The sequence below is a fragment of the Paenibacillus brevis genome (genome assembly GCF_018919145.1).
Classification (GTDB): domain Bacteria; phylum Bacillota; class Bacilli; order Paenibacillales; family Paenibacillaceae; genus Fontibacillus; species Fontibacillus brevis.
The window spans coordinates 1-57671 of sequence record NZ_JAHLQJ010000014.1 but is presented as its reverse complement, the minus strand read 5'-3'; the positions used below and the strand labels follow the sequence as shown (position 1 = coordinate 57671).

Genomic DNA, 57671 nt, shown 5'->3' with positions numbered 1-57671 from the left:
CACCGCTTCATTCGCCGGAAGAGCCAGAGCGAGAGTATAGAAAAGAAGTGACAGAACTGGATGTATAAACATACTCTAGTCTGAATTATCAGCCATGCCGTAAGAGTGTCTAGCGTCTATTTCCGGGCAGGATCTCTTTGAAAAGCTGCTGAATAAAGACAAAGAAGGATTGCTCCAAGCCTGTCGGCTCCTCTTTGGTTGGCCAGGATAAATAGATGGTGCGGATGCAGCGATGGCCGCGAATCGGGATCAGCTCGATATCCTCGGTAAGCAGGCCGCTCCATAGGATGGAAGGGATAAAAGAGATCCCGAGGCCGGATTCGATCAAGCCTCTTACGGTAGCCGGATCATCACTCTCGAAGATGATGTCAGGGCTGAAGGGCAAATCCGCAAAGAACCGATCTGTTGTTCTTCGCAGCGGATTGCCGGTGGTCAAGCTGATAAATTTCTCATGCTCAAGCTCCAGTAAGGTGACTTCATTCCTGCTGCTGAGGGGATGCTGCCTTGGGACGCCCAGCATAATCTCTTCTTCGAGCAGAATCACATGCTCGTTATGCTCTAGCGGCTCGGAGGTTATTGCAAAATCATAGGTCAGCGCCTTCCCGGTCTTGCCAGGATGCTGGATCAGGTTGAACCGGATATGGGGATACTTGTCCCGAAACCGGCGGACAATCCAGGGCAGGAGCATGGAGCCAACCGCCACATACAAGGAGATGATCTCAACATTCTCCTTGCTCATTTCCGTAATTTCAGCAACTCCTTGCTCCAAGGCGGACAATGCTTGGTTGGCTCGCTTAAGAAACTTTTCTCCAAAGGCATTAAGGACAATGTGCTTGCCCTTGCGGTCGAATAACGGAACACCCAGCTCGTTCTCAAGCGATTTGATCATTTTGCTGAGTGCGGGCTGTGAGATATAGAGTTCTCTGGCAGCGCGGGTCATGTTGCCATGCCGGGCTGTTGTCAGGAAATATTTTAACTGTAAAAGCTCCATAGACGACCCTCCCTATATAACTTCTCATGTATAACCTATAGGTTATTAATAATGACCAATATAACTATTTTACAGCTATTTTTCTAATAAATACAATAGATGCATAGGGAAGAATTTCGTTGAGGAGGTGGGCTTCTGAAGCTTGTGTTTACATTTCCGGGACAGGGGTCACAGACCCCGAACATGCTGCAGGACATTCCGGCATACGTGGAGAAGGCAACCGAAGTGATTGGCGTGATGCCTCGAGATGATGAGCTGTCTTTGTCCTCAACGCTATGGACGCAGATCGCACTGTTCCTGAAAGGGACAGCTGCGGCGGATGAGCTCATGAAGCAAGGCATGACTCCGCATTTTGTGGCCGGGCATTCGATTGGCGCTTATTCAGCCGCAGTTACTGCAGGGGTCATATCCTTTGAGGATGCGCTGAGAATGGTTTGGCGGCGTGCCGAGTGGATGGATCGAGCTTACCCTGCCGGTTATGGGATGGGAATCATAATAGGATTGACGAAGGAAGAGGTTGAACGGATTGTTGCTCATTCATATAGTGATGAGTCTCCGGTGTACCGCTCCAATGTAAATGGAGAGCTGCAAATTGCGTTGTCCGGTTCGGTGGAAGGGATCAGCCGGGCATTCGAGCTTTCCAAACAGCGGGGCGCTTCGAAGGCAATCCATTTGAAAGTACCGGTGCCCTCGCATTCTCCATTAATGGAGGGACTAACTTCTGAATTGTTCGGGATGCTGGAAAGTATTCCTTTGCAGGATGCAAAAATGACATACTTACTGAATCATACGGGAAGACCTACTCGGTCCAAGCAGAAGATTGCCGAGGATTTGGCGGTAAATGCGGTTTATCCCGTTTGCTGGCATGATATGACAACTGTAAGCGCGGAGAGCGGTGCGGATTGCTTTGTAGAGATGCCGCCAGGACACACATTGACTGGCCTGCTTAAGCAGGCCCATCCTTGCTTGCGTGGAATTGCCGTTGATGAGACGGGGATGGAAGGCGCATTGTATCTGATCAGAAAGTGGGAGGCGCAGGCGGAATGAACAAGGAATTACGTTCCTGGAGCCAGAAGCGGGACAGGAAGCAATCGAAGCTGAGCGGAATCGAACCGCGAATGAAGGGAAAATTTATCGATACGAGCGATATTGTAAGTGTCCTTGAGGCGTTGATTGAGCCGGGCGCCAGGGTCGTTCTTGAGGGAGACAACCAGAAGCAGGCTTCTTTTCTCTCGCAAAAGCTGCTGGAGGTCGCTCCCTCCAAGGTACATGATCTGCATATGATTATGTCGAGTATTTCGAGACCGGAGCATCTGGATATTTTTGAACATGGCATTGCCGGCAAGCTGGACTTTTCTTACTGCGGATCCCAGAGCCTGCGTGTTGCGCAAATGATTGAGGACGGAACGCTGAAGCTCGGCGATATCCATACTTATTTGGAGCTGTTCGGAAGGCTGTTCATCGACCTTATTCCGGATGTGGTGCTCGTCGCAGCGGACAAGGCCGATGCCGAAGGGAATCTGTACACCGGCAATAACACGGAGGAGACACCTACGATAATAGAAGCTGCGGCGTTCAAGGACGGCATTGTCATTGTGCAGGTGAATGAGATCGTAGAGGAATTGCCGAGAACGGATATTCCTTCCTCCTGGGTGGATGTCATTGTGAAGGCGGACAAGCCCTATGTGCTGGAGGCACTGTTTACCCGCGATCCCCGGCATATTACCGAGTTGCAAGTATTAATGGGCATGATGGCGATCAAGGGGATTTATGGACGGCATGGCGTGCAGTCGCTCAATCACGGGATCGGCTACAACACCGCAGCCATTGAACTGCTGCTGCCAACCTATGGAGGGCAGCTCGGACTGAAGGGGAAACTCGCGAGACACTGGGCTTTAAATCCGCATCCGACCCTTATTCCGGCGATTGAAACGGGTTGGGTAGATAGTGTTCACAGCTTCGGCGGCGAGGTGGGCATGGAGAGATACATCGCCGCACGGCCGGACGTGTTCTTCGTGGGAAAGGATGGATCCATGAGGTCCAACCGCGCGATGTGCCAAGTGGCGGGGCAGTTTGCAGTAGATATGTTTATCGGCTCAACGCTGCAAATGGATTATGCCGGGAACTCCTCGACGGTTACTGCCGGTCGGCTGTCCGGCTTCGGCGGTGCTCCGAATATGGGGCATGATCCCCGGGGGCGCAGGCATGCGTCGGATGCCTGGCTGGCGATGAACGAGCACCCTTCCGAGCTGTCCAAAGGGCGTAAGCTAGTGGTACAGATGGTTGAAACCTATGGTGCGAATAAAAAGCCGGTTTTCGTGGAGAAGCTGGATGCGGTCAAGGTAAAGGACGCCTCCGGTCTCGCGATTACACCGGTCATGATCTATGGGGATGATGTGACTCACGTGCTCACTGAGGAAGGGATTGCCTATCTGTACAAAACAGATAGTCCGGCGGAGAGAAAGCAAGCTCTGGCTGCCATTGCAGGAGTAACGCCGCTCGGCCTGGAGAGCCGTGAGCATGAGGTGTCCGATCTCCGCGATCGCGGTATTGTGGCGTACCCGGAGGATCTTGGTATCCAGCGGCGGCAGGCCAAGCGCTCCCTGCTGGCTGCACAATCGATCAGCGACCTGGTGACCTGGTCGGATGGTTTATATGATCCGCCGGCAAAATTCAGGAGCTGGTCGTAGACTTATGGCAATGCTGCGGCACAATGTCGAGAGCTTTGCGAAATCACTTGCTTCCAGAGCAGTGTGGGCCTTGGCTGAAGAAGCGAAGCTTACCCCAAAGCCAGGCTTGGTGGATGCGAGAAGCAACGGGGCGCATACCGATATGTCTCTGGAACTGATGATGAATTCGGCGGAGGCTTTGCGAGGAACCTTTGAAGAAATCGCCGTCGTTTCTTACCTCCATTTCCCTAATCAAGAGCTGCGAGAGAAGATTGCCCGAATCGGCAGGGAAGGAGAACGGCGAATGTACACGGTCACAAAGGGTGTCAACACCCATAAAGGCGCGATCTGGGCGCTTGGCCTCTTGACCGGCGCCCGCGCCGCCTGCGCCGATGAAGCTGACAGTGAGCGGGTGCTGCGGCTTGCCGGTGTGATTGCTTCCTTTGAGGACCGTTATTGTCCTGCGGAAGAGAAAGAGACTAATGGACAAATCGTAAAACGCAAATATAACGTAACCGGTGCTTACGAGGAGGCTCAGCAGGGATTCCCGCATATTCACAATGAAGCTTTGCCTGCTCTGCTGAGCGCAAGGAGAGCGGGTAAGAGCGAGCAGGATGCCCGTTTGGAAGCTCTGCTGGCCTTGATGGCTACGGTGGATGATACCTGCATTTTGTATCGCGGGGGGAGTGCCGCTTTAACAACAGTTAAGGAACTAGCAGCTTCCTGTCTCCAGGCGGCTAGAGGAAGTAAGAGAGAATTCGAAGAGAAATTCACCAGGCTGAGCGATTATTGCAGCTCAAGACGTCTATCACCGGGCGGAAGCGCTGATTTGCTGGCTGCTGCTTTGTTTCTTGGTGTTGAAGATAAAAGTGGAAGGGAGCGATGACGATGGAGCAATTACATTTTCAATATGCCGTTTCAAGACCGATTACTCAATCCGCCCATATTGGTGTGGTTGGGTCCGGCGATCTGGAGATCCTTGTCGTGCCAGGAGAGGGCGGCATGGCACAGGTACAGGTGCTGACCGGGAGCGAGGGATTCGGGCAAACCTGGGACCATGTGCTGACTCGTTTTTTTACCCGTTATCCGATTGTAGCTCAAATGACTATTCATGATTACGGGGCCACGCCTGGGGTCGTGATGCTTCGATTAACGCAAGCGCTGGAGGTGCTGGGCTATGCAGAATAGCTATGTGGAGCTGAACGGGCGTGAACGCGCACAGGCCTTGCTTGACCGGGATACCTTCCGCGAGCTGGTCGGGCCATTTGACAGGCTCTACTCTCCGCACCTGGAGCCGCAAGGAATCGTACCGCAAAGCGATGATGGCGTGATCGTGGCAAGAGGCATGCTTCAAGGAGAACGAGTACTGATCATTTCTATTGAGGGCGCATTTCAGGGAGGGGGGATTGGAGAGGTTGGCGGGGCCAAGATATCCGGCGTGCTGGAGCTTGCTTTGGAGGCTAATATCCAGGGAGAACGCATCGTTCCGATTCTGGTTTTTGATACCGGCGGAGTTCGGCTCCAGGAAGCAAATTATGGCCTGTTATCCATCTCCGAAATTAGCGCGCAGGTCATTGCCCTGCGGGAGCATGTGCCTGTCATCGGAGTCATCCCCGGGCGCATCGGTGCATTTGGCGGAATGTCTATCGTCGCGGAGCTGACAAGTACCTTGATTGCCACCCGAATGGCCCGGCTTGGCTTAAATGGCCCTGAAGTAATTGAACAGGAAGCAGGGGTCATGGAATTTGATTCCCGGGACAAGGAGTTGATCTGGAATACGATCGGAGCCCGCCAGCGTCAGGTTACCGGGTTAATTGACGAGCTTGTGGAGGATGATGCCGCGGCCTTGACAGCCGCGATCTATCAGGCGATGAAGCGTCCTGCCCAACCGCCGAAAACGTTGCAGACCGATTTCTATCTAAGCCTGCTCAGCCAATTTGATCCGGCAGAGAAGTGGACACCCGACAGATATAATCAGTTTTACAAAAAGGTTAACCCCGTTGAATATTTTGCCTCATTAGCAAAAGAAGGCGCCAGTGACCAAGCAGACAGCCGAGGTTACCGGTGGTTCGCTTCCTTGACAGGCATTGCCCATCCGGTAAGCGATACCCCGTCTGTACTGGCGGCAGATATAGTTAAGGACGGACAAATATACCGGTATATCTCTGTTGTTCCAGATGCTGCAAGCCGCTATCCACGTGCAAAAGTCGGAGAGGTCGGACTGTTGGAGGGATGGACGGTAGCCAAGCTGGTTCGTGATGCTATTCGGCTGGATCAGGACACCACGAATAAACGCCCGATTATTGCTATAGTGGATGTGCCGAGTCAGGCCTACGGCTACAGTGAGGAACTGATCGGAATCAGTCTGGCTTTGGCGGCAAGCACGGATGCCTATGCTGCTGCCAGAATGCAAGGACATCCCGTGGTCGCTCTCATCGTAGGCAATGCGATCTCAGGCGCGTTCCTGGCCCATGGCCTTCAGGCCAACCGGCTTGTCGCTTTGGATGATCCCGGAGTTCATATCCAGGCCATGTCCAAGGCTTCAGCGGCGCGGATTACACGCAGAAGCATCGCGGAGCTGGAGGAGGCGACAAGCAAAGTGCCGGCGATGGCTTATGATATAGCCAGCTATAGCCAGCTGGGCTCGTTATTCCGCTTATTGCAGGATATTCATGCAGATGCTCCTCGAGTCCAGGATCTGCGGGCGGCTGAATTCGCCATCGCCGAAGCAATCGCCTCCATAGCGGATGCTTCTCGCGACCTCATCAGCTCCCGTCTGCAAAGCGAGGCAGCCCGGAATGGAGGACGGGCAGCGACGCTGCGGGTGCGTGAGGCATTAAGACGGCAATGGTAATCCGGCCGCATGATTTGATTGAGCTGTCGGATATGTCCGCATTATTTTTCCCGGAAGTTGAGGGCGAGGAGCCGGGGTGGGTGAAAGATTCCTTGCGGCATGCTCCATACGTCGTGGTTCGCCGCGCTCCGGTTTCCGCTTCCGGCCACATTCCTGTCGGTATTCGCGGTGGCGAACGAAATCAGCGCCTGGGCGCTGATTTGTCTCCTGACGGAGCCGCTAGAATCATTACACCCTATGATATTGCCCGGCAGCAGCTGTGGAACAATGTCTCTGGGCTTCGCCGTCGGTTGCCGGTCATTCAGGTGATGCAGGAGATTGCCAGGGAACTGTCCGGCTACAAATGGGGACCAGCCGGAAGCGGAGGATTCGAGATGGCGACGGGGGCGCCTGTCTTGAAGGAATCCAGCGACCTTGATCTCGTCATCGACATGTCCGCACAAGAGGGAAGGGCACAAGGTGAATGGGCATCAAGATTGCTGAGACAGCTCGATCGTTTACCGGTCAGAACCGATATCCAAGTGGAGACGCTGGAGGGCGCTTATTTGCTGCGTGAGCTGGTGGAGAGCAGTGGCGGTAAAGTCATGCTTCGAACAGCGGAAGGTCCTGAGCTTGTTCCTCACCCATGGAAGCTTAAAGAGGCTTGAGGGTATCCATTAGTCAGTGACTTTTGGGATACCCTCTTTTTTTGCCGCAAAGTGCTTAAGAATCGTCACAGTTCAACCGGAAAACCTGCTTTTCATAGTTCGTGATATATGTCACAATTATATTATTAGCTAAAGGATCATGTGAACGAGGACGAGAGGAGTGAAGAACCATGATATCAACAGCCCAGAGAACGAAAACTTTCGTCAAATTCATGATACATAACGGTATACTTACCATTACGACTACTTTGATCATTGTGTTGGCGATTCGCGCCATATTACAAGAGGAAAATCGCAGCTGGCAGGACGACACGCCCATCTTTCTGTTCGTATTGATGATTACCACGTTATTTTTCTTTATTATCTATTGGCAGAGCCGCAAGCTCCGCTCAGAGCAGGAGCTGTTCTCGAATGTGTTCATGCACAGCCCCGACGGCGTCCTGGTAACGGACAATACATTGAATATTATCCGCATGAATCCCACCGCAAAGCACCTGCTGCATTGGGCGGAGGAGCCGGTGAGCGTCAACTTTTGCAATCATTGCTCCAATTACCCTGGGTTAAACAAGCGTTGCAGTTATCAAAATTGCTTTATTACTGAGCCATCCTCGCAGCATACCGAAGTGTTGATTACAACATCAGACGGGATAACCAAGTCCATGAATGCAAGTGTATCCCATTATACCGATCCGGTACTTGGACCGTTGAATATCATCCGGCTGCAGGCGGCCGAAAAGAACAGGCAGGAGGAGCAGCATAGGATTGCGCAAATGATTACGCACTCGATTCTGTCCGCGCAGGAAAATGAACGCAAACGTATCTCGCGCGAGCTGCATGACGGGATTGGCCAGTCGCTATACAGCATTTTAATTCAGACCGAAGTGCTGAAGGGCCAATTGGAGGAACCGGCGGACACAACAGCCGATGAATCCATGGATTCCCTGCAGGAATCCATCCGTCACACGATTGAAGACATCCGGGATTTATCCGTAGAGCTGCGGCCATCCGCACTTGACGATATCGGGCTTGTGGCGGCACTCCGGAATTACGTAAAATTATATGGACAGAAATTCGGTATTCAAGTGCTGTTCTCCATTGATGGCGACAGCGGCCGGCTGCCTGCAGGACATGAGATCGCCCTGTACCGGATTGTGCAGGAAGCCTTGACGAATGCAGCCAAGTATTCGCATACTGAAGTGGTGAATGTCGGGCTGAAGCTGCTCCCGGAGGCGGCTGAGCTCCTGATCCGCGACTATGGAGTCGGATTTGAACTGACAACGGAGCTGCGGCAGGGCGTCGGCTTATACAGCATGGAAGAACGTGTTAAGATATTAGGCGGAGAATTCGAGATTGAATCGGTTCCCGGACAAGGAACGACCATTCAGGTCAGAGTGCCGATTGAAGCGGATAAGCTCTCTGCCCGTAAGGAGGATTTGCGCAGCGATGGATATTAAAGTGCTAATCGTCGACGATCATGCCGTCGTTCGCAGCGGACTTCGCGCCGTATTGGATACGAAGCCGGGAATCAAGGTTATCGGGGAGGCTGCGGACGGTATTTCTTGCATCAAGAAGTCGTTGGAGCTTCATCCCGATCTGGTCTTAATGGATTTGAGCATGCCGAACGGGCGTGACGGCCTGTATACAACCAGTGAATTGCTGCAATCCATGCCAGAGGTAAAGGTTATTATTCTGACCATGCATGATGATGAGCAATATTTATTCCGGGCTCTCAAAGCCGGAGCTTCCGGTTACATTCTGAAATCAGCGCCGATAACGGAGCTGGTGACAGCGATCGAGCAGGTTCATCAAGGATTGGTCTATTTGCATCCTACGGCGACGAAAAAGGTCATAGAGGGCTATCTGCATGGGCATTCCAAAGAGCCGCAGGACACCTTCGAAACCTTATCGGAGCGTGAAAAAGAGGTATTAACCCTAGTCGCCAAAGGCTATACAAACAAGGAAGCGGCGGAGTTGCTCTCGATCAGCGTGAAAACAGTAGAGAACCATAAAGCGAATATTATGGATAAGCTACAGCTCAATAATCGGCGAGAATTAATGAAGTTCGCCTTCAGAAGGGGGCTGCTTGATTTTGACTAGGGAGGACGATCAATCGCTGACCATCCAGCAGCAAATTCAGCTAGAGCTTCAGCAGTTGAAGTCGGAACTGGCCTTGGATTTTGTTGCCGTTGCTCTCGCGGATGTCAACTACCGGGATATTTACTGGAAAATAGCGCTAGGCGCTAAATCGGAGCGTTATCGTAAAATAACGGTTCGTATGGGCAGAGGGATGGCCGGCAAAGTCATGCAAACAAAGCGTCCGCATATCGTAACTTCCTATCCCGAGGAGGTGCGCGACGAGATGCTGGAGTATCCGATCTTCCTCGTGGAAGAGATCCGGTCCGCCGTAGGCGTCTCGGTGGATTCGGAGCGGACTGAGCGGAAGCAATCTTATGGCGTGCTTCTTGTAGGACAGCGGCACGAGCGGGTATTTTGCGAGCAGGAGATTGCACGGGTAGAGCAAAGCGCGGCTGTGCTGGCCGTGCTATATGACAGCACCGTTGTCCTCGAGCCTGCGAATGAGCAGGAGCAGGTGGAGAATACAGACGTGAAGAGTCCGCTTTTGCAGCGGCTGCGAGGTTTCCGGGCGGATGGAATAACTTGTGAATTGCTCGATCAACGCATTACGAGATTGTCTCATATTCGGCAGCAACAGATTGGGGAGATTCTCGATTTATTGGCAAATCATAGCAAGCGGTCCTTCCATCCAGCAGCCGTTACGATGGAGCAGGATGAGTTGGGGCATACACTGATCGAATTTCAGTGCTTTGGAGGCGATCCGCTTTCCCAGGATCTATTTGATCCCGTTAATGATCTTTTGAAATCCTTGAAGTGCGACCTTGAAATCGCGGTGGAAGCTGAACAGCAATCCGTGCGGTTTACGATTCCCACTCGTCTGTTACTGGATGAGCAGATCTGGAATCCATGATCTTCTTGGTGCTGAAAAGCTGATTCTTTGAACACGCATCATAGACAAAAACGAGATGGGGAATTTCCTAGAAAGCAAATGAGGGAATTCCCCAATTTTTTTCATGCCTGCTTCCCGGGATAATAGAGTCAATAGCTGTTGACTTTACAAGGAGGAAGCGCATGAAATCATCATCCAAAGCCATACTTCCCTTGCAGACGTTGAGTCTAATTCTCGGATTTGCAGTGTGGGGCATTCTATCATCGCTCATTGTATTTATTAAAGAAGGAATTCCGCTTACACCGGGCCAACTGTCGCTAGTCACAGCCGTGCCTGTTGTATTGGGCTCGATCTTGCGGATTCCCTTCGGGTATTGGACCAATAAATACGGAGCGCGCTTCATGTTTCTCATCAGCTTTCTGATTCTCCTGATTCCCGTATTCTATATCAGCCAGGCCAATAGCTTCGTGGACCTGGTGATCGGCGGGTTGTTCCTGGGGATTTCAGGAGCGACCTTCTCGGTCGGGGTGACATCCTTGCCGAAGTATTATCCAAAAGAAAAGCATGGTCTGGTAAACGGGATTTACGGCCTGGGTAATCTGGGCTCGGCACTAAGCACCTTTTTCGCACCCGTCCTGGCGTCTCAGTTCGGCTGGCGCACTACGGTGCAGTGTTATCTGGTATTGCTTGGAGTGTTTATTCTGGCCAACTTCTTCATCGGCGACCGGAAGGAAGCCAAGCTGGAGACTTCCCTTACCGAGCAAATCAAGGGCATTTACAAAAACGAAAAATTGTGGCTGGTCTGTTTCTTTTATTTTATTACCTTCGGAGCCTTCGTAGCTTTTACCGTGTTCCTTCCGAATCATCTTGTTAATAACTTTGGTATCGAGAAGGTGGATGCGGGCCTTCGGACAGCAGGCTTCGTCACCCTGGCGACCTTTATGCGTCCGGTAGGCGGGTGGCTCGGCGACAAGTTTAATCCTTTCAAAATTCTGCTGTTCGTATTTACGGGTCTTACAATCGGCGCAATTATTTTGGCGTTTTCGCCAACGATTCCGCTCTTTACTTTCGGCTGCTTGATGATCGGGCTGTGTGCAGGTCTTGGCAACGGTACGATATTCAAGCTGGTCCCGCTTTATTTCTCGAAGCACTCGGGGATTGCAAATGGGCTTATTTCCGCGGTAGGCGGATTGGGAGGCTTCTTCCCGCCATTGATGCTGACCCTGCTGCTTTCGATGACAGGTCATTATGCGATCGGGTTTATGTCGCTGGCTATGGTTGCCCTCTGCAGTATCCTGCTGGTATTGTACATGTACTGGAATGACCGGATGAAGCTGGCGGAGCAAATCGTCCATGGAACCTCGCAAGCAGTTCTGGTAACGAATCCGAAAGGGATCATTCAGACCATCAATCCTGCGTTCACGGCAATTACGGGGTATACAGCGGAGGAGGCCGTCGGCCAGAGACCAGGGTTTCTGAAATCAGGCAAGCATGACAAAGCGTTCTATGACGCCATGTGGAAAGAACTTAGAGAGAAGAAGGTCTGGTCCGGGAACATCTGGAACAGGAAGCAGACCGGGGAAATGTATTTGCAGCGTTTGACGATCAACGGCATCCAGAATGACATGGGGGAAATCAGCTACTATGTCGGCGTGTTCAATGAAATTGATCCGTCAGAGCTATCCAAGAAGTTTGCATGAAGCGGGAGCTATCTAAGTTGAGCTAAAGATTGTGCGCGTAGCACTATTTGAATTGCGAGTTAGGTGGGGCAACGTGTGAAGAGTTGCTACGATCGCTGTTGTTCGCGGATTTCTTCAATTGGACTAAGTTCTAATAAGGGAGAAATCCGCTCACAAAGGCGAACGCTCCGCTTCTTCACAACCCTTCACACTTTTGCCCATGTCACTTCGCCTTTCAACTACAATGCAAGGTTGCACATGGCTACGCCATATAGGTACCTCAATAAATCCGCTGCCCGTGGCATGCAAATAGGATACGCACCTGAAATGAACCCCGGCCTCATGATGGTCCGGCCTTGTACGAAACTCCATGTATTTTACATGTCGAGCAACTAGGCCTTATAAAGACAAGCTAAGTGCCTGCGTAAAAAGGCATAAGTGTGAAGTGTGCTGTAGAAGCGTTAGCGTTCGCCTTTGTGAACGGATATCTACCTTGCCATGGTTTACTAAATCAAAGAAATCCGTGAACAACAGCGATCGTAAGCACACTTCACACGTTGCCCCTAATACGCAGGATCATTAACTGGGGGTATAGGACAGTCTCTATAGTAAAGGAGTACAACTTATGCATTCGAAGCTTGCCTGGAGCGATACAGGGGCAATGAACGTGGTTCCTGTACTGCAGATCATCGGTTATAAGAACAGCGGCAAAACAACCCTTGCCTGCAAGCTGATATCCGAGCTCACAGCCTGCGGTCTCCGCGTTGGCTCGGCCAAGCATGATGCGCATGAATTCCAGTTGGACGACGATGGGACAGACAGCCGAAGGCATCTGTCCCATGGTGCTTTAGAGACCGTACTCACCTCGAAGTCAGCAACAAGAGTGATGAGTCAAGCACCGATGACACTGGATGAAATCGCAGGCAGCATGTACGGCAGAGTAGATATATTGATTGCAGAGGGCTTCAAGTCGGCTCACTATCCAAAAATTGCTCTGCTTCGCGAAATGGATGAACAGCAGAAGCTTCTCCGTGAAGCGTCCAACATCCGGCTATGGATTAGCTGGGCAGAGATAGGGGAACAGGGGCACAAGCATGAACAGCAACAGGGTAATCCGGTTTCTCCTAGCAAATTCACATCAAATTCCCCAATCCCTATACTTTCTCTAAAAGACGAAACCACCGTAATCAAATCCGCACTTCACCTCGCATTATCACTTTTATAATCATATAACGGGGATTCCCTACCTTGGAATGAGGGAGTTCCCCCCTCTTCACGATCGATCCCAGCGCCTACAATTAAAGTATCAATAAGCGCAAGGAGCTGGAACGATGAACAAGACCAACCCGCTACTGCAAAAGTTAAAGTTTTTCCGAAAGCGCGAGAAGAACGCGGAAGGCTGGAGTGAAGTATCCAACGATGATCGTTCTTGGGAGCATATGTACCGCGACCGCTGGCAGCATGATAAAGTGGTGCGTTCAACACACGGCGTGAACTGTACCGGTTCATGCAGTTGGAAAATATTTGTGAAGGACGGCATTGTAACCTGGGAAACGCAACAGACGGATTATCCGACAACCGGACCCGACATGCCTGAATTTGAACCGCGCGGCTGCCCTCGTGGGGCGAGCTTCTCCTGGTATCTCTACAGCCCGCTGCGGGTGAAATATCCTTATATTCGCGGCAAGCTGCTCCAATTATGGCGTGAAGCCAAACGGACTCATCAGGACCCGGTCGCTGCCTGGAGCTCGATTGTTGAAAATGACGAACAAAAGCTAATCTACAAATCGGCTCGGGGGAAGGGAGGCATGGTACGTGCTTCCTGGGATGAGGTTACAGAGATTATCTCCGCATCCATGCTGCATACGATCAAGAAAAATGGTCCTGACCGTGTGGTCGGGTTCTCTCCGATTCCGGCGATGTCCATGGTCAGCTATGCAGCAGGCTCACGTTTCCTGTCGCTCGTAGGCTCACCGTTACTTAGCTTCTATGATTGGTACGCGGATCTTCCGCCTGCATCTCCACAGATTTGGGGCGATCAGACTGACGTGCCCGAGAGCAGTGACTGGTATAATTCAAGCTATTTGCTCGTATGGGGCTCGAATCTGCCCATGACCCGGACACCGGATGCCCATTTTATGACCGAGGCAAGATACCGCGGTACCAAGGTTGTATCGATTAGCCCGGATTATGCGGAATTCGTAAGATTCGCGGATAAATGGCTCGCTGCCAAGCAAGGAACGGATGGAGCGCTTGCGATGGCAATGGGGCATGTCATTCTGAACGAATTCTATGTGAAAAACAGCACGCCATACTTTAATGATTATTCGAAGAAATATACGGACTTCCCATTCCTGGTGCTGCTTCAGGAGCAGGGGGATGCTTATACGACGGACCGCTTCCTGACAGCCAAGGATCTTGGCATCGATACGAATAATGCCGAATGGAAAACGGTCCTGATCGATGAGCATACCGGCGAGCTTCGCATCCCTAACGGAACAATCGGTTCCCGGTGGGGCGAGGAGGGCAAATGGAACCTTGAAATGGTGGACACCTTCACCGGTGAAGAAATCTCTCCACAGCTCGGGCTGCGCGGAACTGCCGAAGGACAGGTTGAGCTCAAGCTGCCTTACTTCGATGATGATGACAAATCGGCTATCTCGAGTTCGATTCCGTATCGCACGATTACGGGGGCAGACGGACAATCTTACCGCGTGACGAGCGTCTTCGATCTGATGCTGGCCCAATATGGAGTCGATTCCGTCAACGGTAGTAACTACGATGATGCGAACACGGTATATTCGCCGGCATGGCAAGAGCAGATCACAGGTGTGGATCGTGAATCCGTCATTCAGATCGCCCGCGAATTTGCGCAAAATGCGGTAGACAGCCAGGGACGATCGATGATTATCGTCGGCGCGGGCATTAACCACTGGTATAACTCGGATACCATTTACCGCAGTGTGCTTAACCTGGTATTGATGACGGGCTGCCAAGGCGTGAACGGCGGAGGCTGGGCGCATTATGTCGGCCAAGAGAAGCTTCGTCCGGCAGAAGGCTGGGCCAATGTCGCCTTTGCGCGGGATTGGACGATGCCGCCGCGCCAACAAAACGGGACTTCCTTCTTCTATTTTGCAACGAACCAATGGCGCTTTGAATCCAACCCGGTTGATGGGCATACCTCAGCGCTTGTAGATAAGGCGCGTTATGCACACTATGCGGATTATAACGTAATGGCTGCACGTCTGGGCTGGTTGCCTTCCTACCCGCAATTCAACGAGAATTCGATTGATCTGGCGAATGAAGCGGCGGCTAAAGGACATGACACACCGGAAACAATCGCGAATTATGTAGCAGGACGTCTGAAGAACCGTGATCTGGAGTTTGCGATTGAAGACCCGGATGCGGAGGGCAATCATCCGAAGGTGATGTTTGTCTGGCGCGCCAACTTGATCTCAAGCTCCGGCAAAGGACATGAATACTTCCTGAAATATTTGCTCGGCGCGCATAACGGTCTGCTCAACGATGACTCCGAGACAATGCGTCCGGAAGAGATCAAATGGCATGACCAGGCGGCAGAAGGCAAGCTCGATTTAATGGTAGATATCGACTTCCGGATGTCCGGGACTGCAGTCTATTCGGATATCGTGCTTCCGGCGGCAACCTGGTATGAGAAGAGCGATCTGTCCTCGACAGATATGCATCCATTTATCCATCCCTTCAACCCTGCGGTGCCGCCGCTCTGGGAGTCCAAGTCGGACTGGGAGACGTTCAAGGCGATTGCGAAGACCTTCTCCCAAATGGCAGAAAGCCAATTCGACGGACCGCAGCGCGATATCGTAGCGATGCCGCTCCAGCATGATACACCGGATGAGCTGTCTCAGCCGTTCGGGCGGATTCTGGATTGGAGCAAGGGTGAAATTGAGGCGATTCCGGGCAAGACCATGCCGAAATTCGTTGTGGTAGAGCGGGACTATGCTTCCGTCTACAAGAAGATGACCGCGCTTGGCCCAAACATCAAAGATAAGCCCTATGGCATTAAAGGAATCAACTGGTCTGCAGCCAATGAGTATGAGCTTATGAAGAAAGTGAACGGCGTCGTCGATGAGCCTGGAATCAGCGAGGGATGTCCGAAGCTGGTGACGGATCGGCATATGGCCGAAGCCATTCTTACATTGTCCACGACCAGTAACGGAAAAATGGCCGTAAAAGCCTGGGAGTCACTGGAGCAGAAGACGGCACTCAAGCTGAAGGATCTGGCGGAGGATCGGATCGAAGAGCGATTTACCTTCGACGAGATTACTACCCAGCCGAAGACGGTAATTACCTCCCCGGCGTTCAGCGGATCGGAGCAGCATGGAAGACGCTACTCGCCGTTCACCACGAATGTGGAGCGCTTGATACCTTACCGTACCTTGACCGGACGCCAGCATTATTATCTGGATCACGAAATGTTGACGGAATTCGGCGAGAACCTGGCGATTTACAAGCCGACGATGAAGCATGCTCCTTTCCATACGAACAAGAATCGTCCGGCCAAGAAAGGCAAAGAAATTGTCTTAAACTTCATGACGCCGCATAGCAAATGGTCAATTCACAGTATGTATTTCGATTCGTTGCCGATGCTGACCCTGTTCCGCGGCGGCCCGACCATCTGGATCAACAAGGATGATGCAGCCGCGGCCGATGTGGTCGATAACGATTGGATTGAATGCTTCAATCAGAATGGCGCTGTAGTTGCCCGGGCAGTCGTTACCCACCGGATGCCTAGGGGAATGGCCTATATGCACCATGCCCAGGATCGGACGATCAACGTTCCGGCAACCGATGTCACCACAACGCGAGGCGGTACACACAACAGTCCGACACGTATCCATGTGAAGCCAACTCATATGATTGGCGGATATGCACAGCTTAGCTACGGATTCAATTACTACGGACCAACAGGCAATCAACGGGATCTGTACGTCGTGATCCGCAAACTTGAGGAGGTGAACTGGCTTGAAGATTAAAGCACAAATCGGAATGGTCATGAACTTGGATAAATGTATCGGTTGTCATACATGCTCGGTAACCTGCAAGAATACCTGGACCAACCGCAAGGGCGCAGAATATATGTGGTTCAACAACGTCGAGACGAAGCCAGGCATCGGGTATCCGAAGCAGTGGGAGAACCAGGACAAATATAAAGGCGGTTGGGTGTTGAAGAACGGCAAGCTGGAGCTCCGCTCCGGCAGCCGTGCCAACCGGCTGATGAATATCTTCCACAATCCGGACCAGCCGACGATTGACGATTACTATGAGCCGTGGGATTACGATTACGAGAAGCTGCAGCAAAGCCCGGAAATGAAGCATCAGCCGGTAGCGCGTCCGAAATCGAAAATTACCGGCGAATATATGAATCTCGAATGGGGTCCGAACTGGGAAGACGATCTGGCGGGTGTGCATGAGTCGGGATATGAAGACCCGAACATGGCTGGAATCGAAGAAGCTGTTCGCATGGAATTCGAACAGGTATTCATGATGTATCTGCCAAGAATTTGTGAGCACTGCATTAATCCGTCCTGTGTATCGAGCTGCCCATCGGGTGCGATGTACAAGCGCGAGGAAGACGGAATTGTGCTTGTAGACCAGAATGCTTGCCGCTCGTGGCGGTTCTGCGTATCTAGCTGCCCTTACAAGAAGGTCTACTTCAATTGGCAGACAAACAAAGCGGAGAAATGCACGCTCTGTTTCCCGCGTATTGAGCAAGGCCTGCCAACGATCTGCTCGGAGACCTGCGTAGGCAGAATCCGTTATCTGGGGGTTATGTTCTATGACGCCGATCGTGTCGAGGAGGCAGCTTCGGTGGAGAATGAACAAGATTTGTACGAATCGCAATTGAGCATTTTCCTTGATCCGAACGATCCTGAAGTGATTGCCGCAGCCCGCGAAGCTAACATTCCGGAGGACTGGATTGAATATGCCCAGCGTTCGCCGATCTATAAAATGGCGGTCGATTGGAAAATCGCGCTTCCGCTTCACCCGGAATACCGGACCTTGCCGATGGTATGGTACGTACCGCCGCTTAGCCCGATTACGAACATGGTAGAAGGCAAAGGGGCAACTGCTTCGCCGGATGATATTTTCCCTGCCATTGACGATATGAGAATCCCGGTCCAGTATTTGGCGAATCTGCTGTCAGCAGGCGATACCGACGTAATCAAGACCGTGTTGAAAAAAATGGCCGTCATGCGTTCCCATATGCGTGCGCGGAATCTGAACAAGGAGACCGACGCTGAATTGCTGGCGCAGTTCGGAATGACAGAGAAAGAGACCGAAGAGATGTACCGTTTGTTGGCGATTGCCAAGTATGACGATCGTTTCGTGATTCCGGCAGCCCACCGCGAAGAATTCTCTGACCTCTATTCCGAGCAAGGAGCCTGCGGGTTTACGAACATGATGGGCGGGCCAGGGCCATGCGGCGGTTAACCTGGGAGCAGTGCGGTAAACTGGACAAGGAGTGAGGCGAATGAACGAGATGACATTACGCTCCAGCTGGATGCTATTCTCCCAGCTGCTGCAATACCCCGATGCCGAATGGCAGGATGAATCAGATGACATGTACGTGAATTGGTGCCAATGGATTGAAGGCGAACAAGCGGAGGAGGCCAAGGGCCTCCAGGAGCTTGCTGGAGACTGCTTGGCAGCCTTCGCCGGGATGGATGCTGAGACAATTACATCGAACTATGTGAAGACTTTTGATTTTAGCAAGAAGAGCAATTTGTATCTAACCTACAGTCAGCTAGGGGAAGACCGGGAACGGGGTCCTGCATTGCTTCGGCTAAAGCAGCTGTATGAGGAAGAGGATATGGTTCTTTATACAGATGAGCTCCCGGACTATTTACCGCTTGTCCTGGAGTATGTGGCTGTGGCCAAGGAGAATCGCGGCATCGAGCTGCTCGTGTCCTTCCGCAAGGCGCTGGAGCATACCAGAGATGTGCTTCACCAGACTGATAGTCCTTATCGGCATGTTCTGGATGCGATTCTGTTGATCTTAGACCGATCCGGTGTGACAGAAGGCAGCTTTGATGTTTCCGAGCTCGCCGGAAGCGGCAGTACGCCACAGGCTATGGGTTGCGGTCCGATGTGGGCTGCTGCCGGATATGGACAGGAAAGGAGAAATCCGCTATGACTTGGGGAAGTCAGTTTTTATGGGTCATTTACCCCTATCTGATTCTGGTCATCTTCCTTGTCGGGCTTTATTACCGCTATCAAACGGATCAGTTCGGTTGGACAGCCAAATCAAGCGAGATTCTGGAGAAGAAACAGCTAAGGGTCGGCAGCATTCTGTTTCATATCGGCATTATGCTTGTTCTTGTCGGACATATCGGCGGTATTCTGATTCCGAAGGCATGGGTATCGGCACTTGGAGTAAATGATCATATGTATCACCTGATGGCCATGTCGATCGGGAGCGTAGCAGGATTGATGACCCTCGTTGGCTGCATTATTCTCGTGTTCCGCAGATTAACGAATGCACGCGTGCGGAGAACCAGCAGCTTTGGCGATATGCTGTCGATCATTTTATTGACGCTGATTGTCGTCGCTGGGATGTCAGCAACGCTGTTCAATATGCGCGGGAGTGTAGAATTCGATTACCGTGAGACAATTGGACCGTGGATGCGAGGGGTGCTTGTATTTCGGCCCGATCATACTTTGATGAAGGAAGTTCCCGTAATCTTTAAAATTCATGTTATTCTAGGATTATCTCTATTTGCGGTGTTTCCATTTACGAGATTGGTTCATATGCTCAGCATGCCGATCACCTACTTGAAGCGCAGCTATGTGCTTTATCGCAAACGCCGGTAATCCGGATTGAAGCGGAGGGCTGTCTGATGTTAACCGGAGTGATTCTGGCGGGAGGGCAGAACTCCCGAATGCATGGGTTGAACAAGGCGCTGCTTACCTATGAAGGAGAGCATTTTATCGAACGTCAGATTCATGAAATGAGCTCGATTTGCGGTGAGATGATCGTGGTAACTAACGACGCTTCGGTCTATACAAGCTGGGCAAAGCCCGATATGATATATACTCCGGACATTTTTCAAGGCTCCGGTCCGCTCGGCGGATTTCATGCTGCCTTCTCGACATTAACCAATGACTATGCCTGGGTGGTCGGGTGTGATATTCCCAAGCTATCCGCCAAGGCTGCAACGAAGATGTTAACCCTATTAACTAACAGTGATTATGACGCAGTTCTTCCTGTTGTGGGCGGCAAGCATCAAATGCTGCATGGCATCTACCGGCCCAAACGGCTGCTGCCGTTGATTACTGAAAGGCTTGAAGCCAAACGATATCGGCTATCCGGATTACTGGACTCGATTCATTGGCTGGGAATAAAGGAACTGGACTGGACGGAAGCAGGATTAAGCGTGGACTTCACAGAAGATGTGGATACACCCTTGCAGTATCTAGAATTACTTCAAGAAGAGAAGAGGACGGACAGCGATGTCACAAGACCGGTATAGCAGACAACAGAATTTTGCGCCCATCGGCTTCTCCGGACAGCAAAAGCTGAAGGATTCGCATGTCCTGATCGTCGGCGCAGGTGCACTGGGCTCAGGGACAGCAGAGACCTTGGCTCGTGCAGGAGTTGGAACTATAACGATCATTGACCGTGATTATGTCGAGTGGAGCAATCTCCAGCGGCAGTCGCTGTACACAGAGCAGGACGCTTTCAAGCAATTGCCGAAGGCAGTGGCAGCCGCAAGCCGTCTGAAGCAGATTAACTCCGAAATTACCATAAATGCACATGTAATGGATTGCAATGCTGCTGACTTAGTCTCACTTCTGGAGCGTCATTCCATCGATCTGATTCTGGATGGGACGGACCATTTCGCAATTCGCTATCTGATCAATGATGCTGCATACCGCTTCCAGATTCCATGGATCTACGGGGCTTGCTCAGGCAGCTATGGAGCTGTATGCAGCTTCATTCCCGGACAGACTACTTGCCTGCACTGCCTGTTGAAAAAGATGCCTGCCGTATCTGCCTCATGTGATCTTGAAGGCATCATTGCCCCGTCCGTACAGATGGTTGCGGCCATGCAGTCGGCGGAGGCGCTTAAATGGTTGTCCGGGAACCGGACGCAAATGAATGTGAATTATACGGTGTTTGATCTGTGGTCGAATATGCATCAATCGATTGGTCTGAATCGAAGGGCGCGGCAGGAGGCCTGTCCAACCTGTGGCGGGCAGCCGAGCTATCCTTACCTGAACAGCGAAAGTGCAGTCAAGGCCGAGACTCTGTGCGGCAGGGCTTCAGTCTGGCTGCGGTATCCGCGCCAAGAGGCGCTGAATCTGGATGCGGTGGCAGATCATGCCAAGCAATTGCAGGCAGTGGTGAAGTCCAATCCATACCTGATTCAGATTCAGGAAGGGGATTTCCGCCTGGTTCTTTTCCAGGATGGCCGTGCACTTGTGCATGGAACCTCAGATCCTCTTGAGGCCAAGAGGATCTATCAGCGTTATGTCTCCTAAGGGAAGAACAATATGCCAGGAAGGTGATTCTGTGAGAATACTATGCTTTGCTCATCTGGGTGAGCAGATCGGCTCGCCAACTCTTGAGCTGGAGCTTGGCCCGATGACGGTAGCGGCCTTCGTCGAGGAGTTCAGGTCACGTTATCCCTACGCCAGACTTGATCAGGTTATGATCGCGGTGAACGAACAGTTCGTAGAAGAAGATCACCTGATCGAAGCGAAGGATACGGTGGCCTTGCTGCCTCCGGTCAGCGGCGGTTAAGAAGGCGGCCGAGAAAGGAATGAATGCAATGAGCCAAGAGAAATTGACCCATTTCAATGAACAAGGAAGAGCTCATATGGTGGATGTGTCGGATAAATCCGAAACCAAGCGGATGGCTGTAGTCAAAAGCGAAATCCGGATGAAGCCCGAGACGCTCCGCCGAATTCAGGAGGGCTCGATTGGCAAGGGCGACGTACTCGCTGTGGCACAGGTTGCAGGGATTATGGCTGCGAAGAAAACAGCGGATCTGATCCCGATGTGCCATCCGCTTCCGCTGACCGGCATCGATATTACCTTCGAAATTCCTGAAGAAGGAATATTGTCTTTCCGGGTAAAGGTGAAGACCACCGGGGTGACCGGGGTGGAGATGGAGGCATTGACGGCTGCCCAGGTGGTTGGACTGACCATCTATGATATGTGCAAGGCCATCGATAAGGATATGGTACTGGGTCCAACGTATCTGGAGCAAAAACGGGGCGGCAAGAGCGGTGACTATGAGCGAAAGACACGATGACTGTGATTTCTTGATTTCAGAGGGAAGAGAGGGAGGTCTTATGAGCAGCAACTTGTTTGTCATCACCGATCAACCGATCAGACCCGAAGAAGTATCGGATAAGGTCAAGCGGCGCGAAGCCGGAGCAATTACCTTGTTCCTGGGCACCGTGCGTGAGCTTACTTATGGGAAGCGTACTCTCTATCTTGAGTATGAGGCGTATCCGACCATGGCGGTGAAGCAGTTCGAAATGATCGGGAAAGAAGTAAGAGAGCGCTGGCCGGACACGCTAGTGGCGGTGACCCATCGGGTAGGCAGGCTTGAGATTTCCGATATTGCAGTCGTCATAGCCGTCTCGTCGCCTCATCGCAAAGCTGCTTATGAAGCCAACGAGTATGTGATTGAACGGATCAAGCAAATTGTGCCGATCTGGAAGAAGGAATATGGGGAAGATGGCTCCGAATGGATTGGAGATCAATTGAACCAGAAGACTTACCCGGAGGGCTGGCCTCTGTTGGAGGACATCCCGAAGAATGATTTGAACCATGAAGATGAGTGACGGGTATCAAGGTATTCCGCCCTCTGAAAGGAGCGTAACACCATGTCCATTCCCCGCTTAGTCGATCCTTTTGGCCGTGAGCATCATTATCTGCGGATATCTGTAACGGATCGTTGCAATCTGCGGTGTGTTTATTGCATGCCTGAGGAAGGCATGCAATTCGAACCTGCGGATAACATTCTGACCTATGAAGAAATTGCTGATGTAGTGCGTGTCATAGCCGAAATGGGGATCCGCAAGGTTCGTCTGACGGGCGGGGAGCCGCTTGTCCGCAGGGAGCTGGAGAAGCTGATCGCCATGATTGCTGCGATTCCGGGGATAGAAGACATCGCATTGACGACTAACGGCATATTTCTTGCACCTCGTGCCGCACTTTTTAAGGAAGCCGGACTTACCCGCGTTAATATTAGCCTGGATTCCCTGAAGCCGGAACGCTTCAAAATGATTACCCGCGGCGGGGACGTGCAAAAGGTGCTTAACAGCATCGATGCCTGTGCCAAAGCAGGCTTAAGTCCGATCAAGCTGAATGTGGTGCTGATGAATGGTCTGAATGATGATGAAATCGCGGATTTTATCGAGATGACGATGGAGCGGAACATCCATGTACGGTTCATCGAATACATGCCGATCGGCCACAATGATGCTCAGTGGAAGAAGCTGTATTTGCCGCTCACGCGGGTTAAAGAAGTATGCGAAGAGCAGCGGTGGAAATTCAGCGCAGTCAGTTCCGTACAAGGAAGCGGCCCGTCGGAGAATTACCGGCTTGAGGGGGCGGCAGGCAGCTTTGGCCTGATCCATCCGGTCAGCGAGCACTTCTGCCAAACCTGCAACAGGCTTCGTCTTACGGCAGACGGCTTTATCAAGCCTTGTCTTGCCTGGACAGAGCAATTTCAGGTCCGCAGTGTCATCGGTGATGATGCAGCTGTTCGCCAGATTTTTCTGGAAGCCCTGGGAACAAAGCCTGAAAATCATGAAATGTCCAAATTCTTAAAAAATGACCCCGACATCTCGCACACCCCTACGTCTCGCAGGATGTCTCAAATTGGCGGTTAGGAGAGGATTTAAATGACAAAGTTATTCGGTAAAAAAGCTATGCGGTTTTTTGCTCCATTTTTCACAATTGCCTTGGTATTGTCGTTGGTAGCTTGCGGCGGAACAAAAGAGGCTGAAAAAACGGAGCTTCCTGCAGTTGAATTGACCGTGTCCGCTGCAGCGAGCCTTACAGATGCCTTTCAGGAAATTCAAGAGTTGTATGCCAAGGAAGCTCCGCATGTGAAGCTGAACTTTAACTTCGCTGCTTCCGGTGCGCTTCAACAGCAAATCGAGCAAGGTGCTCCTGTTGACGTATTTCTCTCTGCATCACCTAAAAATCTGGATCCGCTCGTAGAGAGTGGACTGATTGCAGAACATCAGCATCAAAGTCTGCTGGGAAATGAGCTTACCGTCGTAACTGCGGCCGATGAAGAAACTTCGATCCAGGACGTGAAGGATCTGCTCAACGACCAATTTGTGAAGGTAGCTATCGGTATCCCTGAATCCGTACCTGCCGGGAAATATGCTCAAGAGGCGCTAACAAATGCTGGAGTCTGGGATGACCTTCAAGCTAAAATGGTGCAGGCGAAGGATGTTCGTCAAGTATTGCAATATGTGGAGACCGGAAATGCTGAAGCAGGTTTTGTCTACAAGACCGATGCCTTGTCATCGGATAAAGTAAAGATTGCTTATACCGTAGATCAGTCCACTTATACGCCGGTTATTTATCCGATCGGGATTATTAAAGAGACTAGTCATGCTGAAGAAGCAAAGGCACTGTATGATTATCTTCAAACGAAGGAAGCGTTGGAAGTTTTTGAGAAATACGGTTTCTCCAACCCTAATGCGCAATGATAACGATTGAAGTCGATTGGGTCCAGCTCTGGACCCCGATTCGATTATCTCTGCAAGTTGCCCTGATATCGAGCATCTTAAGCACGATCATGGGAATTACTTTAGCCTGGTTTATGTCCAGCAGAAGAACGAAGGGAAGAGTGTTCTTCGAGACAGCGTTTATGCTGCCGCTCGTGTTGCCGCCAACAGTGGTAGGTTTCCTGCTGCTTATGCTGCTTGGGCGAAGGAGCTGGGTCGGGCAGTTTGCAGAATGGCTGTTCTCGGCGCCCATCATATTCTCTTGGGGAGCCGCAGTTATTGCGTCCGTGGTCGTCGCCTTTCCGCTCGTCTATCAGACAATGAAGACTGGCATCAATGCGATTGATAACCAGTTGAAGGAAGCAGCAAGATCGAGTGGGGCGAAGGAGTGGCAGGTATTCTTATATATTACTTTGCCGCTGGCTTTTCCGTCCGTGCTTACGGCTTATATTCTCAGCTTTGCACGGAGCCTCGGAGAGTTCGGTGCAACACTGATGATTGCAGGGAATATTCCGGGGAAGACCCAGACGGTTCCTACGGCGATATTCGTCGCGGTCGATTCCGGAAATATGACCATGGCATGGCTATGGACCGTTTCCATGGTTGTCATCTCATTCTTGCTGCTGCTACTGACCAGGCAGAAGAACTAAAATTGATGAGTTTAGGGGGAGCTAGGCGATGAGCAGGAAAAAGAAGAAAAGTATCGTTATACCGCACGAGCACGGAGGGTGGGCGATGATCAGTGTACCGTTTCTCTTCGGGGTGATGGCAGGTACGGCACAGTGGAGCCATATTCTTCTGTTCATCGCCTGGCTATGCTTGTACCTGGCGTCCTATCCTTTCTTGCAGGCTTTGAAACGGAGAAATCAGCGTCAGCATTTATTGAAATGGTCTGGCATTTACGGCGTAGCTGCTCTTGCTGCACTCGCTTATCCATTGATCAGGACACCCGAGCTATTTTATTTCGGAATCCCGTTCCTGCTGCTGCTTATCGTGAACATTTGGCATGTGAAGCAGAAGGATGAACGAGCTATTGTAAATGATCTATGTGCAATTATCATCTTCTCCCTGGGTGGTGCCGCTTCATTCTTGTACGGAGGAGGAAGCTTTGGGCAGGAGATGCTTGCCATTGTTGTCTTGAACTTTGCTTACTTTATGGGTACCGCCTTTTTCGTCAAGACGATCTTCCGTGAGCGGGGCAATCGTCGCTGGGAGTCCACGGCCCGCATTTATCATGTGCTGATCCTGTTCGTTCCTTGGCTGCTTGGTATGCCCTGGATGACGATTCCTTATGTGTTCCCGTTGCTCCGCACATTCCTCTTTACCGGAAAAGCCATGAAGCCGATGAAAGCCGGAATTTTGGAGATTGTTGGCTCAGTGCAGTTTCTTGTAATCTCGTGGATCATCTATAATTTCATATAATTAATTATTAGCAGTCAAAAGCAATTGACGATTCACAGGAATGGGATAAAATATGTACAGAGAAATCACCATTCAGACTTGTCATCATCCTGAGAAGGAGTTGTTGTTTTGATTGCTTTTTTCCAAAGTTTAAATCCGATCATGCAGGCTTTGCTTGCCACTTTGTTTACTTGGGGCATGACCGCATTGGGCGCAGCACTTGTCTTCGCCACCAAAACCCTTAACCAGAAGCTGCTCGACAGTATGCTGGGGTTCGCCGGCGGTGTTATGATCGCAGCCAGCTACTGGTCGCTTCTTGCGCCAGCAATCGAAATGTCGGAAGGCAATCCCGTTGGCAACTGGTTCCCGGCCGCTTTTGGTTTTTTGCTTGGCGGTATCTTCTTATGGGGAATTGATAAAATTCTTCCCCATCTTCATCCGAATACTTCCATCAGAGAAGCAGAAGGCTATTCTCCGAATAAAAGAAAAAGAAGCACGCTCCTTGTGCTTGCCATCACGCTTCACAATATCCCGGAGGGCTTAGCCGTCGGGATTGCCTTCGGCGCACTGGCTAACGGCGGAACCGAGGCGGCTTTGATTGGTGCGCTGACGCTGGCTCTGGGTATCGGCATTCAGAACTTTCCCGAGGGAGTCGCAGTGTCCATGCCATTGCGCGGTGAAGGAATGTCCCGCCGCAAGAGCTTTTTCTACGGGCAATTTTCAGGGATGGTTGAGCCGGTTGCCGCAGTGCTGGGCGCATTTGCCGTTGCCTTCGTCGAGCCGCTCCTTCCGTATGCGTTAAGCTTTGCCGCAGGCGCCATGATCTTCGTCGTTGTCGAGGAGGTCATTCCCAGCTCTCAGGAGAAGGGAAACAAGGATCTGGCTTCGATGAGCTTGATGTTCGGCTTTGTTTTAATGATGATACTGGATGTAGCATTGGGATAAAGCTATTAGGGATAGAATAGGCCCGATATAACCGTATGGAATATAATCCGTACGGTTTTTTGCTTTTATAAGGAGCAATTTGTGAAGAGGAGGGGAGTTAGCTTACAATGAGACTATAATAAAAGGGAAAGGGGACATGCCTTTGCACAGCCACAACTCGGGGTATGTGCTTCTTGGTGCGGTGATTGAAAAGGTGAGCGGTCAAACGTACAATGACTATCTTTTTAAGTGGACGACGGGCCTCGAAAAAGGGAACATTCTCAGTGAAGCTTCATGGGAAATCATGCGAACACCGAATCTGTCCCAGTACGTTCTGGGATGGGGGATATTTGGGCCTGATCTGGCGTCCTATGGACATGCCGAAAGTATCAATGGGTTTTCTACCGCTATTTGGAGAGATATGAATCAAAAATCAGAGATCATTATTCTTAGTAATGAAGATGGAGCCCCTGCCATGAGAATTACAGAATTGATCATTGGCATTCTTTAAGTCAGACGAGGTGTAATTATGTTTGTCATCATTGGAATACTTAGCTTACTGCTTTATGGAGGGTTGGTTTACTATATCGGCTGGCGCGGATACCGCTGGCTCCGTCCGAAGACATCCTCTCGCAGATTCAAGGTTCTGTATACGGTTGTCCTTGTCATAGCAGCAACTTCATTTATCACCGGGCGGTTTGTGAATATAAAGCTTCTTGGGATCATCGGCGCCTATTGGATGGCTTTGTTATATTTGTCGATATTGCTGGTGCCATTGGCGCATTTGACTGTAATACTGCTGCGGAAATCCAGGTTGTGGAGGGAGAGAACCTCTTTCTGGGCAGGGGCAATCACACTGGGAATGATGGTCGTTTTGCTTGGATATGGAAGCTACAATGCCTACATGCCTGTTGTTCGCACTTATACCATTCAGATGGATAAAGGCTCGTCATCCATTGATTCTCTACATATTGCCATGGCGGCAGATATGCATTTTGGGTTGCTGTCCGGGAAGGACCATGCGAAGCGGCTGGTTCACGAAATGAACAAACTTGAGCCGGATATTATTTTGCTGCCGGGAGATTTGTTTGATGATGATATTCAGCCATTTGTGGATCAGAAGCTGGATTCGGTCTTGTCGGAGCTCAAGGCACCGCTCGGCGTATATGCCACCCTTGGCAATCATGATAAGCATAGGGGGACGATGCAGGAGCTGATCGATACGTTCGAACGTAGCGGGGTGAACATTCTATATGATGAGACGATAACGGTAAACGATCTGTTCACACTGGTAGGGCGAAAAGATCTCAGTGATCCTGAGCGAATAAATCTTGAAGCACTCATGGCAAAGGTGGATCTCGGCAAGCCGGTCATCCTGTTGGAGCACCAGCCGGAAGGGCTGGATCTTGCGGAGCAGACGGGCGTTGATCTGATGTTATCCGGTCATACTCATCATGGGCAAGTGTTCCCGGGGAACCTGATTACTAACGCACTCTTTGAAAATGATTGGGGTTATCTGCGTAAAGGCAACATGCATTCGATTGTCACCTCGGGCTATGGCTTCTGGGGGCCGCCGATCCGGATCGGGACGAGATCGGAGATCGTAGAGCTTCATATCGAGTTTGAATAAAGGGGCAGCCTCGGTAGTTAATGACAAGGCTGGATTCGCCGCAGTTTCATGCAAGAGCCCGGCAGTATAAAGCAGGCTAACGTTTCTGCGTGCCGGGGGTAACGTGTGAAGGTTGCTTTCGATCGCTGTTGTTCGCTGACTTCTTGGATTGAACTAAGCCATCAAAAGGTAGAAATCCTCTCACAAAGGCGACCGCTCCGCTTCTGCAGCAACCTTCACACTTATACCCTTATTACGCAGGCTCTTCGGCCTTATAGCTGCCGAATGCACTATAGTAGCTCCTCCCTCTGCACGTCGGAGATGGAAGAATGCACCAGAATCACTTGCCTAGCATACAGGCTCGTTCATTCAGCATAGCATCTTGATGCCTGATACATTACAAACAGTAACTGCGCATTAATGCACCTTCAGCGGGTAGATGCATGGACAACTACCCGCGTATACGCGAACACATCTCGCATCATGCAGATCTCACACTGGGCAAAGCAAGGCTCAGGCTCCCAACGAACGGTGCGTTCACAGCATGACGACGATTGGCAGACCCCATGCATATACGGTTCACACACATATAGTGAAAAAAGTAGGTATTGGCGTCGTGCATAAGCTACCGCGCAAGCTTCCATTCGCGCTTAACCCAAGGCTATGCATTGTCTCCTGCTTGCATGCCGCAGGGAGATAAGTTAATAGCAGTGCAGTTATTGCTATGCAGCTTAGGCATAGCTATGTGCAGACTGCAGTGCAGTTGAACCCAAAGGCGAAGTAATCAGGGCATAAGTGTGAAGTGTGCTGAAGAAGCGTAAGCGTTCGCCTTTGTGAGTGGATTTCTTCATTGTTAGAACTTCTTACAATAAGAGAAATCCGCGAACAACAGCGATCGTAGGCACACTTCACACGCTGCCCCTCTAACTCGCCCTCCTATGTCTAACTGTCCTATGCTATTGCACACTTTCATGTAAAAATGCAACACCGTATCTCCGTCGGGTAGATGCTTGAATTAAAGCTTGGCTCACAGAGCAAGACTGGAATACCAGTCGGACAACTGAAATTAACGGGTTCTTGTGAAGATGAATATGATGAATGCAATCATTCCCAGAACTACAGGGATCGCATAATAGAGGCTTAGGCCGGTAACATTTCTTTTTGTTTTTTTATCATAGCTCGGATTGCCTTCTCTATTTTTCTCGGAAAAGCCGATCAGCATCGTCGCAATCCCGCCGCCAACCAGCAGCAATACAGCGAATATGGCCACAAGCGTATACATCAATGATCCGCTCCCTTAGTTTAGTTTTACACAATTTAACCATAACCTGACATCATCTGTTAGTCTACATCTTTTAAAAGCAAGTAGGAGATTTCTCATCCTCTTTTTTAGACATGCCATGGAATTTCGCACTTAAACCGGTGCAGATTCGTGTCTGGTAATTCATCAGATTCATTGATATACTGTAGTGGCATTTGTACATTCTGTATATTCCGGTTAAAGAGGGGAAGAGGTCATGCTGGAAACAAATAAGAGAGACGCTATACTGAAAGCGGCATTAGCGCTTTTTGCGAAGAGAGGTTATGACGGTACGACAGTTCCGATGATTGCTAACACCGCACAAGTTGGAGCAGGAACCATTTACCGCTATTTTGAAAATAAAGAGACATTAGTGAATGCGCTGTTTCAGCAGTGCGTCCAGGAGTTTTCAGAGACATTGAAATTTGAAGAGATAGACCCTTCTTCGGATATGCGCGATCAATTTCATTATATTTTCAAGCGGTTGATTAAATTTGCAGATACCAATATCCATGCATTACTATTCATTGAGTCCCACAACAGCGCCTATTACATAGATGTAACAAGCAGAAAGGCATTTCAGGGGCTTATGGAGACTCTTCGTCAAATGATGCAAAACGGTAAGGACAGGGGAGTGATCAAGGATCTGCAAACGGATGCTTTGATTGCTCTCGTCTACGGTGCTTTTGTTATGCTGTTCAAACTGATTCAGGCAGGTCTGTTAGATGAAAGCGAGGCCATGCTGAAAGAGGTAGAGGAATCCTGCTGGAATGCCATAAAAATCCTATAGCTCAAGCATTAGTAGGGTTTCTGCCATCCGGTTTTCTAATAGTGAAGTCAGATGTTGTATGCTGTTGAAATCCTGTCGGCCACTAATGGTTATAATAAATAGGATTAATTTTGGAAACAGCAATTGCAAAATCGAAGGATTTAATTATAATAGGATAGGAATGAACGTTCATTCCGTTGTCATTATTTTGACATTATTCTGTTAGGGGCTGAATGATTATTCGAAGGGTAGGGGATAAACCGAAGCAGAGGAGAAAAGATTGCTACACGCGGAATGAATATTCATTCCTTTTAAGGAGGAAACATAATGAAAAAGCTGGTAAATGGGAGAATGTTCTGGTGCATTGGCTGGATTATAGTATCAGTAGTTACTATGCTGCTAATGCCTGATATGGATGCTTTGGTGCGAGAAAAAGGCCAAGCTGCTGTTCCGGCTACCACTCAGAGTGAAGTCGCCAAAACCATGATCAATCAGATGAAAGATGATGAATCTGAAATGTATGATATCATCGCCGTATTCAACACCGGGGATGACAGCCCGCTAACTGATGAGCAAAGAACCGAAATCGACGCTATTATTGGACAATTGCAAGGGCGGGAACAGGAGATAGGAATTCGAAAAATCGTATCTCATCTGGACAGTCAAGAAATAGCGGCTCAATTCATATCTGAGGACCGGACGACGATATTAACTCAAATTTCCGTCGATATGTCCAGCGGTACGATTACGAAAGTTACTGACAGACTGAATGAGATCGTCAAAACGGATGACATCAACACGTACTTGACAGGCAATTCTCCCGTGATTGAAGATTTCGTGCACTCCACCCAAGAAGGGATCAAGAAAACGGAAGTTATTGCAGTTATATTTATTCTGGTCGTACTGATCCTTATTTTCCGCTCACCGGTTGTACCTCTCGTCTCTTTGGCTTCCGTGGGGGTATCCTATCTGGTATCCTTTGGGATTATTGCCCATTTGGTGGACGGCTTTAACTATCCGTTCTCGAATTTTACGCAGGTCTTCCTAGTCGTGATCTTGTTCGGGATCGGCACGGACTACAACATCTTGCTCTTTACTAGGTTTAAAGAGGAACTTAGCCGGGAGACCGATGTAAATACAGCCATCAAGAATACCTACAAATCCGCAGGTCGTACGGTGCTCTATAGTGGGGCTGCCGTCTTCATCGGGTTCATGGCATTGTTTATGGCCGAGTTCAAAATTTATCGTTCCGGATCGGCTGTTGCGATCGGGGTGGCGGTCTTAGTTCTCGTCTTGAACACGTTGAATCCGTTCTTCATGGGATGGTTGGGCAAAAAACTGTTTTGGCCGTCCAAACGCTTCGAAGGACATGGCGACAGCAGAACCTGGGGATTTCTGGCGAAGCACTCCGTTCGCCGTCCCTTTGCCGCTTTGGTGATTGTATTGCTGATTTGCACTCCGTTTATCATGAAGTACAGCGGCACTCTTAGCTATAACGATTTGCTTGAAGTCGACGATTCGTATGCATCCAAGCAAGGAATTCAGGTGATCGAGCAGCATTTTCCGGCAGGATTTTCTTCACCGGCTACAATCGTTATACAGGCTGGCCATACTCTGGATAATACTGAGAGCTTGCAGGCGCTGGATGAGCTTGCCGAACGAATTTCCAAGGTGGATGGAGTAGCAAGCGTTCATACCGTTACTCGGCCAACAGGGGAGAAGATCGATGAATTGTACATTAGCGAGCAGACCGGGGAGCTTTATGGCGGACTGGACGAGGCCGCCGTCGGAATCGATAAGATTTATTCCGGTCTGTCTTCAGCCGAGGATAAGTTCAATACCACGGATGCTGACAGCTTGGCAAATGTTCAGAAGCTAATTGACGGCACAAGCGTGATCCGAACCGGTGCCGGGGATCTGGGCGCTGCGCTGAATCAAGTGACTGTAGGGATCAACAGCGGCGCAGCAGGTGCCAGAGAATTGAAAACCGGTCTGATCATGCTGGAGAGCAAATTGGACTCATTGAGCAACGCTACAGCCCAGTTGGTTGAAGGCTACAGCAAGCTGGAGTCGGGATTGAGCCCGGCAGCGCGATCTTTTGCAAGTCTCAGTCAGGCTATCGAGGGAGCCATAACCGGTTATGAACAGGTTGAGAGTGCTATGACTGCTTTCGTACAGCAGCACCCTGATATGGCTGAAGATAAAAATATCGAGAAGACTCTGTTCATCGCTTCTACGGGTAAAAGCCAGCTTGGAGAGCTGACAGTTCAACTGAGCCAGCTGGCTCCGCAATATGAGTCGGCGATGGTTTCCTTCAAGCAGGCCAACTCTTCATTGCAGCAGGTTGAAGACGGACTCGGTCAATTCAAGACCGGGATAGGGCAATTGGTGGAAGGAGCCGCCAAGCTGGAGCGCGGTCTGAAAGAAGGATCTGACGGGTCTGTGCAAATTGCCAATGAGAGCAAAAAGCTGGAGTCCGGGCTTGCTGAAGTGAACAGCGGTCAGCAGCAATTGCTTAACGGGCTGAACGATCTCGAAGCGAAAATGACGACATTGAAATCCGGACTCAGCGAAAGTACAGCGGGACTTGAGAAAATCCGCAGCGGTCTAGTGGATGCACAGTCGTACCTAAGCGGTGTCAGCGAGTCGGAAGCAGCAAAGAAATTTTACATTCCACAGGAGGTATTGGAAGGAGAGGACTTCCAAAAATCTGTAGAAATGTACTTATCCCATGATCGGAAAACGGCGCAGGCAACGGTCATCCTAGAGGTGAATCCGTATAGCAAGGAAGCTATGGATATTATCCGGAATATGAACAGTCAAGTGAGCGGTACTTTGGAAGGCGGCGAACTGGCCGGAGCCAAGGTGGCCATTGGCGGAAAATCCTCGCAAAATGCCGATCTGCAGGATATCGCAGGAGGAGATTTCAACCGCACAGCGATTATTATGCTTACAGGCATCGCCCTGGTATTGATTTGGATCACGCGTTCATTCTGGCAGCCTGCATTTATTATCGCATCCTTATTGCTGGCTTACGGTGCTTCAATGGGACTTGGTGAGCTTATCGGCTACCATGTGCTGGAAACAGATCATCTCGGCTGGAATGTGCCTTTCTTCAGCTTTATTATGATTATTGCGCTTGGTGTCGATTACAGCATCTTTATGATGATGCGCTACAGGGAAAACCGAGGGCACGCAGGCAATGCGATCGTGGATGCGGCACGGCATATCGGGGGAGTCGTCATCTCCGCCGCGATCATTCTTGGCGGCACATTTGCCGCTTTGATTCCTTCGGGTATTCTGACATTAATCGAAGTGGCGATTGCAGTCATTTTGGGGCTATTCATTCTCAGCTTGATCATGCTGCCGGTCTTCATCCCATCCTTGATGGCGATTCAACACAAGCTTAGCGGCAAAGAAACCGAAAGAGAGTAAATGCCAAGTTAAAGTCATGCTTCATAAGACCGTTTGGAATGGAAGCATACTCCAAACGGTCTTATTTATCTTTTTGACGATCCAAGACCGAGTATGCTAGACTTGTTAGGGTTGACACTCATCTTATCACTTAAGGAGAGAAGTCTCTTATGTATTGCATCGCTTTCATGCGTATTCGTTAATGACAGGTACAGAACAAATTTAGCCCTTTATGCTATCGATAATTTTTTCGGTAATAGGGTTTATTTGTGATGTGCCTTTTTCATTTTCTAATACGAATGAATGAGGTGCTTTTTGCTATGTCTAAAAACAAACGTCGATGTGCTTCCAATTTCCCCGGAAGGCATCTATTAATCAATAAATCTTTGATCCAAGAATTGGTGCAGCTTGCCAAGCTTCAAGGGGGCGATACTGTTCTTGATCTCGGTGCGGGAACGGGCGCACTTGCAATTCCGCTAGCGGAAAAGGCCGGGAAGGTCATTGCCATCGAGAACGATCCTGTCAGCGTCGAGAAATTAAAATTCAGAGCAGGAGAGAAAGCTAATGTCATTGTGAAGCAACTGGATCTTCTTCAATACCAGCTTCCAAGTAGTCCGTTTTGCATTGTTGCCAATATCCCATTTTCTATTACAACGCCTATCTTCGAAAAATTTCTAGGTCATTCATCCTTCCTGGAACGGGCAGTTTTGATACTGGAAAAAGGAGCCGCGAAACGCTTTACAGCGTTCCCCGTGACCAATCCGCAAATTTTGGCATGGAGGCTATGGTATGACATCCGGATTACGCGAACGGTCATGCCGGAGTGCTTCTCGCCGCCTCCCAGAGTGGAAGCGGCCGTTGTGACCGTTAATAGAAGAAAAAATCCGGCGATTCCCAATGGGCATCGAGGAAAATTTAAGGCCTTTGCTTCGCATGTCCTTCATGATCCCCAGCAACCTTTTTTCGAAGCGGTCAGAGATATATTCACCACCCCGCAAATTGCCAAGCTGGCGAAGGCTTTGCGCATTGATCGTGCCCAGCCGATTTGTTCTTTGAACGTACAGCAATGGGAGGAGCTGTATCTTGCCATGCTTCAACATGCGGCTTCTTATCGATGGCCAAAAGCCCGCAAAGGAGCAAGCAAGTTGTCTCCGAAGCGCAAAACATAATTCCATTGCGGAAGTTAATGTTGAGTTAATTCTCTTCTATTATTATGGAAAGGGTAGGATAGCTTGTTGCAGGTGATGCCAAATTCAATTCCCGGCTTGCATTCGCTTGGCAATATAAGTAACATCACTTTATGGGGTATCTAGAGAGAAGATTTTTGAGGCCCGAAATATGCGGATTCGGAGGAAACCAGTTGTTGATTAAAAACAAATCCATTCTGTTCAGTTTATTTGTCGCTTTGCTGCTGCTCATCATTTATTTAGGCTCCAAAGTAAGCTTCATTTTTCAGCCCTTCCTGTTATTATTTCAAGCGGTTGCCATTCCATTATTATTGTCGATGTTCTTGTATTATCTGTTAAGACCGGTCGTCAAGTATATGGAGCAGCACAAAATCAAACGAACACCTGCGATTCTGATCATTTATGTCGTGTTTACGATCATCTTGCTTTGGTTCATCTTGAGCCAATGGCCAAAGTTAACGGATCAAATGGTCAGCTTGGTGAATGGGTTCCCTGATATTCTGGCAGATGTCAAATTCCAGCTTAGCAAGCTGGAAAATAACGAATGGCTGGCCTCTGTGTTCCCATCGGATAACAATATCGTCGCTACCATTACAGAGTTTTTGAATAAAGGATTCTCTTCGATTACGAATTATGTGGGCAAGTTTTTCTCCTTTGTCTCTAACTTTGCAATTATTCTGTTCACGACACCGATTCTTCTCTTTTACATGCTGAAGGAAGGGGATAAGCTGGGCCGCAAAGCGGTTCGTGCAACCCCGGTACGCTTCAAGCGCGACATGCTCAGCATAATTACAGATATCGACAAGATGCTTAGTGGATTTATAGTAGGCAGAGTGCTGGTTAACCTAGCTTTGGGCGTGTTGATGTACATTGGATTTCTTATCATCGGACTGCCCTATGCCTTCCTGTTAACCGTAGTGGCTGTTATTGCCAACTTTATTCCAGTGATCGGGGCGATCCTGTCCTCCGTTCCGATCATTATTGTAGGCCTGACCCAGTCACCTGCTACAGCGGTGTGGGCCCTTGTCATCATTCTTGCGGCTCAACAGGTTCAAGATAATCTGATTGCCCCGTATGTATTTGGCAAGAGCATGGATATTCATCCGTTAACGACAATCATTCTGGTGCTTGGAGTAGGGAATATTAGCGGAATCCTGGGCATGATTATTATCATTCCGGTATACATGACATTGAAAATTATTGTTGTCCGTGTATTTCAGATCTTCTTCAAGCGGAAGTGGCAGCGTCTGTAAACTCTATAGCTCAAAAAGCGGTAAAAGACAGTCAATCGACTGTCTTTTTTGTTTTAAAAACGATTAATGCAATATACCGATAAAGCAGTGCAGGAGAACTGACTTGATCGTTTTTTTGTGCTAAAATAAATACGCCAAACACGTATTTTGCGCACTTTTGGTTTAAAGGCATTGCATCAGGAGGGGATGACAAGTTATCCGCATTATTTGTCCCCTATTTTCAGGCATAATCATCAAGAATAAGCGAGGGATAGCATTGAACACCAAGTATGACATCGAAGACATGTATGCTGAGCCGATCCAAGCCTTCCAGGTATGGATGAAGCAATCCGGTTACACGGAGGCCACGCGAAAAGAGTATTTGAGAGAGGTCTTTGATTATTTGAGTTCTTTAGATGAAGCGCCTGTGCAGCAAGCGGGCAAGCTGAATGTGGTCAGCTTCCTCGTAACGAAGCAAGAGAAGGCCGGGGATCGGACACGCAACCGGACGTTGTCTGCGATCCGTTCGTTCTATGCTTCCTTGATTGACTTTGAGCTGGCCACGCGTAACCCGGCTATGGAAGTAAAGAAATCGAAGACAGAGAGGAATAAAAATCCGGTCTATCTGGAGGAGCAGGATCTGCAAAAGGTGCTGCACTATGTGGGCGGGCGGTTTCGTGAACGGAATCTGGCCATTTTTCTGCTTATGGGCTATTGCGGTTTGCGGGTGGGAGAGGTTCATCGGATCAATATCTCTCATTTTAAAAAGGAGAAGGGATCTCTTGAGGTGCTTGGAAAGGGAAGAAAATGGAATGAGATTCCGCTGCCGGTGATGGTAACAGAGGTGCTGCTGCGAGCCGCTGAGGAGCGAATTTCTCCCTTTAGCGCCAAAGAAGAAGCCTTCTTCGTATCCCAAAAGGGGAGAAGACTGTCCATCCGCCAGATTCAGAAAATTGCGGCACAGGTGTTTGAGGCCTATAAGCTGGATCATCCGCATTTGACGGATATGAAGCTGTCCTGCCACAAATTACGTCATTCCTTCGCTACACTGCTGCTGAATCATAATGTAGACATCCGTGTCGTCAAGGAATTGATGGGTCATGCATCCATTGAGACGACGATGATCTATACACATATCAATGATGAACAGAAGCGAAATGCTATGTCGGCGATTGAGGTACCGAAGATCTAAAAAAGGGCGCAGCTCTTTCCGCTTTGAATCGGAAGGAGCCTCGCCCTTTTTATTTAAAGTGTAAATACTAGGATAATGCCTTAATGCTTTATGATGCCTGCTCGAACTGGCTGTTGTACAGCTCGGCATAGAAGCCTTTCCTAGCCAGCAGCTCGTCATGGCTGCCGCTCTCGAGAATATCGCCATCCTTCAGCACGAGAATCACGTCGGCATTCTTGATGGTGGAGAGGCGGTGAGCGATAACGAAGGAGGTTCTGCCCTCCATGAGCTTATCCATGGCTTGCTGGATCAGCAGCTCTGTGCGGGTATCAACCGAGCTGGTCGCTTCATCAAGGATGAGCATAGGCGCATCCTTGAGCATCGCACGGGCAATTGTGAGCTGCTGCTTCTGACCGGCTGACAGATTAACTCTGTCGTTTAGCACAGTGTCGTATCCGGCGCTCAAGGTCTGGATGAAATGATGCAGGCCAACCGAGCGGCAAGCATCTTCAATTTGTTTATCGGTAACTCCTGTCTTGTTATAGACAAGATTTTCACGAATCGTACCCTCGAACAGCCAGGTATCCTGGAGAACCATACAGAACAGATCATGAACATTCTCTCTGGTCAGACTACTGATCGGCTTGTCATCGATGTAGATTTCACCGCCGTTAATCTCATTAAAGCGCATGAGCAGGTTGACGAGGGTTGTTTTCCCTGCGCCTGTCGGACCGACGATGGCAATCTTTTGACCAGGCATAACCTCAGTTGAGAAGTCCTTGATCACCGGTTTATCCGTGTTTTCGTAAGTAAATTGTACATGGTCAAATTTCACTTTGCCTACTGCGGTGTTGAGACGATCACTCTTATGTGCTTCATTATCCATTTCCTCAGCTTCCAGAAATTCAAACACGCGCTTGCTGGCCGCTGAAGCTGACTGTAAGCTCTGTGCTGCCTGAGCAATCTGGGAGAGCGGTTGAGTGAAGTACCGTACATACATGATAAAGGCAACGATAACACCAAAGGATATTTTTCCGTTCATGGCCATGACTGCACCGACGACGCAGACAGCTACGAAGCCAAGGTTCCCGATGAACATCATAATCGGCATCATCAGGCCGGAAAGGAACTGCGCCTTGAAAGCACTATTTTTCAGGTTGTCATTCAGGTTCTCGAATTCAGTACGCATGCGATTTTCGCCATTATAAGCTTTCACGACGGTATGCCCGGTGTATACTTCTTCGACATGACCGTTGATTTTACCTAAATACTCTTGTTGGCTGAAAAAATACTTCTGGGACTTCTTCATAATGACCGACATCAGGGCGAAACCAATCAGGGTAGCTACAATTGCAGTAACCGTCATAATTACGTTTGTCTTGAGCATCATAACAAGGGAGCCGACCAGCATGGAGATGGCGGTGACCAGCATCCCGATGCTTTGGTTCATAGCTTGCCCAATCGTATCCACGTCGTTGGTTACCCGGGACAGAATATCGCCGGTAGTCGACTTGTTATAGTAAGAGATTGGAAGCCGGTTGATCTTGCGCGAGATATCAGTCCTTAATTTCTTGGAGACGCGTTGGGTGACGATCGACATGATAATCCCTTGCATCATCGACAATAGGGTGCCAAGCGCATATATAAATACAAGGAAGAGTCCAATAGAAGTAACTTCCTTCAGATCAATGCCGTTAACTAGACCTGCGGTGATTAAATCAGTCATTTCTGAGAGCTTATCCGGCCCGAGCAGGGTCAATACGGTACCGATTGCCGCACTTAGGATGGCGATCACAATGACAGGGATGTGGCTTTTACAATAACGGAGAAGTTTGCCCCAGGTGTTAGAATGATTAGATTTCTCTTTGTTCTTACTCATTATGCCAGCTCCTCCTTCGAAAGTTGCGAGTAAGCAATCTCTTGGTACACATCACAGGTTTCCATCAATTGTTCATGGGTTCCCATGCCTGCGATTCGGCCATCTTCCAGGACAATAATCTTGTCCGCATCCTTTATCGTACCGATCCGCTGAGCCACGATAAGCATCGTTGTTCCGCTTGATTCCTTCTTCAGCTCACTGCGCAGCTTGCGGTCCGTCTTGTAATCGAGGGCAGAGAAGGAGTCATCGAAGATCAATATTTCCGGACGACGGGCAATAGCTCTGGCAATGGATAAGCGCTGCTTCTGTCCGCCGGAGAGGTTGGAACCGCCCTGGGCCACATGGGCCTCATAGCCGTCCTCCATTTTCTCAACGAATTCGGAAGCCTGCGAAGTATACACGGCATCTACAACATCATAGACAGCATCCCGGCCATTGTCGCCAAACGCCACATTGGAGGTTACCGTCCCGCCGAACAGAATTGCTTTCTGGGAGACATAACCCAGCTTGTTCCGGAGAGCGGCTTGTTCGTATTCGTTCACGTTTACGCCGTCCACGAGGACCTCGCCCTCTGTAGCATCATAAAAGCGGGGAATCAGATTTACTACCGTACTCTTGCCGCAGCCGGTTGAGCCGATAAATGCGACAGTTTCACCCTTTTTAGCCGTAAAGCTGATGTCCTTAATCACATAATCCTCGGCATCCGGATATTTAAAGCTGACATGTCTGAACTCAACTTCACCAACTCGTCCGACCGGGGAGGAGGTAAGAGGTCCATCAAGAAGGCTTGGCTTGGTGTCGAGCACTTCGTTGATTCTCTTTGCGGACACATGTGCGCGAGGCATCAAGATAAAGATCATAATCAACAGCATAAAGGCCATGACGACCTGCATGGCATAGGAGGAGAAGACGATCATATCCGAGAACAGTCCAATCTTCGCCGGAGCTGCGGCATTCTGAATCAGTATCGCACCAATCCAGTAGATGGCAAGACTTAGACCGCTCATAATCATAGAAATACTTGGCATCATCAGGGATAGAACATTGTTGGCAAACAGGTTGGTCCGGGTCAGCTCATGGTTTGCTTCACCGAATTTTTCTTCCTGGTATTCATCCGCGTTATAAGCTCGAATGACCCGAATTCCGTTCAAGTTCTCACGCGCTACACGGTTCAGGTTATCTGTGAGCTGCTGGAGCTTCTGGAACTTCGGCAAGACCAGTGTAATGGCTATTCCGACGATTACGATAAGAACAGCTACGGCGGTTCCCGTTGCGAAGGACCACTGCCAGCTCTTGCCTGTAATCTTCAGAATCGCCCATACGGCAAGAATCGGGGCCTTGATCAGCACCTGCAAGCCAATAACAATCAGCATTTGAACTTGCGTAATGTCATTCGTGGAACGGGTGATCAAGCTTGCAGTTGAGAAGTTGTTGATTTCTTCCATAGAGAAGGATTGCACCTTATCGAACAATCTGGAACGAAGCCGTGCGGAGAAATTAGCCGCAATCTTGGCTGCAATTCCAGCCGCGATAATCGAGGTTACCAGACTGCCCAAGGCACACAGCAGCATCCAGCCGCCAGCCGTCCAGATTTCGCTCATTTCACTGTTCGGCGTTTGTACGAGCCGGGTAATATCGCTCATATAGCCGGGCATTTCGAGATCCAGCCAGACCTGTGTCGCAATGAACAGAAGGCTGATACAGATGAGCATCCATTCTTTTGGGTTTAAGTACTTAAGTATTTTTAGCATTGCTGTGACTCCTTTGCAGGTTGTTGATATGTATATTACTAGATAAATATAAACTCAAAGTTAACTTTTCTGAAAAAAGAAAAAGGACCTGAAAGTTACCATACGGCACTTTCAAGTCCTGGTTTACATCGAGAGCGGCAGCGTTACCGTGAAGGTTGTTCCCTGGTTCAGACTGCTGTCGCAAGTAATCGTTCCTCCATGCAACTCAACAATCTGATGGGCTATGGAAAGCCCAAGCCCATTGCCTGCGGTGGAGTGGGAGGCGTCCTGTTGATAGAACTTATCGAAGATCCTGGGAAGGGCATCTGGATCGATGCCGGGTCCGTTGTCCCGAATAAGGATGATAAGGCGCTCTTCTTTTTTCTTCATCTCAATCTGAATGGAGCCGCTCTCAGGCGTGAATTTTATCGCATTATCCAGGAGGTTCAGCCAGACCTGATTCAACAGCTCCTTGTTGCCGGATATTTCCCGATCCTGGACGTGGACATCCAAAGCTAATTGCTTTTTGTCAATCTTGGCTGCAAGCAGCAGGACACATTGGCGGAGCTGTTCTCCGACATTGAAGTGATCTTTATCGGTGAGAATGGTCTGAGCTTCAATCTTCGAGAGCACCAATACATTGGAGGCGAGGGAAGCAAGTCTGGCGGATTCTTCGATCACAATGTCGAGATACTCGTCGCGTTCCTCCTTGGACAGGTCATCATGCTTCAGCACCTCGGCAAAGCCTTTGATCGACACAATCGGAGTCTTGAACTCATGAGAGAAATTATTGATAAAGTCTTTACGCAGGATCTCAATACCGCCAAGCTCTTCGGCCATTTTATTAAAGTTTTCCGAGAGCAATTGGAATTCGGGAGGGCCCTCCAACTCAAGGCGAATCGAAAAGTCGCCCTTGGCGAGTCTGGCGGTCCCATCGATGAAGGTTCGAATCGTCTTAACCATTCTTCGGCTTGTTACTGCCGAGATGGTCGTGCCGATAATCGCACAGGAGATCAGCAAGATAATCGGAAGATAGACGCCGTCCCGGCCAATTTCATTATTTAGCAATCCAAAGAAATGAGCCATGAAGAACAAGGCTCCGGTAATCGAGACGGTGATCAGGAAAATGAAAAATACAGCCAGCGAGAAGTAGATCGGCAGACTGATTCGGCTATGCAGCTTGTGACTCCATTTATTCAATGTGTCTCACCGCCTTGTAGCCGAGTCCACGAACAGATACAATCTCGAATTCGGGATATGTCTCGAACCGTTTTCGCAGCCGATTAATATGGACATTGACCGTCGTGTCGGTACTCTCGCTTTCCATTCCCCAAATCTCATCCATCAATTGGATTCGGGTGAAGATCCGGTCCGGATATGATAGCAGCTTGTAGAGCAGATAGAATTCCTTCTGGGGGAGGGTCTGTTTTTCATCTTCGCGGGTAACGGTCAGCGCATCATGGTCGAGAACTACCTTGCCTACCGTCAGTTTTCGGGCGTTCGCAATCTGGGAACGGCGAAGTAATGCCTGAATGCGTAAAAGCATCTCCTCCGTATCGACCGGCTTCGTCATATAATCATCGGTCCCGAGCCGGAACCCTTTCTTCTTATCCTCCGGAAGCTGCTTGGCGGTGGCCATCAGAATCGGGATCTGGCTATCCGCGGCGCGTACTTCCTGCGCAAACTCATAGCCGTCCATATTCGGCATCATGATGTCCAGAATAATGAGGTCAATATGCTGTACTTCAAGCATTTGAAGCGCCTTGACCCCGTCTTCAGCTGTAAATACCGTGTATCCTTCACGCTTAAGCACCGTTTCCATTAATCTTCGCACATGCTTATCATCTTCTACGACAAGGATATGGATCATGGTTCCACTCCAGTTCTTTTTAAAATTCTGAAAGTGCTTGGCATAGCCAAACGCTTACTTTGAGGATTCCTTGATCAGCGCGGCTGTACCGGCGATAATACGCTCCAGACCGAATAGATAGGCATGCTCCGGACTATAGGCGCTTTGATGCATCTCGCCTGCGGCATTGCCCACGCGAGAAGAGACGGGAAAGCGGCTCCAGTCGGTTATATTATCGAGCACGGGAGACAAGGTGAGCCACCATTCGTTATCGTCCTGCCCGGAGGTGGCTTCGGTTCGGTTCATGCTGAACTGCAGCCGCGCACAGCTCTCCACATGCATGAGCAGAAGCGAGAGAGTGGAGTCCATCTCGATATCGGATAGACCGATGCCATCCAGCGCGCATAATTCCAGCTCGTATTTGAGCACAACATGGGGGCCCAGCACGGGTCTTCTGCCGGAGAGGTCGACAATCCAGGGATGCTTCCGGTACAATTCCCAATTGGTCTTGGCAATGGAGCGCATCGCCTCGCGCCAATCCCCTCCGCATGCTTCCCGAATATCAGTATCGCCTTCATACAGATCCGCCTGAGATTTGTCTAGCATCAGGTCTAGCAGCTCGGACTTGCTGGGCACGTAGGTATATAACGACATGGCGCCAACTCCAAGACGCTCCGCCACCTTGCGCATCGACAACTGCTCGATGCCGTTCTCATCGGCTATCTCCATGCCGGCAGATACGATCTTCTGTACGGTTAGGCCGCTTCGGCCCGGTACAGTCTGCGAGCCCCACAGGAGACTCAAGCTGCGGGCATAATCATTCGCTGATTGATAAGTAGTCATTGACGACATAACTCCATTCCCGTGATGTGATAATACCATTATACACGGGAGCATTGACAGTTAAAAGCAACAAATGATACACTGTACCGTACACTGTACGAATATGATTTGCGGTAGAGGTATTAAGCGCAAAAACGCGTTTCATTCTCGTGCGGAATTAACAAGGCCAGATGTATTACTGGCTCTTCGAAAGGGGAATGCATGCAATGGGAGCCGGAGCGTATGCTATTCAAGCACGCAATGTGAAGAAGCAATACGGAAGAACGAAGGAGGGACCGGGGCTGAATGGTCTCACGCTGAACGTGCCGACAGGATGTATCTTCGGCCTGCTCGGGCCGAATGGGGCCGGGAAGACGACCGCGGTCAAAATATTGACGACACTGCTCCGCATGGATGAAGGCAGCGCTACTGTCGCAGGATACGACGTGAGCAAGGAGGGGCATCTCGTCCGTTCAAGGATCGGGCTGGCAGGACAATACGCTGCTGTCGACGAGCAGTTGACGGGCTACCAGAACCTAGAGATGTTCGGACGGCTGAATCGATTGGCGAAGAAGCATGCGAGCAGACGTGCCGAGGAATTGTTGACACAATTCGATCTGGCAGAAGCGGCGAGCAGGGCCGTGGGCAAATATTCGGGAGGGATGCGCAGACGGCTTGACCTTGCTGCCAGTCTGATCGTGTCGCCGGATGTGCTGTTCGTCGACGAGCCGACGACCGGTCTGGACCCTCTTGCCAGGCAAGAAGTGTGGGGAGCGATTCGCTCGCTGAAGGAAGCGGGGACGACTGTGCTGCTCACTACGCAATATTTGGAAGAGGCGGATCAGCTTGCGGATCTGATCTCTATTCTGAAGGACGGAAGAGTGATCAGAGAAGGCACGCCTGAGCATCTGAAGTCATCGTTTGGCGGCGACCGCTTGGAGGTAACGGTACTGAGACAAGAGGATGTCGTGGAGGCGGAACGTATTCTGCACGGGATCGGAGGAGCTTCAGTTGTTGTAGACAAAGCCGCGAACCGAATCAGCGTGCCGGTAAGCGACCGCACGGGCTCGCTCCTCAAGGCAGCAAGCGCGTTCGCAGACTCGGGGTTCGAGCCGGAGGATATGGTTCTGCGAAGACCCACCTTGGACGAAGTATTCATTCATTTTACAGGACAGAACGGATTAACGAATAAGGAGGAGTCCTGATGATTGCAATGCACCGTAAAGTGAACACTATTCAGCCCTCAGCTGCCACACGTATTCGTTATGCCTACACCGATGTATGGGTATTGTCGAAGCGGGAATTGCTGCATTGGGGAGGTAATCCTTGGGGAATTATGATCGGCTGGCTGTTCCCTGTCATGATGCTGCTCATGTTCGGCTATCTGTTCGGGGGAGCGATGGCAGTTCCGGGGGGAGGGTCGTACTTTGAATTTCTCATGCCGGGCATGTTCGCGATGACCATGTTCTTCGGCGTAGAGAGCACTGTCATGGCAGTAACGACGGATGCCTCGAAGGGCGTCACGGACCGTTTCCGGTCCATGCCGATTCATGCTTCGGCTGTTCTGTTAGGGCGATGTATGGTCGATATGCTTAATTCGATCATTGGGCTGCTTGTGTTGATCGTAACAGGTCTACTGCTCGGCTGGGGATGGCATGAAGGTGCAGACCATGCGCTTGCGGCGTTTGGCCTCCTGCTGCTGTTGAGATTCTCGCTGCTGTGGGTTGGTATCTTCATAGGTCTTCACGCAAAGAATCCGCAAAACGTGTCCATGGTGCAACTGCTCGTATGGCCGGTGGGCTTCCTATCGAATGTCTTTGTCGATACGACGACGATGCCCGCCTGGCTTGGAGCCATCGCGGAGTTTAACCCGCTGTCGGCGACATCGATGGCGACAAGGGAGCTATTCGGCAATCCAGGCCTGCGCGGCGAGAGTTGGATGTCAGAGCATGCTATGCTGCTCGCCGTAGGCTGGCCCCTATTGCTCCTGGTGATTTTCCTGCCGCTGGCGGTGCGGGGCTATAGAAGGTTGAACAGGTGAGGTCATGAGGAACAAGCGTTCTGAAAGACTGGGTTTCGAAGTGTCATTTCTATATATTTGTGTATTTTAATTTGGTAATATTAAAATTATGTTCAAGAGCTTGATGAATGGTTAGATTCATTCATTATTCTAAAATCGGAGGGAAGTCAGTGACGAGAGAATCCAGTCTGGAGTACATTGTTATCTCGGGCGCAAGGGAAAACAATTTAAGAAATGTATCCTTAAAAATTCCTAAGCGGAAAATCACCATTTTCACCGGAGTATCCGGTTCCGGCAAATCATCCATCGTGTTCGATACGATAGCTGCAGAATCCACTCGGTTGCTGAATGAAAACTTCAGCATGTTCGTGCGGAACTTTCTGCCCCGCGTACCCCAGCCGGATACGGATGCCATCGAGAATCTGAGCATGTCGGTTATTGTGGACCAGAAGCGTCTGGGGGGAGGATCCCATTCCACGATGGGAACGATTACCGATATCTCTCCCATTTTGCGGTTATTATTCTCTCGTGTGGGACAGCCTCAGATCGGGCAAGCTTATATGTTCTCGTTCAATGGTCCACAAGGGATGTGTCCCGAATGCAACGGACTTGGGCGCAAGCTGGGTGTTGACCTCAGCAAGGCTCTGGATTTGTCCAAATCGCTCAGTCAAGGAGCCATCCTGCTGCCGGATTATAAGGTAGACGGTTGGGAATGGAACATGATCGTCCAATCCGGCGAGTTCGACCTCGAGAAGAAGCTAAGGGATTATTCTGAGCGGGAGCTTGAGGAATTGCTCTATGCCAAGGCTCGGAAGGTGGAGATGGATTTTGCCGGAAAGGCCATGAATATAACCGTCGAGGGCGTTATAGAGAAATTCACCAATAAGTACATCAAGCAGGATATAAAAACGAAGTCTGAACGGACGCAGCGGTCCGTAGCCCCATTTATTTCAGAAGGGCCTTGCTCCGCTTGCCGCGGCGCAAGACTTAGCCAGGCTGCTTTAAGCTGCAGAATTAACGGGCTTAACATTGCCGAAATGTCGTCCATGGAAGTGGGTCAGCTGATTCGGGTGATCCGCGAGATTGATGATCCGGTCGCTGCTCCGATCGTCAAATCATTAACAGAACGGCTTCAGCACCTAGTGGATATTGGTCTGGAGTATTTGACGCTGAATCGGGAGACGGATACCTTATCCGGCGGCGAGTCGCAGCGCGTCAAGATGGTGAAGCATTTGAGCGGAAGCTTGGTGGATGTCACTTATATTTTCGATGAACCGAGTGTCGGTCTGCATCCGCGTGATGTCCACCGGTTAAATGAGTTGCTTCAGAAGCTGCGGGATAAAGGCAACACCGTTATTGTCGTCGAGCATGATCCCGATGTGATCAAGGTCGCGGATCATATTGTCGATGTGGGCCCGCATGCAGGCAGCCGCGGCGGCACGATCGTATATGAAGGCAGCTACGAAGGTTTGTTAGAGACGGATACACTGACGGGAACGCATATGAAGCGGCCGTTGCACCTGAAGCAGGATTGCAGGCAGCCGTCCGGCAAGCTATCTATCAAGAATGCTGAAATGCATAATCTTAGAGATGTAAGTGTAGATATTCCAACAGGCATATTGACTGTAGTTACAGGTGCAGCCGGGTCGGGTAAAAGCACACTGATCAACGAAATATTCCTCAGCCAGCATGCGGATGCGATCGTCATTGACCAGTCAGCAATCGGAGTATCAACACGCTCCAACCCCGCAACCTATACGGGCATCATGGATGATGTGCGCAAGGCTTTCGCATCGGCGAACAAGGTGAACCAAGGTTTGTTCAGCTTTAATTCCAAGGGAGCCTGTGAGAACTGCCAAGGCTTGGGCGTTGTATATACTGATCTTGCATTCCTCGACAGCGTAAAACTCCCTTGTGAAGTATGTGGAGGCAGACGCTTCAAGGAAGAGGTACTCGAATACAAGTTAGACGGCAAGTCAATTGCTGAAGTATTAGAGATGACGGTTGAGCAAGCTCTGGAGTTCTTCCAATTGAAAGAAGTTGTACGCAAGCTCAAGGCGCTGCACGATGTAGGGCTGAGCTATATTAAGCTGGGTCAGCCGCTCAGTTCACTCTCGGGCGGGGAATGCCAACGCATCAAGCTGGCCAGCGAGCTGCACAAGAAGGGCAGCATCTATGTCATGGACGAGCCTACAACCGGCCTGCACATGTCGGATATTGCTCATCTTCTTGAGATCATGAATCGACTTGTGGATGCAGGCAATACAGTGATTGTCATCGAGCATAACCTTGATGTGATCAGCCAGGCGGACTGGATCATCGATATGGGGCCGGACGGAGGCAGTAAGGGAGGACAAGTCGTCTTTGAAGGAACACCATCCCTGATTGTAGATGCGAAGCAATCAATAACAGGAAAGTATTTGAAGTAAACTAAATGTGATTCTCGACAAAATGACCCGATCATAAACAAAATTTGACCGACTCCGACAAAGCTAAAACAAATATCACAGACGGAGCAGGGAGTACAGTTCTACGATGGAGGGGATATAGCAACACAATACATATTATGGGAGGCGCTTTATGAAGAAAAGATTTCGGGTTTCATTCGCTCTTATGCTCTCAGTCATCATGGTCATGCTCGGTGCAATTCCCGCCCTGGCTGCGGAGGTTCCGGCGGACAAGTACACTTATGTGTTATCCGGCGAGCTAGGCTCGCAATCGGAGAAGATCGAGCTGGAGGATTACGATGATAATCAGGAGTTCCGCGATCTACTCGCCGAAGAGAATTACAAGATTGTGCTTGTAAAGGACGGCGCCGAGATTAAATTTACACCGAAGGAAAAGATGCGTGCCACAGTGAACTACTATCTCGTAGATGGAAGCTCCGGCGGTGCGTTGATCTGGACCATTGACGGTTCGGAGGAAATGACAAGTGAAATCGCAGCGAATAAGACGGCTACGGTTCAGCTCTCGAAAAGATATGGCGGCTTTTCCGTCGACCTGTACTATGTACTGAGCATTGGCGAAGGAGATCAAGTGTCGAACATCATATACAAGGTATCCGACGGCTCTTCCTCAACGGCTCCAGCATCCTCAGAGCAAGCCGCTGAGCCTAAGGATTCTCCGGCTGCACCTGCTGAAACAAAGCCGGAAGCAACGGTCAAACCAGTAACTTCAGCCACAGCCACGGTTTCCGTATCCAAGGTTTTGGTAGACGGCAAGCAGGTTGTCTTTGAAGCTTATAGCATTAACAACAACACTTACTTTAAGCTTCGCGATATTGCCATGGCCGTGAACGGAACGGATAAGAGCTTTGAAGTAGGCTGGGATGGCGAGCATAATGCGATTAGCCTGACATCCTTTGAGGCTTACACTCCTCAAGGCGGGGAGCTTGTTGTGTCCGCGAAGGCAACGTCTAAGAAGGCCGCATTGTCCACGTCCAAGGTATACCTTGATGATGAGGAAGTAGCCTTCACTGCCTATACCATTGGCGGCAACAACTACTTCAAGCTTCGTGACCTTGCCGATGCTTTGGGAATCACCATTACATTTGATCAAAAGACAAATACCATCGGGATTGTTACAGCAGACTAAATAAATAACAGTTTCTCTTATTCTTAGAGAGGCTTGTGAGCCGTAAATCGGCTTGCAGGCCTCTTTATTATTTTGTTAAGTCACAAAAGTTTCACAATCTTTCTGTACTCTATGAGAAATATCACTCGTAGGGGCTATTTCGGACCAATTGGGTTTCATTTAAGATACTTGTGGAAACCATGCGTATTTGTATTTTCTGCAACTGGAAAGGAGGATAAATATTTCTGATATATATCGCGGAAAAAACAGACTGGGAAGATTCTCGCTTTTCTTGATTAGCCTCACAGTGTTCTTATTGCCCTGCTATTCAGATTCAAGAGCGGCTGAGGAGAATGCCTCGCTTATTTCTCTTCAAGATATCGTTGACAAGGCGAGCCCGGGAGAAAGAATCGTTCTGCCGGATGGAAGCTATTTGGGACCGGTCCGCATTGATAAGCAGATCGTGATTCAAGCCTCGGAACAAGTCGTATTGGTTAACGATCATCCGGCTCCTGCGATATCTATACAAGCCGATGGCGTAGTGGTTCAGGGGATCCGGATTATACAGAAGCAAGGCGGGGATGATTCAACCGCAGTATCTGTACAAGCCGACGAAGTCATTCTTAAGGAATTGGAGATTCGCACACGCGGATATGGCATTCAGCTGCGGGACGCCCATGATGGTGCCTTGGAAGGCAACTATATTGCCTGGGACAGAAGCCAAGGGCCGTCCTCGCTGGGGGAAAAAGGGAATGGGATCGATCTGTACAAATCAAGCGGCAACCTGATCGAACAGAATGTCATCGTGAACATGAAAGACGGTATTTATCTTGATAACAGCAAGGATTTGATGATTGCGGATAACCAAATATTTGAATCGCGTTACGGTATTCATTGCATGTATGTCGATGGAACGAAAATTGTTGGAAATGTCGGCGAGTACAATATTACCGGTGCGATGATTATGGGCGTTCGAGAGGTTACTGTATCTTCAAATTCTTTCGCCAAGCAAAGAAGCAATGTAAACTCCCAAGGGATTTTGCTCTATGATGTTCGGGATTCTCTCGTCGAAAAAAATGTGCTGGAAGGCAACCGTGTCGGTATTTATCTTGAGCGCTCCAGTCGAAATGAATTGAGCTACAACTCGATCTCCAGAAACTTCGTCGGCATTCAATTTGTGTCTGCCGAAGACAATCTTATTCATTATAACGATTTCGTCGCAAACGTCATTGAGGCAGAAGCAACCAAGAGCGAATCCAATCAACTCCATCATAACTTCTGGGATATGGCAGATTTGCTTGATTTGGACGATGACGGAGTCAGTGAGCTTAGCTATGCGATCAATCCGTTTTACCGAAATTTAATTACGAGGATACCGGCCTTTCAGCTTTTCTTTCAATCGCCAGGAATCCATTTTTTAAGCACGATGGCAGAACAGGAGCGTCAAGGCTGGACAATAGATCATTCGCCAGGCATGAAGCTGAATATGCCCCGTATGAGCGTGGACGCGAGCACAGACAACAATTCACTGCCTGAAAGCATGTTTTTAACCATTGTGGCATCCATGCTGCTGCTTATTTCAGGCTTAACTATTATCTATTCCAGGGGGTCAAAGGAATGAAAAAAGGGATTATCGCTATTAGTTTGATGTTCGTACTTATTGCAGTCACGGGCTGTGGGAAGCAAGCGTATCAGCCGCAAGCCATTAATGAGGATGTTGATGTATGTGTAATCTGCAACATGCAGGTCAAGGATGATGCCTACGCTACGCAGATTGTGACGAAGGAGGGCAAGAGCCTCAAATTTGATGATCTTGGCTGCATGAATGAATGGAAGACCCAGAATGGCACCGAGGATATCGGAATGGAGTATGTCCGCGATTACAATGATAAAGAGTGGATTGAATATAAAAAGGCTACTTATGTTTATGACGCTTCAATCCGCACCCCTATGGCTTATGGGCTTGTGAGCTTCAAAGACAAGCCATCCGCTGAACAGTTCATTGAGGAGCAGGGTGTCGGGCAATTGCTAAGTTCCGAGGAGCTTGCCAATCATACCTGGGAGCAAAGCATGGACATGATGGATATGCATATGCATGAAGATGGTGAAGCCCATGATGAGTCGCATACTCATGAGGGGGCACACACCCATGATGAACACAGCGAAGATCAGTCGGGACATTGATTATGCTGTCTGATATGCTGCTTGTAGCCAAAAAAGAGATCAGAATCGGTTTCAGGAACCCGTGGGCGTACTCCTTTTTAATCCTATTCACGGTATTTAGCCTGAGCTTGCTATTAATTAATGCCCAGTATGAGGTCAGCGGGTACTCCAGTGTCACCGGTTCGATGTTAAGTTTAATTTTATACTTGCTGCCATTAATGTCGCTGTTCCTGGGATCTTTCTCGTTAACCGCGGAAAAAGAGGAGGGAAGCTGGAATTTGCTCTCTACGTATCCTTTGGGAACGACCTCCTTTATATTAGGAAAGTACATCGGCTTGTCTGTCGTCTTGTTAACGATTCTATTTTTTGGTTACGGTGTAATGGGAGTGGCATCCGGAATGGTTGGACAGAACTTTGAGATCCACACCTATCTATTATTTTTGTTCTTCTCCTGCGGATTAGTTCTTCTCTTCCTGACACTCGCTCTCTGGATAGGTTCTCTGGCGAAAAATCGTTGGCAAGCCCTGACGATCTCCGTCATGGTCTGGTTCTTCACCATCATAGCCTGGCCTACCCTTTTAATCGCTGGACTGGGGCTCTTTCCATACCTGTGGATTAAACCGCTGTTGACGCTTTTCACCCTTTTAAATCCCGCGGAGTTTGTAAGATTATTCGTCGTGATCAAGCTGGGGGGCGGCTCTGTGCTTGGTCCGGAATACTATCAATGGGTGAACTGGATTCAAGGATCATCCGGAAGTCTCTTGTTTCTTCTACTCTTCTTTCTCTGGCTTCTGTTTTCCTTAACCTGTGTCTGCTGGATTTGGGAAAGGAGGAGAGCGCATGTCTGAGCCTTTTGTTGCGGCGAGGAATTTGTACAAGACGATAAAAGGTCAACGGATTGTAGAGGATATTTCCCTTTACATGGAAAGAGGAAGCATTGTTGGATTATGCGGAGGAAATGGGGCCGGGAAGAGTACTGTGCTGCGCATGATTGCAGGAGTTCTGCAACCCACCTCTGGTGAAATCATTGTTAACGGAATGCAATGGAAACACGACAGAAAAAAGTTTGCCGGACAAATCGGATACATGCCCGATGATTATCAATTCCCTCACGGAATGACGGCTCGGGAAATGCTGCTGTTTTGGGCGGGGCTTCGCAAAGTATCTGAACAAAGAGTAAACGAGGTATTAGCTCTTGTCGGACTTGAAGATAAGAAGAATAAATTAGTAAGTACTTTTTCAAAAGGCATGCGTCAGCGTGTTCTCTTTGCACAATCCATGTTGGCAGAGCCCCGGTTGCTCATTATGGATGAGCCCACCAATGGGCTGGATCCTTATTGGATGAAGGAATTTGTCCAGCTTGTCAAGGACTTGAGACGCGGAGGGCAGAGCGTGATCTTCTCAACACATCAATTGGATATCGCTGAAGAACTGGCGGATGAGGTTGTCTTTTTGAATGAGGGAAGAAATTGCGGTGAAGGGGCTGTAACGGAATATCGTCAATTGTTTGGTGACTATCCGCTGCACCGGGCATACCAGCAGCTGATGGAATTGCATGCAAGTCAAGAGAAGGAAGCCGAGCAATGAAACTTCATTTACGATCGGCAGTCACCTGGTTCATCACATTGATAGCGGTAACCGCCTCGATTGGGGTTATTATATCCATAGCCGGCAATAATGAAGGCCAGCCTGCGATGCAACGACCAAGCATAGGGAGCCAAGCTCCGGACTTCGAGGGTGTAAATACGAATGGGGAGAAGGTCGGGCTTGCTGATTATCGGGGAAAAGTTGTGGTGATTAATTTCTGGGCGTCCTGGTGCGGTCCTTGCGTGAATGAGATGCCGCTTATTAACGGAGTGTTTCAGGATCATCCTGATGATGTTGCAACCCTGTTCGTCAATGCCGGTGAATCCAAAGGAACCATTATGGAGTTCTTAGCCGCTCACCAGTTCGAATTTCCCGTCCTTATCGATGCTACCGGGAAAATAGCGGGAGCTTACTCCGTAACAGGGCTGCCTGTTACCTATATTCTTAACAAAGATGGAGTGATCTCTCAGTCAATTATTGGTGAGATACAGAATAAGCAGCAATTAGATAAAGCTATTGAAGATGCCAGAGGGGATTAAATTTATTTAATCCTCTTTTTGTTCAGATTACAGTATAGTTTGATATATACATAGGTTGAAAAAATGGGGGATGGATGCGTGACCTATAAACAGATTAAGTGGATGATATTGTTCGTCCCGACATTAATTGTCGGATTGTGGGAATATGTTCGCCATCAATTTCTTATGCCTTACATTTCCATGGATTTGGGGAATTGGCTTACCCCGGTACTGGTTTACCTTGTCAGCGTCACCTTGCTGAATCAGTTATTCTCTCAACTGGAGAAGATCCAACAAGAGCTTCAGGTTGAACGGGCTCAGAAAGCAGCGTTGGAGGCCCGTGAGCAATTGGCGAAAGAGCTTCATGACGGCATTGCGCAGTCGCTCTTTTTATTATCCGTTAAAGTGGATCGTCTGAAGTTTACCCCAGACCAGAAGAGCCATGATGAAGCCGTATATGCGGTTCGTAAGACGGTTCACGAAGTAAATGGATACGTAAGACAAGCGATTGCCAGCCTTAGATACGCTACAAATACGCAAAATGAAGTAGCCATCCTGGAAACGTTGGAAGACAAAGTGAAGCAAATTACCAATGAAGTTCTGACTCCGATGGAGATTACCTGGACTCTTCCGGACGATGCCATGAGTCCAAGAGAGAAGGTTGAGATATTAGCGTGCATTCGTGAAGCGGTCGTAAATATTCAGAAGCATGCACGAGCTACGAAGGGATGGATTGCGGCAGCAGGGAACGAAAAGGCATGGAAAGTCAGCATAAGGGATAATGGGAAAGGATTTCAACCAGACCAAATTGATGATAAAGACAGCTTTGGATTGAATATCATGAAGACTCGAGCGGAAGAAATGAAATGGGAGCTTCGTATATTCAATCAAAATGAGCTTACAACGCTTGAAATTAGAAAGAGAGGAGAGGAAGCATGAAGACCCGGGTATTGGTCGTTGATGATAATGCGCATGCTAGAGAAGCGATATGCGAGATTATCTCAGGAGACGGACAATTCGAGATTATCGGCGTCGTTACGAGCGGCCAGGAAGCGATTGAATTCACCGAGCAATGGATGCCGGACCTGATTTTGATGGACATTCAAATGCCCGATATGGATGGCCTGGAAGCTACGCAGCGCATCAAGCTGCTGTTTCCGTACGTGAAAATTGTCATGATTACCGTCTCGGACGATATGTTTCATCTCCTAGAAGCCTTAAAGCGCGGAGCTCAAGGCTATCTCCTAAAAAATCTTGCCCCATCCACTTGGCTCAAATACTTGAATGCTATCGTCAATGAAGAAGCTCCGTTAAGCCGTGAGCTTGCTTTTGAGATTTTGAAGGATGTGTCCCTTCCGAATAGAAAAGAAGCAGCCGAAGCCGAAACCTTGACGTTGAGAGAGAAGGAAATATTGACTAATGTCGCAGATGGAATGACCAACAAGGAAATTGCCGAGAAATTGGTTATTTCAGAGCATACCGTAAAGAATCATTTAAAAAATATCTTGCAGAAGCTGCAGGTCCAAAACAGAGTTCAGCTAACCCGGTATGCCTTAGAGCAGGGGCTAATCTCGGGAAAAGGAAAGGATTTATGAATGGACGGCAAATTTGGGGCTTGCTTTAGGCCTAAGACTAGCCGGATTGGCTAATCCTAGGCTTATTCAAGCTCATATCATTCGAAGGATTTTAAGGCGATGACTGCGTTGTGTCCGCCAAAACCGAAAGAATTGGACAATCCGATATTTAATTTTGCTTCGCGGGCTTCGTTAGGCACATAGTCTAAATCACATTCGGGATCCTTCAGCTCCAGATTCATCGTCGGAGGGATGATGTTTTGTTGAAGGCTTTTTGCTAAGGCGACGGCTTCAACCGCACTGGCTGCGCCCAGCATATGACCGGTCATGGACTTGTTCGCCGTGATCGGGATCCGGTATGCATGATCTCCAAACAGCTTTTTAATCGCCAAGGTCTCCGAGCGGTCTCCGAGCTCTGTACTGGTGGCATGAGCACTGATTACGTTCACATCCTCGGGAGCGATGCCAGCCTCCTTCAACGCCAGCTTCAAGGCCAAATATGCGCCATGGCCCTCAGGGTGGGTAGCGACGACATGGTAAGCATCCGAGCTCGCCCCGTAGCCGATGACTTCGGCATAGATTCGGGCATTACGACTCAAGGCATGTGAGAGGGACTCCAGGATCAGGATTCCCGCGCCTTCTGCGATGACGAACCCGTCTCTCCCGGCATCGAACGGACGGCTGGCCCGAGCCGGTTCTTCGTTGCGCGTACTCAAAGCGGTGGCATTGCCGAAGCTCGCCAGGGCTATCTCGGTAACGGCAGCTTCTGCACCTCCGGCAAATACAATATCCGTGCCTCCTAAGCGAATTAACCGGAAGGCCTCTCCAATCGCTGTATTCCCGATGGAGCATGCTGTCACAGGGGAGACGCTGGCGCCCATGGCGCCATATTTAATGCTGATCATGGCCGCGGCCATATTCGATATCATCATTGGCACTAAGGTCGGGCTTACCCGTTCCGGACCGCGATCGCGAATCAATCCCGCTTGATCGAACAGGGTCTGAATCCCTCCAACACCCGACCCGACATACACGCTCATCCGTTCCCGGTCGATTTGCTCCAGAGACAGGCCCGAATCTTCCCAAGCTTGTTCAGCTGCGGCAACAGCGAATTGACAGAACCGGTCCATGCGCCGCGCTTCTTTACGCCCAAACATCTCGTCAGCATCAAAGTCCCGAACTAATCCCGCGATCTGGGATTTATGTCTGGAGGTATCAAAGGTGTCAATCGATGAAATTCCGGACTCCCCTTTAATTAAGCGATTCCAGAAGCTATCTACCGTATTTCCAAGCGGCGTAATCACGCCCATGCCCGTAATCACGACTCTTTCCATAACGTTGTCCTCCTTTGAGTAAGTTAAAATCATTGTGATCGATAAGTTATCCTATTACAAGTTATGGTTTATCCTAGTATAATGAATACCATGATATCGATAATGAAAGGGAGCAGATCACATGGAACGTGCAGCCAGACTCCAGGAATTATCCGCTTTTCTAAAGTCTAGAAGAGCGAAGATTCTTCCTGAATCGGTTGGTCTCGCTCCAGGCGGCCGCAGAAGGACGCCTGGCCTGCGAAGGGAAGAAGTGGCCCAGCTGGCGGGAGTCAGTACTACCTGGTATACCTGGCTTGAACAGGGAAGAGACATCAGAATGTCTGCTTCGGTTCTGGATTGCATCGCAAATGCGCTGCAGTTGACTTCGGATGAACGAAAATATGTATTTGCCCTGGCTATGGAGTCAGGCTCTGGTGCAGTGCCTTTCCAGGAAGAACGGACCGAAATCAGTCAGCCTCTGAAAAAAATCATGGATGAGCTGCGGTTTTGTCCTACCATCATCACAGACAGGCGTTATTTCATTGTCGGTTGGAATGAGGCAGCGGCTCACGTATTTTTAGACTTTGAGCAGATTCCATTTGAACAGCGCAATTTGATCTCTTTATTGTTTACAAGGAAGGAGCTGCAAAGGCTGGCCGTAAACTGGGAGCATTTCGTCAGAGGATTTCTTGCCATCTTTCGCGCTTATTACGGACAGTATATGGAGGATGATTGGTACGACCGGTTTCTTGAGGAGATGAAGCAGGTTCACCCCGGATTCGAACAGCTCTGGCAGGAAAGCGAGGTGAAATCGGCGCCGGAAGTATTGATTGAGTTTCGTCATGCAAAGGCAGGGAAGATGCTGTTTCATTTGACATCCCTGCAGGTGCAAGGCAGCTCTGATTTGCGCTGCAGCATCTATACGCCTGCGCCGGATTCTTTGACGGAAAACAAGCTGCAGAAATTAATGGGGAAGGAGTAAGGGCAATTAGCTGAAGATGGAAGCAAGCACAATAAATAAAGAAGCTGTCCCAAAAGTACACTTCGGGACAGCCTAAGCAAGAAGTTTAAGTATAGTCACGAAATACAC

53 protein-coding genes (1 of these 53 running past the window's edge) are annotated in these 57671 nt (G+C 49.6%); 45 read left to right on the top strand and 8 right to left on the bottom strand.

What is annotated here, in order from left to right; genetic code table 11:
• A protein-coding gene (locus tag KQJ23_RS16275; RefSeq protein WP_216479970.1) for an NAD-dependent epimerase/dehydratase family protein crosses the window boundary here: on the top strand, positions 1-68 show its 3' end. Its footprint begins 1456 nt before the window's first position; 68 of the gene's 1524 nt are visible here — the last part of the coding sequence; the start codon falls outside the window, past its left edge; it ends in the stop codon at positions 66-68.
• Between the two features lie 41 nt (positions 69-109).
• Here KQJ23_RS16275 and KQJ23_RS16270 read toward each other — a convergent pair whose 3' ends face one another.
• Complete coding sequence (locus tag KQJ23_RS16270; protein WP_216479969.1) at positions 110-991, bottom strand: LysR family transcriptional regulator; 882 nt, start codon at positions 989-991, stop codon at positions 110-112.
• A 144-nt stretch (positions 992-1135) separates the two neighbouring features.
• Between KQJ23_RS16270 and KQJ23_RS16265 the strand changes: the two genes are divergently transcribed.
• The 27 genes from KQJ23_RS16265 to KQJ23_RS16135 all read left to right on the top strand — a co-directional run bounded on the left by KQJ23_RS16265 (position 1136) and on the right by KQJ23_RS16135 (position 28501).
• Complete coding sequence (locus KQJ23_RS16265; RefSeq protein WP_346779417.1) at positions 1136-2038, top strand: ACP S-malonyltransferase; 903 nt, start codon at positions 1136-1138, stop codon at positions 2036-2038.
• Complete coding sequence (gene mdcA, locus KQJ23_RS16260) at positions 2035-3681, top strand: malonate decarboxylase subunit alpha (protein ID WP_216479968.1); 1647 nt, start codon at positions 2035-2037, stop codon at positions 3679-3681. The genes KQJ23_RS16265 and mdcA overlap by 4 nt, the downstream gene beginning before the upstream one ends.
• A 4-nt stretch (positions 3682-3685) precedes the next feature.
• On the top strand, positions 3686-4546 hold the full coding sequence (mdcB, locus tag KQJ23_RS16255) for a triphosphoribosyl-dephospho-CoA synthase MdcB (RefSeq protein ID WP_249529831.1): 861 nt from the start codon (positions 3686-3688) through the stop codon (positions 4544-4546).
• 2 nt (positions 4547-4548) lie between these two features.
• A complete protein-coding gene (locus tag KQJ23_RS16250) occupies positions 4549-4848 on the top strand; it encodes a malonate decarboxylase subunit delta (RefSeq protein WP_216479967.1) in 300 nt (99 codons plus the stop codon).
• Positions 4838-6514: a biotin-independent malonate decarboxylase subunit beta gene (mdcD, locus tag KQJ23_RS16245; RefSeq protein WP_216479966.1), complete on the top strand. Its 1677-nt coding sequence runs from the start codon at positions 4838-4840 to the stop codon at positions 6512-6514. The genes KQJ23_RS16250 and mdcD overlap by 11 nt, the downstream gene beginning before the upstream one ends.
• Positions 6508-7161, top strand: a complete 654-nt coding sequence (locus tag KQJ23_RS16240) for a malonate decarboxylase holo-ACP synthase (protein ID WP_216479965.1) — start codon at positions 6508-6510, stop codon at positions 7159-7161. Before mdcD ends, KQJ23_RS16240 begins: the two co-directional genes overlap by 7 nt.
• A 170-nt stretch (positions 7162-7331) precedes the next feature.
• Entirely contained in the window at positions 7332-8615 is a 1284-nt protein-coding gene (locus KQJ23_RS16235) for a sensor histidine kinase (RefSeq protein ID WP_216479964.1), read from the top strand.
• Positions 8605-9258 carry a response regulator gene (locus KQJ23_RS16230; protein ID WP_216479963.1) on the top strand — a complete coding sequence of 218 codons (654 nt, stop codon included), beginning with the start codon at positions 8605-8607 and terminating at the stop codon, positions 9256-9258. Before KQJ23_RS16235 ends, KQJ23_RS16230 begins: the two co-directional genes overlap by 11 nt.
• Complete coding sequence (locus tag KQJ23_RS16225) at positions 9251-10147, top strand: hypothetical protein (protein WP_216479962.1); 897 nt, start codon at positions 9251-9253, stop codon at positions 10145-10147. The genes KQJ23_RS16230 and KQJ23_RS16225 overlap by 8 nt, the downstream gene beginning before the upstream one ends.
• Positions 10148-10308: 161 nt before the next feature.
• Positions 10309-11826 carry an MFS transporter gene (locus KQJ23_RS16220; RefSeq protein WP_216479961.1) on the top strand — a complete coding sequence of 506 codons (1518 nt, stop codon included), beginning with the start codon at positions 10309-10311 and terminating at the stop codon, positions 11824-11826.
• A 604-nt stretch (positions 11827-12430) separates the two neighbouring features.
• Positions 12431-13030 (top strand): molybdopterin-guanine dinucleotide biosynthesis protein B, encoded by a 600-nt coding sequence (mobB, locus tag KQJ23_RS16215; protein WP_216479960.1) that lies wholly within the window; start codon positions 12431-12433, stop codon positions 13028-13030.
• A 106-nt stretch (positions 13031-13136) separates the two neighbouring features.
• Positions 13137-16817, top strand: a complete 3681-nt coding sequence (locus tag KQJ23_RS16210) for a nitrate reductase subunit alpha (RefSeq protein ID WP_216479959.1) — start codon at positions 13137-13139, stop codon at positions 16815-16817.
• Positions 16807-18276, top strand: a complete 1470-nt coding sequence (gene narH / locus KQJ23_RS16205) for a nitrate reductase subunit beta (RefSeq protein WP_216479958.1) — start codon at positions 16807-16809, stop codon at positions 18274-18276. The genes KQJ23_RS16210 and narH overlap by 11 nt, the downstream gene beginning before the upstream one ends.
• A gap of 40 nt (positions 18277-18316) precedes the next feature.
• The gene (narJ, locus tag KQJ23_RS16200) at positions 18317-18979 is read left to right on the top strand and encodes a nitrate reductase molybdenum cofactor assembly chaperone (protein ID WP_216479957.1); all 663 of its coding nucleotides are present in this window, start codon (positions 18317-18319) and stop codon (positions 18977-18979) included.
• Complete coding sequence (gene narI, locus KQJ23_RS16195; protein WP_216479956.1) at positions 18976-19656, top strand: respiratory nitrate reductase subunit gamma; 681 nt, start codon at positions 18976-18978, stop codon at positions 19654-19656. The genes narJ and narI overlap by 4 nt, the downstream gene beginning before the upstream one ends.
• A gap of 26 nt (positions 19657-19682) precedes the next feature.
• Positions 19683-20315, top strand: coding sequence for a molybdenum cofactor guanylyltransferase (gene mobA, locus KQJ23_RS16190; RefSeq protein WP_216479955.1), 633 nt, complete (start codon positions 19683-19685; stop codon positions 20313-20315).
• A complete protein-coding gene (locus tag KQJ23_RS16185) occupies positions 20296-21327 on the top strand; it encodes a ThiF family adenylyltransferase (protein WP_216479954.1) in 1032 nt (343 codons plus the stop codon). The genes mobA and KQJ23_RS16185 overlap by 20 nt, the downstream gene beginning before the upstream one ends.
• A gap of 31 nt (positions 21328-21358) precedes the next feature.
• Positions 21359-21589 carry a molybdopterin converting factor subunit 1 gene (gene moaD, locus KQJ23_RS23990; RefSeq protein ID WP_216479953.1) on the top strand — a complete coding sequence of 77 codons (231 nt, stop codon included), beginning with the start codon at positions 21359-21361 and terminating at the stop codon, positions 21587-21589.
• Between the two features lie 28 nt (positions 21590-21617).
• Complete coding sequence (gene moaC, locus KQJ23_RS16175) at positions 21618-22103, top strand: cyclic pyranopterin monophosphate synthase MoaC (RefSeq protein WP_216479952.1); 486 nt, start codon at positions 21618-21620, stop codon at positions 22101-22103.
• A gap of 40 nt (positions 22104-22143) precedes the next feature.
• Positions 22144-22641: a molybdenum cofactor biosynthesis protein MoaE gene (locus KQJ23_RS16170; RefSeq protein ID WP_216479951.1), complete on the top strand. Its 498-nt coding sequence runs from the start codon at positions 22144-22146 to the stop codon at positions 22639-22641.
• Positions 22642-22683: 42 nt separating this feature from the next.
• Positions 22684-23694, top strand: a complete 1011-nt coding sequence (gene moaA / locus KQJ23_RS16165) for a GTP 3',8-cyclase MoaA (protein ID WP_216479950.1) — start codon at positions 22684-22686, stop codon at positions 23692-23694.
• A 12-nt stretch (positions 23695-23706) separates the two neighbouring features.
• Positions 23707-24528 (top strand): molybdate ABC transporter substrate-binding protein, encoded by an 822-nt coding sequence (modA, locus tag KQJ23_RS16160; protein ID WP_216479949.1) that lies wholly within the window; start codon positions 23707-23709, stop codon positions 24526-24528.
• Positions 24525-25196 carry a molybdate ABC transporter permease subunit gene (gene modB, locus KQJ23_RS16155; RefSeq protein WP_216479948.1) on the top strand — a complete coding sequence of 224 codons (672 nt, stop codon included), beginning with the start codon at positions 24525-24527 and terminating at the stop codon, positions 25194-25196. Before modA ends, modB begins: the two co-directional genes overlap by 4 nt.
• A gap of 28 nt (positions 25197-25224) precedes the next feature.
• The gene (locus tag KQJ23_RS16150; protein ID WP_216479947.1) at positions 25225-25968 is read left to right on the top strand and encodes a YwiC-like family protein; all 744 of its coding nucleotides are present in this window, start codon (positions 25225-25227) and stop codon (positions 25966-25968) included.
• A gap of 141 nt (positions 25969-26109) precedes the next feature.
• Positions 26110-26892 carry a ZIP family metal transporter gene (locus KQJ23_RS16145; RefSeq protein WP_249529842.1) on the top strand — a complete coding sequence of 261 codons (783 nt, stop codon included), beginning with the start codon at positions 26110-26112 and terminating at the stop codon, positions 26890-26892.
• A gap of 142 nt (positions 26893-27034) precedes the next feature.
• Complete coding sequence (locus KQJ23_RS16140; RefSeq protein ID WP_216479945.1) at positions 27035-27382, top strand: serine hydrolase domain-containing protein; 348 nt, start codon at positions 27035-27037, stop codon at positions 27380-27382.
• Between the two features lie 18 nt (positions 27383-27400).
• The gene (locus tag KQJ23_RS16135) at positions 27401-28501 is read left to right on the top strand and encodes a metallophosphoesterase (RefSeq protein WP_216479944.1); all 1101 of its coding nucleotides are present in this window, start codon (positions 27401-27403) and stop codon (positions 28499-28501) included.
• Between the two features lie 1045 nt (positions 28502-29546).
• Here KQJ23_RS16135 and KQJ23_RS16130 read toward each other — a convergent pair.
• Positions 29547-29762 (bottom strand): flagellar basal body-associated FliL family protein, encoded by a 216-nt coding sequence (locus KQJ23_RS16130; protein WP_216479943.1) that lies wholly within the window; start codon positions 29760-29762, stop codon positions 29547-29549.
• 235 nt (positions 29763-29997) lie between these two features.
• Here KQJ23_RS16130 and KQJ23_RS16125 point away from each other — a divergent pair, with 235 nt between their 5' ends.
• From KQJ23_RS16125 to KQJ23_RS16105, 5 genes are all read left to right on the top strand, one after another.
• Positions 29998-30570: a TetR/AcrR family transcriptional regulator gene (locus tag KQJ23_RS16125; protein WP_249529830.1), complete on the top strand. Its 573-nt coding sequence runs from the start codon at positions 29998-30000 to the stop codon at positions 30568-30570.
• A 306-nt stretch (positions 30571-30876) separates the two neighbouring features.
• A complete protein-coding gene (locus KQJ23_RS16120; protein WP_216479942.1) occupies positions 30877-33984 on the top strand; it encodes an MMPL/RND family transporter in 3108 nt (1035 codons plus the stop codon).
• 251 nt (positions 33985-34235) lie between these two features.
• A complete protein-coding gene (locus tag KQJ23_RS16115) occupies positions 34236-35132 on the top strand; it encodes a 23S rRNA (adenine(2058)-N(6))-methyltransferase Erm(C) (protein WP_430522308.1) in 897 nt (298 codons plus the stop codon).
• A 194-nt stretch (positions 35133-35326) separates the two neighbouring features.
• A complete protein-coding gene (locus KQJ23_RS16110) occupies positions 35327-36403 on the top strand; it encodes an AI-2E family transporter (RefSeq protein ID WP_249529828.1) in 1077 nt (358 codons plus the stop codon).
• A gap of 256 nt (positions 36404-36659) precedes the next feature.
• Complete coding sequence (locus tag KQJ23_RS16105; protein WP_216479937.1) at positions 36660-37574, top strand: tyrosine-type recombinase/integrase; 915 nt, start codon at positions 36660-36662, stop codon at positions 37572-37574.
• Between the two features lie 88 nt (positions 37575-37662).
• Here KQJ23_RS16105 and KQJ23_RS16100 read toward each other — a convergent pair whose 3' ends face one another.
• The 5 genes from KQJ23_RS16100 to KQJ23_RS16080 all read right to left on the bottom strand — a co-directional run bounded on the left by KQJ23_RS16100 (position 37663) and on the right by KQJ23_RS16080 (position 43854).
• On the bottom strand, positions 37663-39432 hold the full coding sequence (locus KQJ23_RS16100; protein WP_216479935.1) for an ABC transporter ATP-binding protein: 1770 nt from the start codon (positions 39430-39432) through the stop codon (positions 37663-37665).
• The gene (locus KQJ23_RS16095) at positions 39432-41183 is read right to left on the bottom strand and encodes an ABC transporter ATP-binding protein (protein WP_216479933.1); all 1752 of its coding nucleotides are present in this window, start codon (positions 41181-41183) and stop codon (positions 39432-39434) included. Before KQJ23_RS16095 ends, KQJ23_RS16100 begins: the two co-directional genes overlap by 1 nt.
• 123 nt (positions 41184-41306) lie before the next feature.
• Positions 41307-42362 carry a sensor histidine kinase gene (locus KQJ23_RS16090; protein WP_216479932.1) on the bottom strand — a complete coding sequence of 352 codons (1056 nt, stop codon included), beginning with the start codon at positions 42360-42362 and terminating at the stop codon, positions 41307-41309.
• The gene (locus KQJ23_RS16085) at positions 42355-43032 is read right to left on the bottom strand and encodes a response regulator transcription factor (protein WP_216479930.1); all 678 of its coding nucleotides are present in this window, start codon (positions 43030-43032) and stop codon (positions 42355-42357) included. The genes KQJ23_RS16090 and KQJ23_RS16085 overlap by 8 nt, the downstream gene beginning before the upstream one ends.
• A 54-nt stretch (positions 43033-43086) precedes the next feature.
• Positions 43087-43854 carry a TetR/AcrR family transcriptional regulator gene (locus KQJ23_RS16080; protein WP_216479929.1) on the bottom strand — a complete coding sequence of 256 codons (768 nt, stop codon included), beginning with the start codon at positions 43852-43854 and terminating at the stop codon, positions 43087-43089.
• 206 nt (positions 43855-44060) lie between these two features.
• Here KQJ23_RS16080 and KQJ23_RS16075 point away from each other — a divergent pair, with 206 nt between their 5' ends.
• The 11 genes from KQJ23_RS16075 to KQJ23_RS16025 all read left to right on the top strand — a co-directional run bounded on the left by KQJ23_RS16075 (position 44061) and on the right by KQJ23_RS16025 (position 55289).
• Positions 44061-45038: an ATP-binding cassette domain-containing protein gene (locus tag KQJ23_RS16075; RefSeq protein WP_216479927.1), complete on the top strand. Its 978-nt coding sequence runs from the start codon at positions 44061-44063 to the stop codon at positions 45036-45038.
• A complete protein-coding gene (locus KQJ23_RS16070; RefSeq protein WP_216479926.1) occupies positions 45038-45874 on the top strand; it encodes an ABC transporter permease in 837 nt (278 codons plus the stop codon). The genes KQJ23_RS16075 and KQJ23_RS16070 overlap by 1 nt, the downstream gene beginning before the upstream one ends.
• A 149-nt stretch (positions 45875-46023) precedes the next feature.
• Complete coding sequence (locus tag KQJ23_RS16065; protein WP_346779415.1) at positions 46024-48282, top strand: ATP-binding cassette domain-containing protein; 2259 nt, start codon at positions 46024-46026, stop codon at positions 48280-48282.
• Positions 48283-48433: 151 nt separating this feature from the next.
• Positions 48434-49447, top strand: coding sequence for a stalk domain-containing protein (locus KQJ23_RS16060; protein ID WP_216479923.1), 1014 nt, complete (start codon positions 48434-48436; stop codon positions 49445-49447).
• 271 nt (positions 49448-49718) lie between these two features.
• The gene (locus KQJ23_RS16055; protein ID WP_216479922.1) at positions 49719-51047 is read left to right on the top strand and encodes a right-handed parallel beta-helix repeat-containing protein; all 1329 of its coding nucleotides are present in this window, start codon (positions 49719-49721) and stop codon (positions 51045-51047) included.
• Complete coding sequence (locus KQJ23_RS16050; RefSeq protein WP_216479920.1) at positions 51044-51610, top strand: nitrous oxide reductase accessory protein NosL; 567 nt, start codon at positions 51044-51046, stop codon at positions 51608-51610. The genes KQJ23_RS16055 and KQJ23_RS16050 overlap by 4 nt, the downstream gene beginning before the upstream one ends.
• Before the next feature lie 5 nt (positions 51611-51615).
• Positions 51616-52437: an ABC transporter permease gene (locus tag KQJ23_RS16045; RefSeq protein WP_216480063.1), complete on the top strand. Its 822-nt coding sequence runs from the start codon at positions 51616-51618 to the stop codon at positions 52435-52437.
• Entirely contained in the window at positions 52430-53176 is a 747-nt protein-coding gene (locus KQJ23_RS16040) for an ABC transporter ATP-binding protein (RefSeq protein ID WP_216479919.1), read from the top strand. The genes KQJ23_RS16045 and KQJ23_RS16040 overlap by 8 nt, the downstream gene beginning before the upstream one ends.
• A complete protein-coding gene (locus tag KQJ23_RS16035) occupies positions 53173-53715 on the top strand; it encodes a TlpA family protein disulfide reductase (protein ID WP_216479918.1) in 543 nt (180 codons plus the stop codon). The genes KQJ23_RS16040 and KQJ23_RS16035 overlap by 4 nt, the downstream gene beginning before the upstream one ends.
• Positions 53716-53793: 78 nt before the next feature.
• Positions 53794-54633 (top strand): sensor histidine kinase, encoded by an 840-nt coding sequence (locus KQJ23_RS16030; protein WP_216479917.1) that lies wholly within the window; start codon positions 53794-53796, stop codon positions 54631-54633.
• Positions 54630-55289 carry a response regulator gene (locus tag KQJ23_RS16025; protein ID WP_216479916.1) on the top strand — a complete coding sequence of 220 codons (660 nt, stop codon included), beginning with the start codon at positions 54630-54632 and terminating at the stop codon, positions 55287-55289. Before KQJ23_RS16030 ends, KQJ23_RS16025 begins: the two co-directional genes overlap by 4 nt.
• Positions 55290-55366: 77 nt before the next feature.
• Here KQJ23_RS16025 and fabF read toward each other — a convergent pair whose 3' ends face one another.
• A complete protein-coding gene (fabF, locus tag KQJ23_RS16020) occupies positions 55367-56602 on the bottom strand; it encodes a beta-ketoacyl-ACP synthase II (RefSeq protein ID WP_216479915.1) in 1236 nt (411 codons plus the stop codon).
• A gap of 121 nt (positions 56603-56723) precedes the next feature.
• On the opposite strand from fabF, the gene KQJ23_RS16015 reads away from it, so the two are divergent.
• On the top strand, positions 56724-57563 hold the full coding sequence (locus KQJ23_RS16015) for a helix-turn-helix transcriptional regulator (RefSeq protein ID WP_216479913.1): 840 nt from the start codon (positions 56724-56726) through the stop codon (positions 57561-57563).
• Positions 57564-57671: the final 108 nt, after the last annotated feature.

Excerpts from the sequence above, each read along its gene's own strand:
- KQJ23_RS16120 (WP_216479942.1), top strand. The coding sequence starts at position 30,877 with ATGAAAAAGCTGGTAAATGGGAGAATGTTCTGGTGCATTGGCTGGATT.
- fabF (WP_216479915.1), bottom strand. The coding sequence starts at position 56,602 with ATGGAAAGAGTCGTGATTACGGGCATGGGCGTGATTACGCCGCTTGGA.
- moaA (WP_216479950.1), top strand. The coding sequence starts at position 22,684 with ATGTCCATTCCCCGCTTAGTCGATCCTTTTGGCCGTGAGCATCATTAT.
- KQJ23_RS16035 (WP_216479918.1), top strand. The coding sequence starts at position 53,173 with ATGAAACTTCATTTACGATCGGCAGTCACCTGGTTCATCACATTGATA.
- KQJ23_RS16150 (WP_216479947.1), top strand. The coding sequence starts at position 25,225 with ATGAGCAGGAAAAAGAAGAAAAGTATCGTTATACCGCACGAGCACGGA.
- KQJ23_RS16130 (WP_216479943.1), bottom strand. The coding sequence starts at position 29,762 with ATGTATACGCTTGTGGCCATATTCGCTGTATTGCTGCTGGTTGGCGGC.
- KQJ23_RS16145 (WP_249529842.1), top strand. The coding sequence starts at position 26,110 with ATGCAGGCTTTGCTTGCCACTTTGTTTACTTGGGGCATGACCGCATTG.
- KQJ23_RS16230 (WP_216479963.1), top strand. The coding sequence starts at position 8,605 with ATGGATATTAAAGTGCTAATCGTCGACGATCATGCCGTCGTTCGCAGC.
- KQJ23_RS16015 (WP_216479913.1), top strand. The coding sequence starts at position 56,724 with ATGGAACGTGCAGCCAGACTCCAGGAATTATCCGCTTTTCTAAAGTCT.
- modB (WP_216479948.1), top strand. The coding sequence starts at position 24,525 with ATGATAACGATTGAAGTCGATTGGGTCCAGCTCTGGACCCCGATTCGA.
- KQJ23_RS16085 (WP_216479930.1), bottom strand. The coding sequence starts at position 43,032 with ATGATCCATATCCTTGTCGTAGAAGATGATAAGCATGTGCGAAGATTA.
- KQJ23_RS16250 (WP_216479967.1), top strand. The coding sequence starts at position 4,549 with ATGGAGCAATTACATTTTCAATATGCCGTTTCAAGACCGATTACTCAA.
- narI (WP_216479956.1), top strand. The coding sequence starts at position 18,976 with ATGACTTGGGGAAGTCAGTTTTTATGGGTCATTTACCCCTATCTGATT.
- mobB (WP_216479960.1), top strand. The coding sequence starts at position 12,431 with ATGCATTCGAAGCTTGCCTGGAGCGATACAGGGGCAATGAACGTGGTT.
- mdcA (WP_216479968.1), top strand. The coding sequence starts at position 2,035 with ATGAACAAGGAATTACGTTCCTGGAGCCAGAAGCGGGACAGGAAGCAA.
- KQJ23_RS16115 (WP_430522308.1), top strand. The coding sequence starts at position 34,236 with ATGTGCCTTTTTCATTTTCTAATACGAATGAATGAGGTGCTTTTTGCT.
- modA (WP_216479949.1), top strand. The coding sequence starts at position 23,707 with ATGACAAAGTTATTCGGTAAAAAAGCTATGCGGTTTTTTGCTCCATTT.
- KQJ23_RS16040 (WP_216479919.1), top strand. The coding sequence starts at position 52,430 with ATGTCTGAGCCTTTTGTTGCGGCGAGGAATTTGTACAAGACGATAAAA.
- KQJ23_RS16125 (WP_249529830.1), top strand. The coding sequence starts at position 29,998 with ATGCTGGAAACAAATAAGAGAGACGCTATACTGAAAGCGGCATTAGCG.
- KQJ23_RS16220 (WP_216479961.1), top strand. The coding sequence starts at position 10,309 with ATGAAATCATCATCCAAAGCCATACTTCCCTTGCAGACGTTGAGTCTA.
- KQJ23_RS16070 (WP_216479926.1), top strand. The coding sequence starts at position 45,038 with ATGATTGCAATGCACCGTAAAGTGAACACTATTCAGCCCTCAGCTGCC.
- KQJ23_RS16135 (WP_216479944.1), top strand. The coding sequence starts at position 27,401 with ATGTTTGTCATCATTGGAATACTTAGCTTACTGCTTTATGGAGGGTTG.
- KQJ23_RS16025 (WP_216479916.1), top strand. The coding sequence starts at position 54,630 with ATGAAGACCCGGGTATTGGTCGTTGATGATAATGCGCATGCTAGAGAA.
- KQJ23_RS16210 (WP_216479959.1), top strand. The coding sequence starts at position 13,137 with ATGAACAAGACCAACCCGCTACTGCAAAAGTTAAAGTTTTTCCGAAAG.
- KQJ23_RS16235 (WP_216479964.1), top strand. The coding sequence starts at position 7,332 with ATGATATCAACAGCCCAGAGAACGAAAACTTTCGTCAAATTCATGATA.
- KQJ23_RS16270 (WP_216479969.1), bottom strand. The coding sequence starts at position 991 with ATGGAGCTTTTACAGTTAAAATATTTCCTGACAACAGCCCGGCATGGC.
- KQJ23_RS16170 (WP_216479951.1), top strand. The coding sequence starts at position 22,144 with ATGAGCAGCAACTTGTTTGTCATCACCGATCAACCGATCAGACCCGAA.
- KQJ23_RS16100 (WP_216479935.1), bottom strand. The coding sequence starts at position 39,432 with ATGAGTAAGAACAAAGAGAAATCTAATCATTCTAACACCTGGGGCAAA.
- mdcB (WP_249529831.1), top strand. The coding sequence starts at position 3,686 with ATGGCAATGCTGCGGCACAATGTCGAGAGCTTTGCGAAATCACTTGCT.
- KQJ23_RS16050 (WP_216479920.1), top strand. The coding sequence starts at position 51,044 with ATGAAAAAAGGGATTATCGCTATTAGTTTGATGTTCGTACTTATTGCA.
- KQJ23_RS16080 (WP_216479929.1), bottom strand. The coding sequence starts at position 43,854 with ATGACTACTTATCAATCAGCGAATGATTATGCCCGCAGCTTGAGTCTC.
- KQJ23_RS16240 (WP_216479965.1), top strand. The coding sequence starts at position 6,508 with ATGGTAATCCGGCCGCATGATTTGATTGAGCTGTCGGATATGTCCGCA.
- mobA (WP_216479955.1), top strand. The coding sequence starts at position 19,683 with ATGTTAACCGGAGTGATTCTGGCGGGAGGGCAGAACTCCCGAATGCAT.
- KQJ23_RS16075 (WP_216479927.1), top strand. The coding sequence starts at position 44,061 with ATGGGAGCCGGAGCGTATGCTATTCAAGCACGCAATGTGAAGAAGCAA.
- KQJ23_RS16060 (WP_216479923.1), top strand. The coding sequence starts at position 48,434 with ATGAAGAAAAGATTTCGGGTTTCATTCGCTCTTATGCTCTCAGTCATC.
- mdcD (WP_216479966.1), top strand. The coding sequence starts at position 4,838 with ATGCAGAATAGCTATGTGGAGCTGAACGGGCGTGAACGCGCACAGGCC.
- KQJ23_RS16095 (WP_216479933.1), bottom strand. The coding sequence starts at position 41,183 with ATGCTAAAAATACTTAAGTACTTAAACCCAAAAGAATGGATGCTCATC.
- narJ (WP_216479957.1), top strand. The coding sequence starts at position 18,317 with ATGAACGAGATGACATTACGCTCCAGCTGGATGCTATTCTCCCAGCTG.
- KQJ23_RS16185 (WP_216479954.1), top strand. The coding sequence starts at position 20,296 with ATGTCACAAGACCGGTATAGCAGACAACAGAATTTTGCGCCCATCGGC.
- moaC (WP_216479952.1), top strand. The coding sequence starts at position 21,618 with ATGAGCCAAGAGAAATTGACCCATTTCAATGAACAAGGAAGAGCTCAT.